Source organism: Rhizobium sp. CG4 (assembly GCF_023701965.1).
GTDB lineage: Bacteria > Pseudomonadota > Alphaproteobacteria > Rhizobiales > Rhizobiaceae > Agrobacterium.
In genome coordinates this window covers 243,724-301,394 of the sequence record NZ_JABAEG010000001.1, presented here as the reverse complement: position 1 = coordinate 301,394, position 57,671 = coordinate 243,724, and the positions used below count along the sequence as shown (strand labels likewise).

Here is a 57,671-nt window from a genome sequence, read left to right as displayed (position 1 = left end):
CAAATGTCGAGGCATGTCACACCTTGTCGGGTCAGATAATCGGCAAGGCCGGTGACGGCTGCCTGATCGTTGTCCCGAAAGGCGGAGTAGCTGTCGACGGCCGGGTTCTCACCCTTTTGTTGCACATAGTCGAAACTGTCGGTGTTCAAATCCGGGTGGAATTGCGCGTCTAACGTACCCTGTACACAGTGGTCCGGCCACATGACCTGTGGCTTGCCGGACAGTTCACCCATGTCGAAGGGTTCTTTTCCGGCATGCTGGGAAGCAAAGCTGCCGTGATTTTCCGGGTGCCAGTCCTGTGACGCGACGATCAGGTCATAACCGCCATTTTCAATGAGTGCATTGGCGATGGGGACAATCCTGTCACCTTCTGCAACCGGCAGATTACCGCCTGGGCAAAACCCGTTCTGGATGTCGATCAGCAACAACGCTTTCATGGTTGGCTCCTCCTGCGGGACGATAGCGTTTGGGTACGCTGCTTCCGGTGCGCAATCAAGATGCAACCGACTTGCCCGTCGGTATTTGGCCTCTGCGCATTTGGGATCTGCGAAAAATCAAATATTAGAAAGAATAAATTAAAGCACCCACTATATTAACTATAGCTAATTTAAATATCGCGTACATACAGCATGTTAGGAAGGCGGCATGAAATCTGTCAGAATTGTTTTGGTGTTATCGCTGGCGTCCAGCGTATCGACACTTGCCTGTGCGAGGATTGCGTCGGCGCAGGCTGTACCATTGGTCAATGTCTGCTCGGGGCTGAGCGTCGATCTGCCAGCGCTTGAGCCAATCGCCACCAATGTGGTGGATCCGCTGCTGTCCTTGCTTGCCGGCATCATAGACACGGATATTGTCGGTGTGCTGAATGGCCAGACTATTGGTGTGTCCATTCTAGATAAGGATGGGAACGTCGTCAGCACGACCGATTGCGGCCTCAGCGCCAGTAATGTCACTGTCGATACCAATGCCGGCGTGTCGATCGGCGGCGGCCAGATTACCGGTCTTGGCAGCACGGCCAATGCTGCAGCGTCAGCTGCCGAAGCCAATTCGCTTGCTATCGGTAATGGCGCCACCACAACTGCGGCGGCCGCCAATGCGCTGGCATTTGGTCTGCGCAGCACGGTGACAGCAACGGATGGCATTGCGATTGGTCGTGACGCGGTTGTCGGCGGTCAGGCGGGTATCGCGCTCGGCGCCGGTTCGAGTGCTGGTTTCAGCAACAGTGTGGCTATCGGGGCAGGTGCCACGGCGCTGCGGCAAGGGCAGGTGGTGCTGGGCACCGCATCCAACACCTATACCATGACGGGCATAGGCTCGACCGCCAGCCGTGCGGCGCAGGTCGGTTCGGTCAAACTGGTGACGGCGGATGCCAACGGCAATCTCGCCACCACGGATTTTGATATTACTGGCCTTAATAGTGACATATCCGGGCTTAAGACGACGGTCGATCGCAACCGCAAGGATGCGAATAAGGGGATTGCTGCGGCCATGGCGATGACGGGCGCACCAACACCATCAGCACCTGGAAAAACTTCCTGGGCGACCAATGTTGCGACCTATAGCGGTGAATTTGCCACCAGCTTTGCCGTGGCGCATATGCTGGATGTTGACTACCCGCTAGTAGTGAATGGATCGCTCGGTTATGCGCCCGGTGGCTCTGTCGGCGTGCAGGTTGGAATGAATGGCGAGTTCTAATCCAAAAATAATCGAAGAATGAATCTTCGGCGTAAAGGGTTTGGTTACCATAATTTGCCATTGTTTTATGTGATCGGCGCTTCCTGTTTGGCAGGCCGGTGCAGAGTGCCCGGTTTTTATCTGCGTGTCCGGGAGCAGAGTAACGTGTTAGGTAATGAGTACCATGGCGACTAAGGTGCACACCTTTGGCGAACCCGTATCGTCGGGCCGTAAAGTTCGTTCTTCCAGAAAAAACAAGATGATAAGTCCGGTTACCATTGTGTCCGGTGTTGTCATTACTGTTGCCGTCTGGATGGGATTTACTGTCTCCACGATGCAGAGTGTGCACGCTTCTCTGACGCCTTCGCACGCTAACAAACCGCAGATAGCCATTTCCGCACATGTGCCCGTTTCGCTGCCTTCGGGAAGCCATGATGTGCGTATCAACAAATTTTCCCGCCTTGGAAAACCGTCAGAAGACCAGATTCGCATGGCGAGTTTGACCTCTGAAGGCATCAAGGCTGCACATAAACGCACCGAGCTTCGACTGGCGAAGGTGAAAATGGACAAGGCGTTGCGTGAGGCAACGCTCCTGGCCAGTGCCGCACCGATGAAACCAAGCTCAAGCTCGCTCTCGGCGCTTGTCGAGGTGAAGCCGGATGCCAATGCTTCTGCCAGCCGCCGTTTCGACCTTATTTTGAATGGATCAGCGCCGGAAGCGGCACCTGAGACGGCACAGGATATGCCTGACAGCATTCCGCTGCCGTCGTTCCGTCCACAGATTGCAAAAATCTCACCTGCTGCCCAGCCGAAAACCGGCACGGAAGCGGTGGAAAAAGAAGTTGCAATGCTGCGTCCGGAAAAACCAACCCTTCCAAGCGTAGCGTCCCGCCCGTCTGCCATGGGTGCCAGAACTGCTGTCTATGAAATCGAGACCGCGACGGTGCACATGCCCAATGGCGACAAGCTAGAGGCTCATTCCGGCCTCGGTTCGATGCGCGACAATCCGAAATATGTGCATGTGAAGATGAAGGGATCTACCCCGCCATCGTCCTACAAGCTGACCATGCGCGAAGCGCTGTTCCACGGTGTGGAAGCCCTTCGTCTGACACCGGAAAGCGGCGTCAACCCGCACGGCCGCAACGGCCTGTTGGCGCATACCTACATGCTGGCCAGACGCGGCGAATCCAACGGATGTGTGGTGTTCAAGGAATATCCGAAGTTTCTGGCGGCGTTCAAACGTGGTGACGTGAACCGCATTGTTGTGGTTTCTCGACTGGAATCGAAACCGGTGTTTGTCGACAAGGACAACAAGGGCACCACGAAGACACTGGCCAGCCTGTTTTCGAGAAAAGGCTGACCGGCTGTTTTAAGAGGCTTATTTGGAGCGGCGCTGGGTGAGCGCCATTCCTGCCAGAATAAGCAATACGCCAAGCGCACTGGCCCAGATCTTGGGCGGTTGATTGCTGAACAGATCCAGCACCACACCCGATACCATCTGACCGCTGATGACCAGAAGTGCGGTATTGACCGCACCAATGCGCGGAATGAGCCAGCTTCCCGAGGCAATGAACACCACACCGATCGGTCCGCCGATAAAGGCGTACCACGGAGCGTGAGCCGCACCTTCAGGCAGCAGGCCGCCAATTGCGAGGCCAAGCAGCGTCAGCACGACAAAACCGACAATATGATTCCAGAACGAAGCAATCAGCGGCGAGTTTGACAGGCTGAGACGGCCGTTGATCTGGCGGCTTAGAGCGACGAAGACGCCGCCTGCGAAGGCCATGGAAATCCACAGGATCATGCCGCTCTCCCAACCAGAATGATAAGGGCGCTGCCGCCGAGGATCAGGGCAACGGCGCAGAGGTCGCGCGCATCTGGTCGGCGACGTGGCAGGCCAAAGAACCCCCAGAGGTCGGCTGCGAGGCTGAAGATGACCTGTCCACCCAGTCCAAGCGCGATGGTGCCCGACAGTGCGAGCGGTGAGTTGACGGCGCTTGATGTCAGCATAACGATGGCGGCACCCACGACGCCACCGAGATAGGCCCAGAGCGGCGCCTTGGGTTTGGCAATCTCACCCGGCTTGGGTTTCTTATAGAGAATGGCAAGATAGATCAGGGCGGCGATTGTGCCGGTGCCATGGGCAGTCCATGAGGAGAACATGGCGTTACCGTAATGGGCCAACATGCCGTTGAAATGCACCATCAGGGTCAAGAGACAGCCGCTGCCGAAGGCGGCCGCCAGATGCAACGGGTTGAGGCGAGGAGAGCTTGTCGTTTGTGTCATGGGAGGCCAAATGCTGAAAATCTGATTCAGCTTTAGCCCATATCTCTTTGATACGGAATCAAATTACGTGAATGGGTGGTGGGCGACGACTGCACCCGATTTTGTTGGGAACGGAATTTGCGGCTGGGCCGTTTCCTGTCCATGAAACAGACAACACGCAAACCACTCCACCGAATGATTACCTTTGTGGCTTTCATTTTTGCAATCGCAGTCGTTATCGCTGCCATCTACATCTTTGGTTTTACACCGGGTGAGGTGAGCTAGGGCTGGCGCCAGAGACGTCAATTTGCGACACCTCAGACCTTCTCAACAAATCCATCCAGCACCCGTTTCTGGCCGGCGCGATCAAAGTCGATGGTCAACTTGTTGCCTTCAATGGTGGTAATGTTGCCGTTTCCGAACTTCATGTGGAACACGCGATCGCCCACATTAAAACGCGACGGTGTGTCGGATACGGATTTGGCAACCAGTTCCCCATCGATGGTGCGGGCTTTCGGGCCGCTTTCGCCATAACCAATACGCTCCACGGCGTGGCCTGAGCGGCTGCCCCAGTTGTCGCGCGTCGCGTCAGACCGATTGGCCTGCGCACGTTTCCAGCCGGGGGTCGAATAATCATTGGCGAATGGATCGGCCTTGTCGAAACGGGACTGGCCGTAACCGCCGCGTCCACCATATCCGCCGTAATTATTGTCGGAGGCGGCCACATCGACATGGCTTGCCGGTAGCTCCTCAAGGAAGCGCGACGGCATGGTCGATTGCCAGAGGCCGTGAATACGGCGGTTGGATACGAACCAGATGTGGCAGCGGCGCTTGGCGCGGGTGAGGCCGACATAGGCAAGACGGCGTTCTTCTTCGAGACCGGAGCGTCCACCTTCATCCAGTGCGCGCTGATGCGGAAACAGCCCTTCTTCCCAGCCGGGCAGGAACACGGTGTCGAATTCCAGGCCCTTGGCGGAGTGCAGCGTCATGATCGAGACAGCATCGAGGTTTTCGTTCTGCTCGGCGTCCATGACAAGTGCGACGTGCTCAAGGAAACCGCGCATGCTCTCGAAGGCTTCCATCGAGCGCATCAGTTCCTTCAGGTTGTCGAGGCGGCCCGGTGCTTCGGCTGACTTGTCGGCCTTCCACATGTCGGTATAGCCGGACTCTTCCAGAATCTGCTCGGCCAGTTCGATATGTGACGTGGTTTCAAGCCGTTGCTGCCAGTTTCTGAAAGATTGAATCACATCGAACAGCGCCTTGCGGGCCTTTGGTTTCAATTCATCCGTTTCGATAATATCAGCAGCCGCCGCCAGCATCGGAATATCGCGGGCCCGTGCATAGTCATGCAGGTTGCGAATGGTGGTGTCACCAAGTCCACGCTTCGGTGTGTTGACGATGCGCTCAAAGGCCAGATCGTCAGCCGGTTGGCAGACGAGGCGGAAATAGGCCATGGCATCGCGAATTTCGAGGCGTTCATAAAAGCGTGGGCCGCCGATAACGCGGTAGTTCAGCCCCAGCGTCACGAAGCGATCTTCAAACTCACGCATTTGAAACGAGGCGCGCACGAGGATCGCCATATCGTTGAGATTATGGCTCTGGCGCTGCAACTGTTCGATTTCTTCGCCAACTGCGCGGGCTTCTTCTTCGGAATCCCAGGCGGCGTGCACAATGACCTTTTCGTCATCGGGGTCAACGCGGTCGGTAAACAGCGTTTTGCCAAGCCGGCCTTCATTGTGTGAAATCAGATGGCCGGCCGCGCCGAGAATATGTTCGGTGGAACGGTAGTTGCGCTCCAGCTTGATGACCTTTGCACCGGGAAAATCCTTGTCGAAACGCAGGATGTTATCGACCTCGGCACCGCGCCAGCCATAAATGGACTGGTCGTCATCACCCACGCAGCAGACGTTTTGCACTTCACCCTTGGGGCGCTGCGCCAAAAGCCGCAGCCACATATATTGGGCGGTGTTGGTGTCCTGATACTCATCGACCAAGATGTATCGGAACTTCTGGTGATATTCCTTGAGGATATCCGGGTTGCGGCGGAACATGCTGATCGGGTGCAGCAGCAGGTCACCGAAGTCGCAGGCATTGAGCGTCTTCAACCGGGCCTGATAGGCGGTGTAGAGCTCACGACCCTTGCCATTGGCAAAGGCGCGCGCGTCACCTTCGGGAATATCCTTCGGGGTCAGTCCCTTGTTCTTCCAGTTGTCGATCATGCCGGCAAACTGCTTGGCGGGCCAACGCTTGTCATCCAGACCTTCGGCCTGAATGAGCTGCTTGATCAGTCGCACAACGTCGTCGGTGTCTAGAATGGTGAAATCCGACCGCAGATCGACCAGTTCAGCGTGACGGCGCAACAGCTTCACACCGATGGAGTGGAACGTGCCGAGCCACGGCATGCCTTCAACGGCGCCGCCAACCAGAACGCCAATACGTTCCTTCATTTCGCGTGCGGCCTTGTTGGTGAAGGTCACCGCCAGGATCTGGCTTGGAAAGGCGCGTTTGGTTTCCAGAATATGAGCAATACGTGTGGTCAGCACGCGAGTTTTGCCGGTGCCTGCACCGGCCAGCACCAGAACCGGGCCTTCCAGTGTTTCCACGGCTTCACGCTGTTCTGCGTTCAGGCCAGAGAGATAATCGGGGGCGGGGCGCGCCTGATCACGCGCTGCCATGGCGCGGGCTGCAATGCCAAGACCGCTGCCCTGTTGTGGCGCTGGTGCTGGCTTGCGTGGCTCTGCCGGTTCTTCATCGAAGAACGGGATATCATCAAAATTGTTGCTCATGCGGCCCAATGTAGTGATTCGGGACTGAAAGGCCAGAAGCATGTTCTGCTTTTATTCCCGTTTCAGCCGTCAAAGCACCTCTATCGGTGCATTTTGAGGGTCAGCTTTTCTGATCGGCGTCAAAAACCGTGTCGACTGGAACTTGCAGCGCGGTTGCCAGCTGGTTGGTTTTGGCCGCAAGCGAAATCACCCTGACAAGATCGGCATGTTGTTCATCCGTCATGCCCTTCGACTTGGCGGCAGCGGTATGGGAATGGGCACAATAGGAGCAGCCATTGGTGACGGACACGGCAATATAAAGCAGCTCCTTGGTCAAGGGATCAAGCGCCGATGGTGTTGCCATGACAGCCTTTACCTCGCCCCATGTCTTTTCCAACAGGTCGGCATCAAAGGCGAGGTAAAGCCACATATTGTTGATGAAGTCGGACCTTCGCGTCGCACGGATATCGTCGAACACCGCCTTCACACGCGGATTGGTTTCCGGATCTTGTGTTTTGGAGACGGTGCTCATCGATGTCCTCCGTGTCTGGTCAGCAGTTTGCCAAATTATGCGAGTGTGAAAACGCGGGCAGGCCCACCGGTGCCGCCACGGTGTTTCGGTGCGCCGACGACAAGTGTTGCGCCCTTGACCGGAACCTTGTCCAGATTGGCGATGCCTTCCAGACCCCAGCGGTTTTCCGGAAGCCAGGCGTAATGGGTGGCAAAATCCGGCGATTTGCCGAAGTCGAGCGACAGCGTGTCGACGGCGATGCCTGCGGCCTTGCTTTCTTCCAGCAGGTATTTGGCCGCCTCTACGTGGAAGCCGGGAAAGTGCATCTTTCCTTCTCCATCGGCATTGCGAAACTTGTCCGTGCCCAGATGCTGCTGCCAGCCGGACAACATGGCGACGCAGGCATTTTCCGGCAGGTCGCCGTTTTTGGAAATCCACGCCTTGATGTCATCGGGCGTGACTTCCGCATCCGGATTGGATGCTGCCTTTTCGCGGATGTCGATAACAGCGAGCGGCACCACCAGATTGCCAACCGGAATTTCGGCAACCGACGTGCCGTTTTCGGAGAAGTGAAGGGGGGCGTCGACATGGGTGCCGGTGTGTTCGTTGACCCGCAGCTCAAACAGATTGAACTTGTGTTCGGCGTAATTGAATTTCTGGTCCTTGAAAAACTGCTGCTCGCCGAAGAAAGTCGGGAAGTCCTCATGCAGTTCATGGGTCATGTCGGTCACGCTGCTGGCGGCTTGCGCCATGGCGACCGGTGCGCTTCCGAATGTGGCGGCTGCGGCTGTTACCGTTCCCGCTGCTGCGGCCTTGAACAGGCTGCGTCTTGAAAGCATGCGGTCTTTAATGTCGTTTATTACGCAGGCATTGCACATGTTGTACGTCTCCCGTGCAGGTTTTGAAATGAATGCGGAAATCAAAAAAGGCATGTTTTACAACAGTCACAATAGTGAACATGACACTATTGTAAATTGAACTTATTTGATGGGTTCAATTCAAAAAATGATGCAAATTACAATTACGTAACAAACGGTTTTGTGCATTGCGTTGTTCAAATCCAGCAAAGATACTGGAGCAAATCACAGAGGGGTGTGTGCAGCGTTATCATGCTGGCCCCCGAAGCATATCATTCGGAGAATTGCATGAAGGCTTGGAAGCAGGTTGGTGTCAGTCTGGCTGTCGTGGGCGCAGGTGTCTGTCTGTGGGCACTCAATACGTCTGACGGGCGCAGTATCCTGGCCAAGGCCGGGATTTTGTCGGCCGAAAAGCCAGCTGCGGAAACGGCAGCCAGTGCGACGGGCAATGGTGGTTCACAAGGCCAAGGCGGTGCGCAAGGTCAGGGCGGTGGAAACGGCCAGGGTCGTCAGGGCGGCAATGCAACGCTGGTATCCATCGCACCGGTCAAGACCGGCACCATCAATGACCGCATGAATGCCATTGGTAATGGTGAGGCCATCCAGTCGGTTGTGGTCACACCACAGGCATCCGGGCTTATTTCCGAAATTCTCGTGGCATCCGGCCAGAAAGTCAAAAAGGGCGACGTGCTGGCACGGCTTGATGATGATGAGCAAATCATCGAGCGCGAAAAGGCGCAGGTTTCTCTCAAAAGTGCGGTTGAAAAATCCACCTCCTACAGCAATCTGAAATCCGTTTCCCGTCTGGATGTGCTGGATGCGCAGATTGCTGAGGAAGCCGCCAAGCTGGCGCTCAGCACTGCCGAACTCAATTTCAAACGCCGTAATATCGTAGCGCCGATTGAAGGTATCGCCGGTATTGTCGCGATCAATATTGGTGACAACGCCACGACGCAAACCAGCATTGTCGGCCTTGATGACCGTTCGAAAATTCTGGTGAATTTCTGGGCGCCAGAACGGTTCGCCACCGCGATAAAATTGGGCATGCCTGTGGAGGCAACTTCGATCTCCCGCCCGGGTGAGGTTTTCAAAGGTGAAGTTGAAGCCATTGATAACCGCGTGGATGAAGCTAGCAGAACCATTCGGGTTCGCGCCGTCTTCAACAATGCCAATGACGATCTGAGAGCAGGCATGTCCTTCTCGGTGACCATGCGCTTCTCTGGTGAAAACTATCCATCCGTCGATCCGTTGGCTGTGCAGTGGGATGCGGAAGGCTCTTATGTCTGGCGTGTGGTGGATAACAAATCCAGCAAGGTTCGCGTCCAGATCGTCCAACGCAACCCGGATTCCGTTCTGGTGAAGGCGGAACTTAGCGAAGGCGATCCGCTTGTTACAGAAGGATTGCAGCGCGTTCGTGAAGGCGGAGCAGTGCGTACAAATAATCAGCCGAGAGCACCGGAGGTAGCAAGTCAGTGAGCGGATCAATGACCACCCAGACGCCTCCAGGCGGCCAGGATTCCAAACTCGCCTTCACCGCGCTTTTCGTTCGGCGCCCCATTCTTGCAGCCGTTATCAATACACTTCTGGTCGTTGCCGGTCTGGCGGCACTGGTGGGGGTTGATGTGCGCGAATTGCCTGACGTGGACCGCCCGGTTATCACTGTGCGCACCACTTACGACGGTGCGTCGCCGCAGACCATCGATCAGGAAGTGACACAGACCATTGAAGGTGCCGTGGCTCGTGTCAGCGGTGTGAAGACTATTTCTTCCCAGTCGCAGTTCGGCAGCAGCCGTGTGACGCTTGAATTCGGCGACAAGGTTGATCTGGCCGTTGCTTCCAATGATGTTCGCGACGCCATCGGCCGCGTCACCAACCAGATGCCTGACGATGCGGACGAACCGCAGATCATCAAGGCGGATTCCGACAGTCAGCCAATCATGCGACTGGCGGTCACTTCGTCGACGCTTGGCATGGAAGATCTGACCAAGCTGGTGAATGACGAGATCATTGACCGTCTGGCCGCCGTTGAAGGTGTGGCCGACGTGGAACTGTCGGGTGATCAGGATAAGGTTTTCCGTATTGATCTCGATCAGGCGGCCCTTGCCAGCCGCGGTCTGACGGTGACCGATGTCTCGACAGCCCTTGGAACGGCTGCACTTGATGTGCCTGCCGGGTCGCTTAAAAGCGCCACGCAGGATATCGTCGTGCGTGCTACTGCAAATCTCACGACACCAGCCGAATTTGAAAACCTGATGGTCAAGGACAAGGTGCGGCTGCGCGATGTTGCCAGCGTCATGCTGGGTGCGGACGATGAAAGCACATCGTTGCGTTCCAACGGTGTTCAAGGCGTTGGTCTTGGTATCGTGCGTCAGGCACAGTCCAACACGCTGAATATTTCCACTGGTGTCAAAGCCGCCGTAGATGCAATGTCGGCCAACTTGCCCGAGGGCACACGTATTGTCATCACCAGTGATGACGCGGTATTCATTGAAGGCGCGCTGCACGAAGTGCAACTGGCGCTTGGCCTCTCCGCTCTTATCGTTGTGGTGGTGCTTTACCTGTTCCTTCGGGACTGGCGGGCAACGCTTATTCCGGCCATCACCATGCCGGTTGCCTTGATCGGAACGATTGTCGCGATCTACATGATCGGTTTTTCTATCAACATTCTCACACTGCTTGCCATCGTTCTGGCGACCGGTCTTGTGGTGGATGATGCGATCGTGGTGCTTGAAAACATCGTGCGTCGTCGCGCCGAAGGCATGGGGCCACGTGCCGCTGCCGTTCTTGGCACGCAGGAAGTTTTCTTCGCTGTTATCGCCACAACTGCAACGCTTGCTGCGGTGTTCATTCCACTGTCCTTCCTGCCCGGCCAGCTTGGTGGCCTATTCCGCGAGTTTGGTTTCGTGCTGGCCTTTGCTGTTGGCCTGTCCTCCATCGTGGCCTTGACGTTGTGTCCGATGCTTGCCTCGCGCATGTTAAAACAGGGCGAGCAGGTTCAAACGGGGCCGCTGGCGTGGTTTGGGAAGGTTTTTGCTTCCACCTATAAAAGGACGCTGTCTTCCTGCCTCAACAATCCACTGATCGTCGTTATCGTGGCTGTCGCTTTTGCGGGTGCCTCGTGGGTTGCGTTCGGCTTGGTTCAGAGCGAGTTGACGCCGCGCGAAGACCGCTCGTCGCTTTTCATGCGCGTAACCGCGCCACAGGGTGCCGGCCTTGAATATACCCGTGACCAATTGCAGCGTGTGGAAGAGGGGCTGAAACCGCTGCGCGACAGCGGCGAGATTCGTAATATTTATTCGATCACCGGCATGAATGGTTCGTCCAACACCGGCTTTATCGTGATGACCCTTGCGCCTTGGTCCGAACGTGAACGCACGCAAAACCAGATTGCGCAGGATGTGAATGCTGTTGCACAGAAGGTACCGGGTTTGCGCGCCACCGCCCAACAGCCCAACAGTCTGCGTATTCGCGGTGCAGGTAATGGTCTCAGCATGGCGATGGTTGGCAGCAACTATCAGTCCCTGACACAGGCGACACAAAAGCTGCTGCTGGCGATGGACGAAACCGGCATGTTCGACACGCCGCGTTTCGACAATGAACCAAACCAGGCGCAGCTTTCTGTTTCGATCGACCGTGAACGCGCATCCGATCTTGGCATCGACATCACCGGTCTGGCGCGTGCCATGCAGTCGCTGCTGGAAGGTCGCTCAATCGTGGATGTGTTCGTGGATGGCGACGCCATTCCCGTGCGTCTGTTGTCTTCGACCCGACCGATCAATGACCCGACGGACCTTGAAAACATCTTCCTCAAGGCCAAGGACGGCCGGATGGTGCCGATGTCGGTTATTGCGACTTTGAAGGAGACAGCCGTCGCACCGCAGCTTAACCGTGAACAGCAGTTGCCTTCGGTCGGTTTTACGGCCAGCTTGAAGGAGGGTGTGGCGCTGGGTGATGCCGTCGCCAAGGTCAATGAATTGGCGCAATCGATCATGCCGCAGGGTGCACGCCTGTTGCCAATGGGTGAGGCTGCGACGCTCCAGGAAAACTCCAGTGGCATGTTGCTGACCTTCGGTTTTGCCATTGCCATTATTTTCCTGGTGTTGGCCGCACAGTTTGAAAGTGTGCTGAGTTCCGTCATCATCATGTCGACAGTGCCACTTGGTCTTGCCTGCGCCGTGATTGCGCTGCTGGTGACCGGCTCCAGCCTCAATGTTTACAGTCAGATCGGACTTGTGTTGCTGGTTGGCGTCATGGCGAAAAACGGCATTCTGATCGTGGAGTTTGCCAACCACCTGCGTGACCAGGGGGCAACGGTACGTGAGGCGATTGAAAAGGCCTGCAGCATCCGTCTGCGTCCGGTCATGATGACCATGATTGCCACCATTCTCGGCGGTGTTCCGCTGGTGATGGCGCAGGGCGCTGGCGCGGAAGCCCGTATTGCACTGGGCTGGGTTATCGTCGGTGGTCTTGGTTTTGCGACACTGGTGACACTGTACATCACACCGGTTTCCTATGTGCTGTTGGCCCGCTTTGCCAAGCCGCAGGCCGACGAGGAAATCCGTCTGCACCGTGAATTGGAAACAGCCATTCGTCGTCGGGCGTTGGAAGAGGACAAGCAACTTCTTGCGGCGGAGTAACCTGCGGTAAACAAAGTGCTGGCGGGAATGCCAGTGCTGGACAAACATTGTATCGTGTCTCATACCAAGCCGGGCTCGCGTGATAACGTTGAGTCCGGCTTGTGCATTTTGGAGCACTTCGCGTCGTTGCTGATGCTTTAACGAGATTGTTCCAGCCTATTGAAATAAGCATCGGACCTTTTGAAAATCGGTTGCGATTTTCTAAAAAAACGATGCCGCCGTGGAGATCGCCGATGGCTTTGAAGGATGTAATTTCGGGAACCAGAAACGAGGCAGGCATTGCCAATGTCTTGAAAGTTCTTGCACAGCAGCTTGGTGACAAGCTCCAGACCGGCCAGTCCTTCCGCGAACAGCACGCCCACACCACGACATACCTAACCACGCAGCTGCCCGACGGCGTGGTGTTTGTTGAAAATGCCGATGATGTAAAGACTGTTGTCAAAGCATGCGCGGAGCATAAGGTGCCGGTCATTCCTTTCGGAACCGGTTCGTCGCTGGAAGGGCAGGTCAATGCGCCATCCGGTGGCATCTCGATTGATTTTACCCGCATGAACCGCATCATCAAGGTCAATGCTGAAGATCTCGACGTGACCGTTGAACCGGGTGTGACGCGCGAGCAGCTCAATACATATCTGCGTGACACTGGCCTGTTTTTCCCGATTGATCCCGGTGCCAATGCCTCGATTGGCGGCATGGCCTCAACCCGTGCCTCTGGTACCAATGCCGTTCGCTACGGTACCATGAAGGACAATGTGTTGTCGGTAACGGCCGTGACAGCGAATGGTGAGGAAATCCGCACCGCAAGACGGGCGCGCAAATCCTCTGCCGGTTACGATTTGACCCGGCTGTTTGTGGGGGCAGAAGGCACGCTTGGCGTTTTGACCTCCGTGACCCTGAGATTGCAGGGTATTCCCGAAAAGATTTCCGGTGGCGTCTGCTCCTTCGATAGCATCAAGGCTGCCTGTGACGCCGTGATCATGACCATCCAGATGGGCATTCCGGTGGCGCGTATCGAGCTTCTGGACGAGGTGCAGATCCGCGCCTGCAATGCCTATTCCGGCCTCTCCTACGAAGAAAAGCCGACACTGTTTTTGGAGTTTCACGGCACGGAAGAAACAACCGCATTGCAGTCTCAGCAATTTGCCGAGATTGCCGCAGAGTTCGGCAGTGCCGATTTCAAGTGGACCGGCGACGCGCAGGAACGTGCCAAGCTGTGGAAGGCTCGCCACGACGCCTATTGGGCGTGCCGGGCGCTGGCACCGCAGCTCGATGCCTTGTCCACCGATGTCTGCGTGCCGATTTCGCGTCTTGCTGATTGCGTGGTGGAAACACAAAAGGACATTGCCGAAAATGGCTTCCTTGCACCGATTGTCGGTCATGCCGGAGATGGCAATTTCCATGTGCTGGTGTTGTTTGACGGCAAGGATGCAGACAGCATAACCAAGACAGAGGCATTTGTGGCGCGACTCAATCGCCGGGCGCTGTCGATGGATGGCACCTGCACGGGTGAACACGGCATAGGGCAGGGCAAACTCAGCTTCCTGCAGGAAGAATTGGGAGATGCAGTGGATTTGATGCGCGCCATCAAGTCGTCACTTGATCCCGATAACATATTTAATCCGGGTAAGTTGTTCCGGATGAGTTAAGTTCAACAAACCAATCAAAACGGGCAATCAAAAACGTGTCTTGCCCTTGGTTCAAAAAGAACTAACTTCCTTTCTGTTTTTATGGAGATATCGGGCAGTGCTCGGACGCATTCTTGTTTTTCTGGGCGGACTGCTCGTAGTGGCGCTGTTTGCGGCGCTGCTTGTTCCGTATTTTATCGACTGGACCAGTTTCCGCAGGGACTTCGAGGATCAGGCAAGCCGTATTCTGGGCAAGAAGGTTGTGGTGTACGGTGCTGTGGAAGCGCGTCTTCTGCCTTTTCCTTCCGTTACGCTGCATGATGTGCGCGCTGGTATGGACGCGGATGGATCTCCGCTCATTCAGGTCGCGCGTTTTTCCATGGATGCTGAACTCGCGCCGTTCATGTCTGGTGAAGCGCGTATCTTTGATATGCGCATTGAAGAGCCGAAGGCAAAAATCCGTCTGTTAAAGGATGGCACGCTCGACTGGATGCGCGGCAGCCGCGCCGATATTCCGGCCAAAACCGTTGTGCTGGAAAAGGTAAGTATCGAAGGCGGCCAGATTGAATTTATCGATGAACAGTCCGGACGCAATCGCACGGTTACCGGTCTGACGGCGGATATGTCCGCCCGTTCGCTGGCTGGTCCCTGGCGTGTGGAGGGACGCGGTGCCATTGATGGACATGCTGGCACATTTTCCCTCTCGAGCGGTGAGCCAGACGCCAAACTCGCGCGTATAGGTTTGCGCCTGCGCCTGCTGCCGGATGAGCACCCCGTTGCGGTTGATCTCGATGGTGGTCTTGCTGTTACCGATGGCAAGCCTGTTTACAGCGGTAATTTTACCTTCCAGATCCGTCAGGACGAGAAGGATAAAAAACAGCCGCAGCAGGCGTCAATTTTTTCTGCGCCCCGCACGCAGGGCAAGTTTGAGCTGACCAACGAAAGTGTGCGTGTTCCCGAATACCGCATGGAATTGGGGGATGCCGGAAATCCTTACATTATCACCGGCGAAGCCACGCTTGATACCGGAACTCAGCCAGAATTTCTGCTGACGGCCGATGGCCAGCAAATAGATGTCAACAGCTTCGCCGTGCCGGTACAGACGGGCAAGACGGCGCGTGTCCCCGTCGTCTCGGTTCGCCAGCGCATTGAAGCTTTTGCGGCCCTGATTGCCCGCATTCCAGTGCCGCAGGTACCGGGCAAGGCCACCATTCGCCTGCCGGCACTTGTTGCCGATGACACGACCATTCGCGATATCAAGCTGGATGTGCGCCCGGCCGGTGCCGGGTGGCAAATTGTCAATGCGGTTGCCCTCATGCCCGGGCGCACGCAGCTTGAGGCAAGCGGTGCGCTTACGCTAACCGGTGGCCCGGCCTTTAATGGTGATCTGCTGGTTGCCTCCAACCAGCCGTCGGGCCTGGCCAATTGGCTGTCCGGCACGGTTGATCCGGCGATCAGACAGCTGAACTCTGCTGGCTTTTCCGCATCCGTATCGCTGACCACTCAGTTGCAGCGACTGGAAAATCTTGAGCTGGTGATTGGCAATGCCTCGCTGAAGGGTCGTCTTGAACGGGAATCGGCCGAAGGTCAGCCGCCAAGTCTGTCGATTGATCTGGCGGGTAACGAGATTGATCTTGATGCGCTAAAGGCCATTGGTGGCCTTGTCATGGGTGAGCAGGGCGACAGCTCCATTTCCCAGCACCGGATGGCTGCCAGGTTCAAGGCCGACCGCTTCAACGTATCCGGCGTGACCGCCAATGAGGTGGAAACCGCCTTCAGCGTCGACAATGGCGTGCTGAATGTTGAAAAACTGACCGCTGGTGATGTGGCCGGCGCACAACTTGACGCCAATGCACGGCTGGAAGGCTCATTGCTGAATTACGCAGGCAAGGGAACCGTCAGCCTGCGGGCTGCTGATCCGCAGCCATTCCTTGCGATGCTGCAAAAACATCTGCCCGGCCATCCTATCTTGCAAAAGATGCTCGATAGCGCCAGCTGGTACGTCAATTCCGATCTCAAAGCCGATCTTTCGATCGGTTCCGAGAATGAGGGCATGAGCGTCGCATTGTCCGGCACGGTCAATGGCAGCCGTATTTCGGCAGTGGGCAAGGTACCTGATGTTCTGGCGATCACCGATGATACGGCATTTTCGCTGGAATCGGTGTTGAAGAACCAGTCGACCGCCATTCTGTTCGGGCAGGTCGGTTTCGATCCGCTGCCGTTTGATGCGGATGGCGAAGGCCTGGTGTCGCTCAAGATCAATGGCACGCTTGGCAATGCCGCCAATACGGACATTCGTTTCTCGACAGAAAAAACCCACGCAACCATGGTTGGTGCTTTCAACCTTGGTACTGAAAAATTCGGGCAGGGCGCCGGTGACTTTTCGCTGGAGAGCGCGGATATCGAACCCTATCTCATCATGAATGGCGTTTCGTTGCCGCAGATTGGCAGCGGTATGGCCACGAAAATGAAATCCAGAGTTGAGGTTCTGCCAGATGCCATCAAGGTGTCCGGCATCAACGGGCAGACGGCCGGCAATCCGGTTTCCGGTAATTTGACGATGCAACTGGTATCGCCGCACAAGATCGAAGGCGATCTGTCGCTTGGTACGGTTGATCTGGCCTGGCTTGGTGACACCACCTATGGCCCTGTGTTTGACAGCACCCATGGTGGCTTGAATGCCGAGGCTGTTTCCCTGCCAGCTTTCCCGGGCGTTGAGGCATCGGTAATGCTGAAGGCGGGCAATCTGCAGACCGGTATTCTGGAATCTGTGTCGGGATTTTCGACCCGCCTGAACCAGAGCAATGGTCGCCTGTCGCTAGAAGAAATAAACGGCGACTGGATGGGCGGCAAGGTCGCCGGTTCGCTGGTTATGGCAACGGGTGAAAAAGCCGGCATATTCCGTTCGAATATCAAAGTGACCGGCGTCGATCCGCAGGCGCATATGTGGCAGTTTGCCGGTGCACCGGTCGCGACCGGGCGTTTCGATGCCAGCTTCAATGCGGAGGCAACCGGTGCCAGTGTGCATGACATGCTGGTTTCTGCCGGTGGTTCGGGTGACATCCGCGCCAATGGCCTGACGATACGTGGTATCAATGTCGCGGCGTTTGCCCCGCTGCTGGCTGAAGCCGACAAGATTGAAGGCGAGATCGATGCCTCCAAAACCAAGCCACTGGTCGATGCGCTGATCTATAATGGTGAAGTCAAGGCGGACAGCCTTGTGATGCCGTTCACGATCAACAATGGCATCCTGCGTCTGCAGAATGTCGGACTGCCGGCTGGCGAGGCCAATCTGACCGGTACGCTGAACCTCGATCTGCTTGAGCAGACAGTGGATGGCAATGTCACGGTTGCTTTCAATCCAGGACAGGAAGCACAGGCGGGCGGTGAGCCATCTGTCGGACTTGTCTATTCCGGCCCGGTTGCTACGCCTTCGGTCAGCACGGATGTGGCGGCAATGAGCGGTTACCTTTCGCTGCGGGCCTTTGAAAAAGAACGCCGCCGGGTGGAAACCTTGCAGGCCAATATTCTGGAAAAACAGCGCCTGCGCCGCGAGGCAGCCCTTTACGTGACACGCGCCGCCGAGCGACAAGCTGCGCGTGAAAAGGCGGAAGCTGAAGAAAAAGCACGTCTTGCAGAACAAGCGAGAAAAAAAGCTGAGCAGGAAAAGGCGCAGCAGTTGCAGTTCGATATGCAGAACACCATGCCGGTTTCACCGGAAGAGGGTGTAATCCGTCAGGAGCTCGCACCGCCACCTGCAACCGCAACACCTTGAGCCACACAGACAAGAGAAACGGCGCGATGGGCGCCGTTATTCTCCTCGCGGATAACGTTTTGAACTTTCGAGAATATTCAGGTCCATGTGGTTGCGCATGTAGCGTTCCGACGCCTTCTTCAACGGCTGGAAATCCCATGGATAATAGGCGCCGCTTCTGAGCGCATCATAGACCACATGCCGACGTGCCTGGCTGGTTCGGATATCGGCATCAAAACGCGCGATGTCCCAACGCTGTAATGCCAGCGCTTCCAGCTTCGCAAAAACCTCGGCATAGGCAGGATCAGTCGCAAAGTTGGTGGTTTCCTGTGGGTCTGCTTCAAGATCAAAAAGTTGCGGTGGATCGGCCGGGCAAAGCACCAGCTTGTATTGACCATCACGCACACCAACCAGCGGGGCGATTGAGGCCTCGGCAGCATATTCCATGAAGACAGGATCGCGGTCTGCATTGCCATTGGCGACATCGACGAGGCTCTGGCCATCGATCCAGGATGCAAACGGGCTGATGTCGATACAGGCAAGCGCGGCAAGGGTTGGCAGAACATCTAGCGTCGACACCGGTTGCTCAACAAGGCCTGATGTCAGGCCGGGAGCGGCTATCATCAAGGGTACACGCGCCGAGCCTTCATAAAAACTCATCTTGAACCACATGCCCCGCTCGCCAAGCATATCGCCATGGTCGGACAGGAAAACGATTATCGTATCCTTGTCCATGCGACCGGCCTCGAGCGCATCGAGAATTTCGCCGATCTTCTCATCGATATAGCTGATATTGGCAAAGTAGGCGCGGCGGGAGCGCCGCACATTCTCTGCAGAAATATCGAGCGCCAAGTGGTCGCAGGCATCGAGAATGCGCCGGGAATGCGGGCACTGCTGCTCATAAGGAATTGGCCCGGTCACCGGATCAAGAAAGGCGCAGTCTTCATAGAGATCCCAATATTTCTGCCGTGTCACATAGGGATCGTGCGGATGGGTGAAGCTGACCGTCAGACTCCACGGCCGGTCATCCAGACGTCGCGATAGATCCCTGATCTTGGCGACGGCGTGGTAGGCGACCTCATCGTCATATTCGAGCTGGTTGGTGATTTCAGCAATGCCCGCATCCTTTGACCGAGCCCATATTGTGGTACCACCAGTCGATGCGTTCTCCCGGCTTGTTATAATCCGGTGTCCAACCAAAATCGGCGGGATAGATGTCGGTGGTCAGTCGTTCCTCAAACCCGTGAAGCTGGTCTGGACCGACAAAATGCATCTTGCCGGAAAGGCTGGTGTGATAACCGCCACGACGAAGGTGATGGGCAAAGGTTGGAATGTCGGAGGCAAACTCGGCGGCATTATCATAAACACGAGTACGGCTCGGCAATTGTGCCGACATGAACGAGGCGCGGCCCGGCGCGCAAAGCGGGCTGCCGGTATAGGCCGTCGCAAAGCGTGTTGAACTCGATGCCAACCGCCGCAGATTAGGGGCGTGCAGAAAGTCGGCGGGGCCATCCGGAAAGAACAGGCCGTTAAGTTGGTCGGCCATCAGGATCAGGATGTTGGGCTTGCTCATGGTCATTCCAGTCATGCATGTCATGCTTGTGTTACAGCAGTTTAAGGCGGGAGGGCGGAGCAGGGTGCGCCGCCCCCCTTGTTTTGTCAGGCCTTGCCCTTCCACGGCACCAGCACACGTTCCAGCAAGCGGACCGATGCGCTGAAACCGAAGGCGCAGACGGAGATAATGGCGATGCCGACAAACACCACGTCGGTTGCCAGAAACTGCGCTGCCGACATGATGAGAAAACCGATGCCCTGTGTTGAGGCGATCAGTTCTGCGGCCACCAGCGTTCCCCAGCCAATGCCGAAGGCAATGCGCACGCCGGTCAGAATTTCCGGTAAAGCACTTGGCAGTACAATATGGGAGAACAACTGCCAGCGCGTGGCACCCAGTGCACGGGCCGCCTGCGCCCGCTCAATCGAAACCGAGCGAACACCCGCCTGGGCCGAGAGACAAATCGGTGCAAACATTGCCAGAAACAGCAGGGCAATTTTCGAGGTTTCGCCAATGCCGAGCCAGATGATCATCAATGGCAGATAGGAGAGAGGCGGTAGCGGCCAGTAAAATTCGATTGGCGTATCAAGGATGCCCTTTGCCCAGCGGTTCAGTCCCATCAACAGACCGATCGGAATTGCCGTTGCCAGCGCAAGTATTGCGGCAAGGCCAATGCGAAACAGGCTTGCGCCGACATGTTCGCCAAGCGATGCACCAGCATAACCATCATTCCAGATGACGAAGAACTGGCGCAGCACCTCACCGGGTTTGGGCAGGAATAGGCTTGGTGTCAGTTTCAATGCGGTTGCAGCCCACCACAGCAAAATGATGATTGCGCCGGTAAACAGGCTGATGGCCAGCGTCGGTTTTCCATCGATGCCGAAACCTGCCATGCGAACGGTTTTTTTACGGGCTGGCGTGGTTGCCTCGGAGGTGTGTGGCCGGGTGTTATCTAGCTCTATCGTTGTCATGCGCTTAACCGCCCCTTCTTGTCGTCGCCATGGAGAATTTCGCGAATTTCTTCGCGCAACAGACCAAATTCCGGTGACAGGTGTATAGATCTGACATCGCCGGTTTCGACAAAACGTTTGACGAAATCCAGTTCGTAACGGGCGACAATCCGTCCTGGACGCGGCGACATGACGATGACATGGGTGCCGAGGAATAGGGCTTCCTCAATGGAATGGGTGATGAAAAAGATGCGTTTTCCAGTACGGTGCCAGACGGAAATCAGCAGTTCCTGCATCTGTTCTCTGGTCAGGCTGTCCAATGCGCCGAAGGGTTCGTCCATCAACAGAATGTCCGGCTCTGTCGCAAGTGCGCGTGCAATGCCAACGCGCTGGCGCATGCCGCCCGAAAGCTCATAGGGGAAGCTTTTGGCGAAGTCCTTCAAACCAACGAGCGCTAGCAACTCTTGCGCTTTTTCGTGGCGTTGCTGTTTGGAGGTGCCTGCAAATTTCAAACCTAGCGCCACATTGTCGAGAACATTGGACCAGGGAAGCAGCGTATCTTTCTGGAAAACCACACCGCGATCAGCGCCGGGGCCGGTAATAGCGCGTCCATTCAGCGTGATTGCGCCTTCCGATAGTGGCAGGAAACCGGCGATAGCATTGAGCAAAGTCGACTTGCCGCAGCCTGATGCGCCAAGCGCCACCACAAAGGCGCCGTATGGAATATCGATATTCACCCGGTCAAGTGCGTGGATGTCACGGCCATCGCGCCCGTCGAAATAGACACTGGCATTTTGAATGCTCAACATTTTTGTTCCCCGATATTGTTGCTCTGGCAACAGAGTGTCCCGCCGGTCTTTGCGACCGGCGGGACAGGGTTTGCTTCGTATTATCGCGTTACTTCAAAGCGTCCGGCGTCACGAAGGCGGCGTAGCTTGGCAGCACTTCGGAAATCTTGCCCTGGCTTTTCAGGAACTCCGAGGTTTCCTTGAGAATATTGGCAGCACCGGACTTTTCACCGCCGCCAAGCCAGTCGGCAGACGCCTGCTTTTCCGGTGTCAGAAGATTGAGGTTGGTCAGTGCAGAGGCCTGCTGCTCGGCAGTGCCGCCGAGGAATTTCGCCAATGTCTTGGCATTGTCGCTGTCTGGTCCCCATGCGGCCTTGTCGGTGAGGAAGGAGCCGTAATATTTGTTTATCACGCCGGAAAACGTCTTCAGGAAGTCCGGATTGTCTTTGGCGAATTCACCTGTCGCGACCCAGGCGGAGAAGGTGGGAGCACCCTTTTCGGCGACTTCCTTGGAGGTGATCAACACCTTGCCGTTTTTCTTCAGTTCAGTCAGCGCCGGGTCCCAGACGAAGCCGCCGTCAACGTCACCACGGGTATAGGCGGCAACAATTTCAGGCTGGGGGATGGCGAGAACCTGAACATCCTTTTCGCTGAGGCCCAGCGACTTGATCAGTGCCAGAAGCTGATAGTGATCGGTCGACACGGGAGCGGCGGCCAGCTTCTTGCCCTTGAGGTCGTCAAGAGATGAGATCTTGGAGGCATTGCTGACAACCAGCGCTTCGTCAGTGCCAGAAATCGATGAAAGGTAGAATGCCTTGACATCCAGACCGCGGGATGTTGCCGATGCGAACGGGCTGGAGCCGACGTAACCGATCTGCACGTCTCCCGACGCAATGGCGGCGAAGATTTCAGCGCCGGAATTGAACTTGCGGAAATCGATCTCGTAACCCGGCTGTTTAAACTCGCCATTGGCAATGGCCACGGAGGAGGGCAGCGCGTCGGTCTGGTAGGCGACAACAACCTTCTTGTCAGCGGCCTCAGCCGTCATGCCTGCAAAGACCACACCCATCGTGGCTGCTGTAATCGTCAGAAACTTTTTGATCGTCATGTAAGCACCTTGTTCGCAGGGTTCCGGTTTCGGATTTGTTGTCCTGGATTAAGAGCATAGTGACGGGTTTCAGGGATAAACAGCAAAATACATCTTTTTAGTGGAGTATTGACGGTATGTGTTTTGCGTAATTTTTGAATAAATCGCACCGATAGTTCCGGGGCTGCGAGGATGTGAAGTAGAACTGTGTGTTTTACATCTCGCAGTCAGGTACATATCGCGGGAGGTCGCGATATGACCTTTGAGGCAAGCGCCTTGATGTCTCAGGCCATATTTCTGGCTGTGTCAGGCGACGGTGTCGTTGCTCTCGGATTTGACCGAGGCTTTGATCCACTCCAGCACATAGACCCGAAGCGAGGAGGAAAGGTTGCTTTCTGGCGGGCGATTGTCATCGATCTCGGCCAGCAATGCGGCAAAACTCATGCCGCGGTGGCGGGCAATATCCTGCAATTCGCTCCAGAAAGCGTCTTCAAGGGAAATACTGGTACGGTGACCGTGCAGAGTGGCTGAGTGTTTGCGGATCACTGTTTCGGCTTTCGAAACTGATTCAAGCTGTTGTCAGAATGAGTCTGAAACCTGCTGCAAGTGTTTGAAAAGTGGCGTTTGTTTCCGCTCACTTGTCATCCTGCGGCTTTTCGATTCGGCCCTGATCCAGCGTTTTTTCCGCTTTGTCATTCAGGGCGGTGGTCAGGTTCTTTTCCGCCTTGGTGCGCCCGAAGGTAATGCGTTTCTGGTCCGCCTGCTTCTCTTTCTCAGAGCGCGCTTTCTGTTTGCGGAACGGGCGAAGATTGACAACGTCAGCGGACATCTCGGTTTCCTGACCAATAAGTGTCAACATAAAACGAAAGTGGCGGGAACACCCGCCACGACCTTGAAACAAAAACAAAGGCTTCGTTCATTCTTTAAGCGCACCAGTCATAAAACGAATGGGGCCGCCGGGTTAATGTTTCTTGCGGAATGCGTCGAGCGAAACGACCGAGCCGGCCTTTTTCTCTTCGCCTGCTTCACCTTCGACGGCAGGTGCCTTTTCAGCCGTCACTTCCGGATAAGCGGTGATTTCTGCGCCTTCGGTTTCTTCCTCCTCGTCTGACAGCGGAACGTCGAATTCCAGCTCAAAGTTGACGGAAGGATCGTAGAAGCCACGGATGGCGTTAAACGGAATAACCAACTTCTCTGGTGTGTCGGAGAAGGAAAGGCCGATTTCGAACTGTGTTTCGGTGATCTTCAGATCCCAGAACTGGTGCTGGATGACGATGGTCATCTGCTCGGCATATTTAGCCTTGAGGTGCTGGGAGATACGCACTCCCGGCGCGCCGGTCAGGAAGGTGATGAAGAAGTGATGATCACCGGGAAGGCGGCCAGTTGCGGCAACTTCGCTCAGCACCTTGCGGATAACGCCGCGAAGAGCATCCTGTGCGAGAATATCGTAACGGATATGGTCCTGCCCCATGCGATCCTATCTTTCTTTATACATGCAATTGTCTTTGCAGACACTATATTCAATGACGCATGGGACGGCAACGCCAAACCCTGCGTACGAGTCACGTCATTATATAGGAATTTGTTGAAAGAAAGAAGGTGGAGGTTTCTGTTGCCAGGTACCTCCGAACCCCGCCTTACGGGGCTAACCGTAAGGACTTAGAGCGGAATTCCCGCACCGCCATTAGGCAGCGAGAGCGTATTCCTTAGCGTTGTTGTCATTTGCAACTACACTTGTGACCCGATAACGGCGGTATCATGCCGAGCAAAAGTACGATCTTTACGCCCTTGTCGATCCTATTTCGCCCCCATCAAAAGCCGGCCAGAAGGCCGCCGGTTTTTGGTGGAGGCGCCGGGTACCGCCCCCGGGTCCAATAGGTTTATTACACCGACCATTTATCGCCATATCTTCTTGCGAAGCACCCTCTAGATAAGCCGGAGACGTGAACAAAACAAGTGTCTGATTGGTTTTATCCGTTAAATTCAATTGGAAGCCTGAATGGACGATTGCGCCATTGTGTTTTTGCGGACAGGCCGGAAAACCCCTTTAAAGTCAGGCTATGTGGCAAGTTGTTAAATCATCGTGGCCGTTCTTGACGCAATCATTGCTCTGATAGATTGTACTTAACAAGCGCCTCCTGAGTTAAATGGAGATGACGCTTGAGGACACATGAAGGAGAGGACATGACGGACTATCTTGCAGATGTGAAAAAATACGACGCTAATGCAGACGAGGCAATCGTCAGCAAAATCGTCAAGCACCTGGGTATTGCGCTTCGCAATCGCGATTCCTCGCTGGTTTCGGCGTCCGATCCTGAAGAACTGGCGCGCGTGAAAGAAAGGTGGTGCGGCAAAAAACTTGGCGTCACGGGCGCTGCGGCCGATAATGCCGTTGATGCCGTGTGCAAAACCCTGGCGGCTGACCGCTCCAAATCGCGCGTGACCTTTTATTATCTGGTGGCCAAGGAACTAGGCAAACTGGGTGACCTCTAAAAAAGCGGGGGAGCGCCCCCGATAGACATTGGTTCCGCCGCCTTTCACTATTATATTCCGGTCAATATGGAATCTGCGGCGGACCCCTCATGAAGCAATATCTCGATCTTCTCCGACATGTGATGGACACTGGAAGCGACCGTGGCGATCGCACCGGCACCGGGACACGCTCCGTGTTCGGTTATCAGATGCGATTTGATCTCTCTGAAGGGTTTCCGGTTCTCACCACCAAGAAGCTGCATCTGCGCTCGATCATTCATGAATTGCTGTGGTTCCTGAAGGGTGATACCAATATAGCCTATCTCAAGGAAAACGGCGTTTCGATCTGGGACGAGTGGGCGGATGAAAATGGTGATCTCGGTCCGGTCTACGGTGCGCAGTGGCGCTCCTGGCCAGCTCCTGACGGTCGCCATATCGATCAGATTGCCCTGTTGATTGAAAGCTTGAAGACCAATCCCAATTCGCGCCGTCATATCGTGTCGGCATGGAACCCGGCGCTGGTGGATGACATGGCGTTGCCGCCGTGCCACTGCCTGTTCCAGTTCTATGTCTCCGATGGCAAATTGTCCTGCCAGCTATACCAACGTTCGGCTGACATCTTCCTCGGTGTGCCATTCAACATCGCATCCTATGCTCTGCTGACACTGATGGTGGCGCAGGTGGTTGGTCTGAAGCCGGGTGACTTCGTGCACACGCTGGGTGACGCGCATATCTATTCCAACCATTTCGAGCAGGCGCAGCTGCAGATGACGCGTACGCCGAAAGCCTTGCCGACACTGCGCATCAATCCTGACGTGAAAAGCCTTTTTGACTTTAAGTTCGAAGACTTTACGCTGGAAAACTACGAAGCTGATTCAAGCATCAAGGCGCCGATTGCGGTATGAGCACGCCCAACATTTCCCTGATTGCCGCAGTGACAGAAAACGGTGTTATCGGCCGCGAGCTTGACATGCCGTGGAAGCTGTCCACCGATCTCAAGCGGTTCAAGGCGCTGACCATGGGTAAACCGATGATCATGGGTCGCAAGACATTCATCTCGGTCGGCGAGCGTCCCTTGCCGGGGCGTCCGCATATCATCATCAGCCGCAATGTCGATTATCGCCCTGATGGTGTTGATGTAGTGTCGTCGCTGGAGGCCGCACTTGATCTGGCAAAGACCAAGGCGAAAGAGCTTGGTGTAGACGAGGTTTTTGTGGCCGGTGGCGGTGAAATCTACGCCCAGTCGATGCCATTTGCCGACCGCCTTTATATGACGCATATTGATGCACGGATTGATGGGGATACGTATTTCCCGGACATCGATCCTGAGCGGTTTGAAAAGGTGGACGAAACGGCCGCACCAGCCGGTGATAAAGACAACTATGCTGTGACCTTTGCTACTTACAGGCGAAGAGGCGGGGCAAAGTGAACAATTTACCCTGATTGTCGAATAAGTTACCGCCTCTGCGTTGAAACCGCAGGTTTGCGTCCCTATAACGGGGTCGATATACCCGTTCAGCGCGAGCAATCGGCAGGGTGGGGGCGGGAGAATTCATAACACAAGAGGTATTGATGCCCTGGAGCAATCAAAATGGCGGCGGCGGCCCTTGGGGCGGCGGCGGTGGTAATAACCAAGGAGGCCCGTGGGGGCAGGGACCGAACCGTCCGCGTGGCGGCGGTGGTGGTGGTGGTGGAAATGGTGGCCCACCGGATCTGGAAGACATTATCCGACGCGGACAGGATCGTTTTCGCAACATATTGCCGGGCGGTTTTAATGGCGGTGTTGTTGCCATACTTGCGCTGGTGCTGATTGCTTTCGTTGCCATGCAGTCCATTTACACGGTGCAGCCAGATGAGCGCGGCGTTGAACTGCGTTTCGGCAAGCCGAAGGATGAAGTGTCCATGCCGGGCCTTCACTTCCATTTCTGGCCGATTGAAACGGTCGAGATCGTCAAGGTTACAGAGCAGCAGCAGAATATTGGTTCGCGTGCGACATCGTCGACCGGTACAGGTGTCATGCTTTCCGGCGACCAGAACATCGTGAACGTACAGTTCTCCGTGCTGTTTACCGTAACGGATCCAAAGTCTTATCTCTTCAACGTCGACACGCCTGCTGAAACCTTGCAACAGGTTTCCGAAAGCGCGATGCGTGAAGTTGTTGGTCGCCGTCCGGCGCAGGACATTTTCCGTGATAACCGCCAACAGATCGCTGCTGATGTTCGTAACATCATTCAGGCTACGATGGACGGTTACGGAGCTGGCCTTTCGATTAATGCTGTTGCTATCGAAGATGCAGCACCGCCGCGCGAAGTGGCAGATGCGTTTGACGAAGTGCAGCGCGCCGAGCAGGACGAAGACCGTTTTGTTGAAGAAGCCAACCAGTATGCCAACCAGAAGCTTGGTGCGGCACGCGGTCAGGCAGCTCAGATCCGCGAAGAAGCAAACGCTTACAAGAGCCGTGTTGTAAACGAAGCTCAGGGTGAAGCGCAGCGTTTCGTGTCCATCTATGATGAATACACCAAGGCACCTGATGTTACCCGTCAGCGTCTGTTCATCGAAACGATGGAACAGGTCATGAAGAGTACCAGCAAGATCATTATTGACGAGAAGCAGGGGGTCGTTCCTTACCTGCCGCTCAACGAGATTACACGCGGTGCCGCAGCGGCTGCCGCGACGCAGGGAGGCAACTAATATGAGCAATCGTCTCTCTGCACTCCTCGTTTTTATCGGCTTGGTGCTGTTCTTCGGTTATTCGTCGATTTTCGTGGTCACTGAACGTCAGCAGGCCATCGTGGTACGCTTCGGTCAGATCAAGGACGTGAAGACCGAGCCAGGTCTGTACTTCAAGCTGCCATTCGCGTTCATGGACGCGGATCGTGTGCAGTACATTGAAAATCGCGCTCTGCGTTTCGATCATGACGACATCCGCGTGCAGGTTTCCGGCGGCAAGTTCTATGAGGTAGACGCATTCGTTGTTTACCGCATTACCGATGCCCGTCGTTTCCGTGAAACGGTTTCGGGTGACCAGATGTCTGCTGAAGCACGTCTTCGCACACGCCTCGATGCCTCGCTTCGCCGGGTTTACGGTCTGCGCGGTTTCGAATCGGCCTTGTCTGATGCCCGTGCATCGATGATGCAGGAAGTTCGTGACGATCTGCGTCCTGACGCGGAATCGCTGGGTATCAGCATCGTGGATGTTCGCATTCGCCGTACTGACCTGACGCAGGAAGTCTCGCAGCAGACCTTCGAGCGTATGAAGGCTGAACGTCTGGCGGAAGCCGAACTGATCCGCGCTCGCGGTAATGAACAAGGTCAGCGCCGTCGCGCTATCGCGGACCGTCAGGTCGTCGAGCTGGAATCGGAAGCGCAGCGCGATTCCGAAGTCATGCGCGGTGAGGGCGATGCTGAAAGAAACCGTATTTTCGCGGATGCTTTCACGCGTGATCCGTCCTTCTTCGAGTTCTACCGTTCAATGGCTGCTTATGCTGCCTCGATGAACGGCAAGGACACGACGCTGGTTCTGTCACCAGATTCGCAGTTCTTCCGTTATTTCAACAACCTTTCAGGCACACTGCCGCAGCCACAGACACCGGCTGCACCGGCTCCTGCCAACTGATCGATGTTGAAAGTCTGATAGGAAAAAGGCCGGTTTGATACCGGCCTTTTTTTATTGCGAGTGATTTTTCAGGATTTGGATTGATGACAAAACAGACTGACGATGCGGTTCTGCTGCCAGTGCAAAAGCAGTTGGAGGCCTACAATGCCCGCGACATCGACATGTTCATGCTGTGGTGGGCAGAGGATTGCCAATATTACGCATTTCCCTCAACGCTTCTGGCGAACAGCGCCGCAGAAATTCGCTCTCGCCACGTTGAACGTTTCAAAGAACCTGATCTTCAGGGAAAGTTGTTGAGCCGTTTATCCGTCGGCAATGTGGTGATCGACCATGAGACGGTGATCCGCAACTTCCCCGAGGGTAAAGGTGAAGTCGATGTGATTTGCATCTACGAAGTTGAAGATGGCAAGATCGCCAAAGCATGGTTCAAGCTTGGCGAACCTGTGATCTATGATGGCAATACTCGGCAAATATAGAGGAAAATGCTGTTGATCACGAAAAGGTATTTTTACACTTCATCATTCCGCCTTATGGTTGATGAATAGGATTGAGAGAAAGCTTGCATTCCCCGAATAAATCATGCGTTAAGCGGGAAGAATAAGTTTCTAGAATTCGATTTGCGGTTCACGACACGAGGATACCATGGCCCTGATACTGCGCTCGCCTTTCCGCTCCACCGTTTCCGTGGCAGCAGGAATTGCAATGTTGATGAACGGTCTGGTTTTGACGGTGCCAGCATATGCGCAAAGCCAGGGGCCAGCCTCGGTTGCTGATCTTGCCGAGCCGTTGCTGGACGCTGTTGTCAATATTTCGACCTCGCAGAAGGTGAAAGAAACCGGCAAGGGTCCTGTGCCGCAGGTGCCTGAGGGTTCGCCGTTCCAGGAATTTTTCAAGGACTTCTTTGATGGCGAGCGTGAGCAGCAAGGTGGCCAGAAGGTCAACTCGCTCGGTTCCGGTTTCGTTATCGATCCCAAGGGGTTTGTTGTTACCAACAACCACGTCATCGAAGGTGCTGACGATATCGAGGTGGTGTTTCCAAACGGCTCGAAGCTGAAGGCAACGCTTGTCGGTACCGATACCAAGACCGACCTTTCCGTTTTGAAGGTAGAGCCGAAGGCGCCGCTCAAGGCGGTGAAATTCGGTGATTCCCGCGCCATGCGCATCGGTGACTGGGTGATGGCCATTGGTAACCCGTTTGGCCTCGGTGGTTCTCTGTCCGTCGGCATCATTTCGGCGCGTGGCCGTAACATCAATGCTGGTCCTTACGACAACTTCATCCAGACGGATGCGGCGATCAACAAGGGTAACTCCGGTGGTCCGCTGTTTAACCTCAAGGGTGAGGTTATCGGCATCAACACGGCGATCATTTCGCCAAGTGGCGGTTCCATCGGTATCGGTTTTGCAGTGCCGACCGAACTTGCCCAGAACATCGTCAATCAGTTGATCGAATTTGGTGAGACGCGCCGTGGCTGGCTTGGTGTACGCGTGCAGCCTGTGACTGATGATGTGTCGGCAAGTCTTGGTCTTGATAGCACCAAGGGCGCGCTGATTTCCGGTGTCGTGAAGGGTGGTCCGGTTGAAAACGGTCCTATCCAGGCTGGCGACATCATTCTGAATTTTGACGGCAAACCGGTCAATGAAATGCGTGATCTGCCGCGTGTTGTCGCTGAAAGCCCGGTTGGCAAGGAAGTAGACGTTATCATCGTGCGGGACGGCAAGCAGCAGACTGTAAAAGTCACGCTGGGCCGTCTGGACGATGCTGCTTCGGCCACGGAAGACACAACATCGGAAGATCCAACGGATGGTGACACCGGCAACGACATGACCCAGCAGGATGATGGTTCGCCGATGGTCGACGATCAGATGACTGATGGCAATGACGCGCCACAAAACGTGCTCGGAATGCAACTGGTGAAGTTGACCGACGAGTTGCGTACCGCACGTGGCATCGCGTCAAGCGTTGAAGGTGTGTTGGTCGAAAACGTGACCGACGGTTCGGTTGCTGGCGAAAAGGGTGTGAAGTCGGGTGACATCATCGTCGAAGTTGGGCAGGACTTTATGGAAGTTCCCGGTGATGTGATGGTTCGTGTCAACGGTCTGAAATCCGAAGGTCGCAAGAACGCCCATATGATGATTGCCGATGCGCAGGGCAATCTTCGGTTCGTGGCTCTGCCGCTCGAATAGGCTGTCCCAAACCGAAACCGAGAATCAAAAACCCCATGCAGATGATGATCTGCATGGGGTTTTGTTTTGAAGTCCGCTGTGTGGCGTGACGGGGGTGTCAGGTCAGAAACTGTCGTTCGATCTCGATCAGTTTTTGTTTGCGCCACAGGCCTCCGCCATAACCTGTCAAGGATCCGTCTGCACCAATGACGCGGTGGCACGGAATGATCAGGGCGATCTGGTTGGCGCCATTGGCGCGGGCAACGGCGCGCGTGGCGGTTGGTCTGCCAATCTGTTCGGCAATCTGGCTGTAACTGCGCACCGCGCCTGCCGGTATCTCACGCAAGGCATCCCAGACGGTGCGGGTGAATTCGCTGCCGTGGCAGGCGAGCGGTATCTTGAAGTCTGCGGACTTGCCGGTGAAGTAAGCATCCAGCTCCTTCTCAAGCACGTCATGCGGTGGAAGACGACCAACACCGACACTGCCCTTTGACAGGTCCACTAGTTTTTTCAGTTCAGCCGGAAGGGCTTTACGGTCGGCGAACTCCAACAGGTGCAAGGACTTGTTGTCGGTGACGGCGATCATTGTGCCTAGCGGCGTGGTCAGCCAGTCCGCTTGCAGCAACGCATTGTCTGCCAACCGCCCGGGGACTTGCCCGAGCAGGCGCGAGAAGGCGACGCGAAACGCGGTGGGGGATTCAAAACCGGCATCCTGCTGGGCATCGATAACGCGGCCACCATCACCCAGCGTTTCGAAACCCTGCCTGAGCCGTTCCAGTCGTGCCATTTCCAGAAAGGTCATGCCGAAATGCCGCTTGAAGCTGCGGCGTACTGTGGAGGGGTCGAGATTCAATCTCTCGACATCCTGTTCGCTCCAGCGATAACCGGGCTTGTCCTTCAAGGCATTTAGCAGGGTGGCGATGGCGGGATCGGCCTCGGCGGCTGGACCGAGCGGGTGACATTTGAGACAGGCTCGAAAGCCGGCCGACATACATTCAGGCACGCTTGCAAAGAAGCGGCAATTCTCCGGCTTCGGCTTGCGGGCCGGGCAGGTGAGACGGCAGAATATTCCGGTCGAGGTTACCCCGACATAGGCGCGGCCGTCATAGGACTGGTCGCGTTCCAGAAGAGCCTTGTAGAGTGTTTGGGTGTCAGGAAGAGCAAATAACATGGCTCTTATTAAATCACATCCGGCACGGCTGTAGCCTGAAATCGGGCGTGCATTTTTAAAAAGCTCAAACTGACCGATCAAACCATTGTTGGCGCGTCATCGCATAGGTCACATGCCGTTTCAGGTGCGGATGGGTGTCGGGCACGCGCGGATGGTCAAAGTCGCGCTCGGGGCTGCGAAACAGGCCAAGCCGTTTCATGACGGCAGTCGAGCGGTTGTTGGCCTCAACCGCAAAGGATACCACTTCCGGCATGGCTTTGTCTTCAAATGCATTGGCCAGTAGGGCGTTGGCAGCTTCTGTTGCGTAACCATTGCCCCAGAATCGGGTGGCGAAACGCCAGCCGATTTCCATGGTGCCAAAGGGGAATATGCCCTTCATGTCGACGGGGGCAATGCCACAGAACCCCATCGGCTCCTGGCTTTCGCGCAGCTCCACCGCGTAAAAACCAAAACCGGTTGCGCGGATCATGTCGTTGACACGCTCAAGGGCAGCATCGGCTGCCTCATAGCTGTGGCGAAACGGAAAAAACTCCATGACCTTTTCATCCGCGTTGATCTCACGGAAAAGATTGCGATCGCTCTCTTTCCATTCGCGCAGGATCAGACGTGGCGTTTCAAGCATCATCAAGCGGTAACGAAATCCGATTTGCGATAGCCCTGAATATAAAGAAGGGCGGTCAGGTCGCCGTGGTCGATACGAATTTTTGCTTCAGCGGCAACGGCAGGCTTGGCGTGAATGGCAACGCCAGAACCGGCAAGGCCCAGCATACCGAGATCGTTTGCGCCGTCACCAACGGCAATGGCATCATCGGTTGAGATGCCAAGTTTGCCAGCGATGTCGAGCAGCGAATCGACCTTTGCCTGTTTGCCAAGAATTGGTTCTGCGACCGTGCCATCCAGAGCGCCGTTTTCTTCGCCCAGCAGATTGGCGCGGTTTTCGTCAAAGCCCAACATGTCGGCCACGCGGCTGGTAAACACGGTGAAGCCGCCGGACACCAGCGCCGTGTAATGGCCCTTTGCCTTCATGGTGGCGATCAGTTCCTTGCCGCCCGGTGTCAGGGTGATGCGCTTTTCAATGACGTCATCCACAACGGAAACCGGCAGACCTTTGAGCAGGGCAACACGTTCACGCAGCGCCGGTTCAAAGGCGATCTCGCCATTCATGGCACGGGCGGTAATGGCGGAAACCTTGTCTTTCAGGCCAACTTCGGCTGCCAGCTCGTCAATGCATTCCTGGCCGATCATGGTCGAATCCATATCGGCGATCAGCAGTTTCTTGCGGCGGGTGTCCTGGTCCTGAATGACGATGTCGACGGGCGCGCCATCAAGGGCTGCTTCAACCGTCTGGCGGGCTGTCGTTGCATCGGTGCCATCAGCAAGTACGATATCGCATGCTATGCCATCTGCCAGCCAATAAAGACCGGAAGCATTGAGTGCCTTTGCAACCTTTTCTCCAAGGGCCGAAGTAACGACAGGATTTGACGGATTGGCAATAAGCGTGGCAACGAGAGCCATGATGAAAAACCTTGATGACGATATCGATGCGATCCTGATAACCGGACCGACGGCCAGCGGCAAGTCCGCGCTTGCACTTCGTCTGGCGCGGGAACGCAATGGTGTGGTGATAAATGCCGACAGCATGCAGGTTTACGATACGCTGCAGGTGTTGTCGGCTCGCCCGTCCGAGGCGGAGATGGAAGGCGTTCCGCACTTTCTCTATGGCCATGTGCCGGCAAGCCGGCTTTATTCCACCGGCGAGTGGCTGCGGGATGTGACCGCACGTCTCGAACAGTTGAAAAACCAAGGACGTTTTCCGGTTTTTGTCGGTGGCACTGGGCTTTATTTCAAGGCGCTGACCGGCGGGCTTTCCAACATGCCGGCCGTTCCCGACGATATTCGCGATCTTTATCGCACGCGCCTTATCAATGAAGGTTCGGCCGCATTGCATGCCGAGCTGGCGCAGCAGGACCCTGAAGTTGCCGCAGTGCTGAATGTGCAGGACGGGCAGCGTATCGTGCGGGCGCTGGAGATATTCAAGGCGACCGGCCAATCGATCGCCCATTTTCAGGGAACAAGCGGCCCCGTCATCGTCGATCCGGCGCGGGCGCAAAAATTCGTGGTGCTGCCCGACCGGGCGGTGCTGCATGACCGTATCAACAGGCGGTTTGAACTGATGATGGAGAAGGGGGCTGTGGAAGAGGTCCAGGCTATTCTGGCACTTAACCTTGCACCGGATGCAACGGCGATGAAGGCCATCGGTGTATCGCAGATTGCCGACCTGCTGGCCGGACGTTTGACACGCGAAGAGGCGATTGAGCGGGCGTCTGCTGCAACCCGCCAATATGCCAAACGGCAGATGACATGGTTCCGCAACCAGATGGGCGATGATTGGGAGCGGATCGTGCCCTGATCAATCCTTGCGATACAGGCTTCCGAGTGGCTTTTTCAACAAGCTTTCTCTCAGCGAACCAGCCTTTGGCAGGCCGGACGAGGCGCCCGGCTGCTGATTTGCTCCGGCGCTTTTGAAGGCGCTGGTACCAGGCAGCATTTCCGGCCGGTAGGGCTCATAGGACTGGTCAGATTCCGTTGAGCGGATTTCCTTGTTCCAGCTTTCCAGTTCCGCTTCGCTGGCTATTTCGTCGTAACTGTCCTGCGCCAGTTCCGTGAAATGATCCTGTTCCGATGCACCATAGGTCGCTTCAAAACTCTGCTGGAAATTGGAAATGTCAGGACCTGCCTTGGAGCGCATACGGCTGACGATAGTGCTGAGGTCCATGGTGCCCGGGGTTGGGTCTTCAATCCTGCTGGAGGCGATTGCGGCCTTTGGCAGGTTACCCGCTGCAAGGCGGGTAAACTTCATGCGCATCGGTACGGCAATCGCTTCACCAAAGGCGATGGCCTCGCCGTTGCCGATGGAAGACAGGAAACTCATGGTCGACAGCGACGAATTGGGCATGGCCGAGCGGATGATATCCTGGTCTCGCTCATTGGAAAGGCGCATGGCAAACAGTGTTGAGCACTGTGACAGAATGGTTTGGTCGAGTTCACCCGGACGCTGCGTGATCACACCAAGCGACACACCATATTTACGGCCCTCCTTGGCAATGCGGGCAATGGCCTGGCGGGTTGGCACGAAGCCAAGCTCCTGATCGGCAGGTACGTAACGGTGTGCTTCTTCACACACCACCAGCATGTGAATGGCGCCGTTGCTCCACAGCGCAAGTTCGAATGCCATGCGGCACAGCACTGACACTACCGAATTGACGACTTCTGATGGAATGCCGGCAAGCTGGAAGGTGGAGATTGGTTTGCCATTGCCGGGAATACGGAAGATGTGGGCAATGGTCTCCATGATCGTGTCGCTGATCGTGCTGTTGGAGAACATGAAGTGGTAGCGCGGATCATTGATTGCGGAAATGATCCGCATTTTCAATGAACGCAGGAACGGTTTGTCGCTGCGGCCTTCTAGGCGACCGATACGTTCGTCGATCAAGGCCAAGAGGTCGGCAATACGGTAAGGGACTGGCGTATCAGCGGTGATGGAGCTTTTGTCGGACGGGCGGCGCATAGGCGCGCTTTCGGAACCGCGAAACGCCCGTTTGGCGTCAGGAATAATGTCACGCAGTACATCGAGTTCTTCCGGTATCGGCTTACGGCCGCGGAACAGCACCTCGGCAAATTCCTCAAGCCGCATTAGCCAGAAGGGCAGGTCGAGCGTGTCGGTGTCGATCACAACAGAATGTTTGGGGAAGGCGGCAGCAAATTCATTATGCGGATCGAGAATCAGCACACGTAGTTTCGGGTCGGCCTCGATTGCCTTTTGCAGCAGCAGGGAGACCGCACTTGATTTGCCGACACCGGTCGAGCCGACAACCGCAAAGTGCTTCGACAACATCGAGGGAATATGAATGGCGGCATCAATGGCCTCGTCCTGCGAGAGACGACCAACGATGCAGGTGCTGTCCTGTCCACTGTCATAGATGCGGATCAGGTCTGCGGAACGGATGCGGTGAACGATGGCGCCCAGATGCGGATATTGCGAAATGCCTGTGGTAAACGTTTCGCTGCCGTCGGGCTGTCGCTGGATTCCCCCGAGAATTTCAGCTTCGACATTGAATTTGTTGTTTTCGTCTTCCCGCCACTGATGGTGTTGGGTGTTCATGGCGTAGGTCAGGGCAATCACGCGGTTCTGGCCGACCGCAATGGTAATCAGTCGCCCAACGGACCACAGTTCCGTCAGGTCGGTTTTCCCGTCGGCAGCGACGCTCGACAGGGTGGCGCGGGAGCCGGTGCAGGACACGACACGGCCCAGCATACGGTTGGCTGCGCTATGTTCATCGCGTCTGTCTTGCTCTCCGGCCGTTGCCGACTTGCGAAGGTCGTCGTTGAACATGTTTTTCCCTGAACTTGTCTTGCTATTTTTTGTTGCGAAAAAGCTACCGGTTCGACTTTAATAACTCGTAAGGATTTTGCGAAACTTTCTTACGGAAAATGCCGTTTTCTGGAACGAAATGAAATAGAAGCTGATTTTTTTAGCAACATACGTTGACGGATAATGCTTTTCTGGCTAACACTCCGACCCATGAAAAATCTTAACGTACTTATCGTGGTGGGACGGCGCATGGGCAGGATGGTGTAACCATCCGGCGAAAGCTCCCATGCGCTAAAACAGGCTCCTCAAGGGGCCTTTTTTTATGTCTCGAAACGGGCCAACTGGTCCAACGATATTCCAAAGCCAGAAGCGGGATGGAAAAGGCAATGACGGATAAGGAAACCACAGACAACAGCAACCGTATGACAGGAGCGGAAATCGTTCTCCAGGCGTTGAAGGACAACGGCGTGGAACACATTTTCGGTTATCCTGGCGGTGCTGTGCTTCCAATCTATGACGAGATTTTCCAGCAGGACGACATTCAGCACATTCTCGTCCGTCATGAGCAGGGTGCAGGCCACGCGGCAGAGGGTTACGCCCGCTCCACTGGCAAGGTTGGCGTCATGCTTGTCACCTCCGGTCCAGGTGCCACCAACGCAGTCACACCGTTGCAGGACGCGTTGATGGACAGCATTCCGCTGGTTTGCATTTCCGGCCAGGTCCCTACATCTCTCATCGGTTCTGACGCGTTTCAGGAGTGTGACACCGTCGGTATTACGCGCCCTTGCACCAAGCACAACTGGCTGGTCAAGGATGTAAACGAGCTGGCTGGCATCATCCACGAAGCGTTCCGCATCGCACAGTCTGGCCGTCCGGGCCCTGTTGTTGTCGACGTTCCCAAGGATATCCAGTTTGCCACCGGCACCTACACGCCGCCGTCGGCAGCCGTTTCCAAACACAGTTACAAGCCGAAGCTTCAGGGCGACGTGCATGCAGCCCAGGCGGCAGTCGAGCTGATGGCGCAGGCCAAGCGTCCGGTTTTCTACACCGGCGGCGGCGTTATCAACTCCGGTCCGGAAGCCACCCGTTTGCTGCGCGAACTGGTTGAACTGACTGGTTTTCCAATCACGTCGACGCTGATGGGTCTGGGTGCCTATCCGGCGTCTGGCGACAAGTGGTTGGGCATGCTGGGCATGCACGGTTCCTACGAAGCTAACATGGCCATGCATGATTGCGACGTCATGATCTGCGTCGGCGCACGTTTCGATGACCGTATTACCGGCCGTCTCAACGCGTTTTCGCCAAATTCCAAGAAGATCCACATCGATATCGATCCGTCGTCGATCAACAAGAACGTGCGCGTTGATTTGCCGATCATTGGCGATGTTGCCCATGTTCTGGAAGACATGGTTCGCCTGTGGCGCGCCATGGCGAAAAAGCCGGAAAAGGCACAGACAAGTGAGTGGAACGAGCAGGTTGATCGCTGGCGTGCCCGCAATTCCTTTGCCTACAAGAACTCCAAAGACGTCATCATGCCGCAATATGCGCTTCAGCGCCTGTATGAGGCATCCAAGGGTCGTGACACCTTCATCACCACGGAAGTCGGCCAGCACCAGATGTGGGCGGCCCAGTTCTTCGGTTTTGAAAAGCCAAACCACTGGATGACGTCGGGTGGTCTCGGCACCATGGGTTACGGCCTGCCTGCCGCTATCGGTGTTCAGGTTGCGCATCCGGAAGCTCTGGTTATCGATATTGCCGGTGATGCCTCCATTCAGATGTGCATTCAGGAAATGTCCTGCGCCATCCAGTATAACCTGCCGGTCAAGATCTTCATTCTGAACAACCAGTATATGGGCATGGTCCGCCAGTGGCAGCAGCTGTTGCACGGCAACCGCCTGTCCAACTCCTACACCGAAGCAATGCCTGACTTTGTCAAGCTGGCGGAAGCCTACGGTGCCGTTGGCATGTATTGCGACGATCCGAAGGAGCTGGACGACAAGATCGCCGAGATGATTGCGGTCAACAAGCCGGTTATCTTTGATTGCCGCGTTGCCAACCTTGCCAACTGCTTCCCGATGATCCCGTCGGGCAAGGCCCACAATGAAATGCTTCTGCCGGACGAAGCGACCGACGAAGCCGTTGCCAACGCTATCGATGCCAAGGGCCGTCAGCTCGTTTAAGGATCGGGAGGAACATAGATATGAACGCACACCTACAACCCACCGGCTCCGCATACTTCATTTCGAAGGAAACCGCTGCCATTGAAAACCACACGCTTTCGGTTCTCGTCAGCAACGAGCCGGGTGTTCTGGCCCGCGTGATCGGCCTGTTCTCCGGTCGTGGCTACAACATCGAAAGCCTGACGGTTTCCGAAACCGAACATGAGGCGCATCTGTCGCGCATCACCATCGTCACGCGCGGCACACCTCTGGTTCTCGAGCAGATCAAGGCGCAGCTAGAGCGGATCGTTCCGGTCTACCGCGTTGTTGACCTGACCGTGCGTGCTCGTGAACTGGGACAGGAGCGTCCGATTGAACGTGAAGTGGCGCTTCTCAAGGTTGTCGGCGGCGGTGAAGACCGTGCCGAAGCCCTGCGTCTGGCCGATGCTTTCCACGCCAAGGTGGTTGATGCAACGGTTGAGCACTTCATTTTCGAGATCACCGGCAAGTCCTCGAAGATCGACCAGTTCGTCGCCATCATCAAGCCACTCGGCCTGATCGAAGTGTGCCGTACCGGTATCGCTGCCATGAACCGTGGTTCGCAGGGCATGTAATCCTGCCGGAACAAAATGACCTCAGGGCCGTTCGCAACACATCGTTGCGGGCGGCTTTTTTGTTTGAAAGAATGCCTTGGACACGTGGTGCGTGATACTCAGATCAAGGGGCGTAGTTTTCATTCATGATAAAACCGGAAGCCCTGCTTTATCCCACGCCGGATGGTCTCTATTGCCCGCAAGGGGATTTCCATATCGACCCAGTGCGTCCGGTGAGTCGGGCGCTGATAACCCACGGCCATTCGGACCATGCCCGCGCAGGTCATCAGCATGTTCTCGCGACCCGCCAGACGCTCGATATCATGCGCATTCGCTACGGCGAGGATTTCTGCGGAAGCGAGCAGGCGATTGCGCACGGTGAAACCGTCGATATCAACGGCGTCGCCATCCGTTATTATCCGGCAGGCCATGTGCTGGGGTCGGCGCAGATCGCGGTGGAAAAATCTGGAACACGCATCGTGGCATCCGGTGACTACAAGCGCAGCCCGGATCCAACCTGCGAAGATTTCGTGCCTGTTACCTGTGATGTGTTCATTACCGAGGCAACCTTTGGTCTGCCGGTTTTTCACCATCCGAACCCTAGAGATGAAATGGCGAAACTGCTGCAGTCGCTGAAGCAGTTTCCAGAGCGTACCCACATTATAGGCGCCTATGCGCTGGGCAAGGCGCAGCGGGTCATCATGCTGCTGCGCAATGCCGGATATGATGCGCCTATCTATATCCACGGTGCGCTTGCCAGGCTGTGCGACTATTACCTGTCGCAGGGCATCCCGCTTGGGGATTTGCGACCAGCAACCGTGGAAAAGCAGGACGCAGGCATATTCAAGGGCGCTGTTGTCATCGGACCGCCCTCGGCCTTTGCCGATCGCTGGGCGCGGCGTTTTTCTGATCCGGTGCCGGCTTTTGCATCCGGCTGGATGATGGTGCGCCAGCGGGCGCGGCAACGCGGTGTGGAGCTACCATTGGTGATTTCTGACCATTGCGACTGGCCTGAACTGACGCAAACGATCCGTGATACCGGCGCCGGTAATATCTGGGTGACGCATGGTCGTGAGGAGGCGCTGGTGCGCTGGTGCGAGCTGCACGGCGTTGCCGCGAAACCACTGCATCTTGTTGGTTATGAAGACGAGGGGGATTGAGAGACATATGCATGCTTTCGCCCAGCTCCTCGACCGTCTGGTTCTCACACCATCCCGCAATGCCAAGCTGACATTGCTGACCGACTATTTCCGCGCCACACCTGATCCTGACCGTGGTATTGCACTGGCTGCCTTGGCAGGCACGCTTGACCTCAAGGGTGTCAAACCGGCCATGATCCGCGAACTTGTACTTGAGCGCATGGACGAGGTGCTGTTTCGCTACTCCTATGACTATGTTGGTGACCTTGCCGAGACCGTTGCGCTGGTCTGGGATCAGGGTGAGATAAAACCGGAAAAGTCCGGTCAAGACCTTTCGTTGGGCGAAGTCGTGCAGCAGATGCAGACGCTTGGCAAAATGGAAATCCGCAACGCGGTGCGTGGTTTGCTGGACAGGCTGGACACATCAGGACGCTTTGCCTTTCTCAAGCTTGTCACAGGCGGTTTGCGTATCGGGGTGTCTGCCCGTCTGGCAAAACAGGCGCTGGCGGAACTCGGCTCGAAAGACATCACCGAGATCGAGACGCTGTGGCACGGTTTGAAGCCGCCCTATGAACCGCTGTTTGCGTGGCTTGAGGGTAAAAGTGACCGGCCTGTTATGGCAACGCCGGCAATTTTCCATTCCGTCATGTTGTCTACCCCGGTCGGCGACAATGATCTCGATGCGCTTGATCCGGCGGATTACGCCGCCGAATGGAAGTGGGATGGCATTCGTGTGCAGTTGTCGCGTTCGTCAGGCACATGCCGCCTTTATTCGCGCTCCGGCGATGATATCTCAACTGCATTTCCTGACATTGTCGACGCGGCAGATTTTACCGGTGTGATCGATGGGGAGTTGCTGGTGGGAGGTACATTCACCTCTAACCGGCCAACTGCCAGCTTTTCCGATCTGCAACAGCGGCTAAACCGCAAGACGGTTTCCGGTCGCATGTTGCAGGATTATCCGGCCTTCATTCGTGCTTATGATCTTCTGTTTGAGGATGATGTCGATATTCGCGGCCAGAGCTTTGTCGAGCGACGTCAGAAGCTGGAAAGGTTGATTGCCGGGGCAAAGCCGGACCGTTTCGACCTGTCACCGCTTGTCCCATTTTCCTCATGGGCTGAACTGGAGCGGCTGCGCGCCGATCCACCAGATGCGGTGATCGAAGGCATCATGCTCAAGCGACTGGATAGCACCTATCAGGCCGGGCGGGCAAAAGGACCGTGGTTCAAATGGAAACGTGACCCTTATAATGTCGATGCGGTGCTGATGTATGCGCAGCGCGGCCACGGCAAACGCTCCAGCTATTATTCCGATTTTACCTTCGGTGTCTGGATGGCGGGCGAGGGTGGCGATCAGCTGGTTCCTGTCGGCAAGGCTTATTTCGGTTTTACCGATGCAGAGCTGGATGTGTTGGACAAGTTTGTACGCGACAATACGGTGGAGCGGTTTGGTCCGGTGCGCTCCATTCGCGCCGAACCGGATTTCGGATTTGTTGTCGAAGTGGCGTTTGAGGGCATCAATCGCTCCGGACGTCACAAGTCAGGGGTGGCTATGCGCTTTCCGCGTATCTCGCGTTTGCGAACCGACAAGCTGCCACGGGAGGCTGACAGGCTGGAAACGCTTGTCGCCATGATTGACGGCGGAGCCAACTTGCCAATCTGATTCATGTTTGTGGTATGTTGATTCAGGAAACAGGTTCAACATACTGAAAAGCCTCCCGCAATGTCTGTTGCGGGAGGCTTTGTTGTTTGTGTCAGATGACTGGATCAGCCGAATTTACGACCGAAGGACGAGGCCAGTTTCTGTCCCAATGCGCGGGCCGGAGACTGTACTGGTGTGGAATATTCATTGGCTGTGGCAATGCCATATGAGTTGCCATTGTCCAGTTTGAACTGCGACAGCAGCGATGTCAGCGCAGCAGCCTGTGTGGCAAGGCTGTTGCTGGCCGCAGTCGATTGCTCGACCATTGCTGCGTTCTGCTGGGTGCCCTGATCCATCTGGTTGACGGAGGTATTGATCTCCGAAAGGCCGGTCGACTGTTCCTTGGCAGAGGTGACAATCGAATGGACGTGGCGGTTGATTTCCTGGACTTCCGCGACGATGGATTCCAGTGTACGGCCGGTTTCACCAACCAGTTCGACACCCTGGCGAACCTGCTCGCTGGACGTGGTGATCAGAGCCTTGATCTCTTTTGCGGCTTTGGCAGAGCGCTGCGCCAGTTCGCGCACTTCCTGTGCAACGACGGCAAAGCCCTTGCCGGCTTCACCGGCACGTGCTGCTTCCACGCCGGCATTCAGCGCCAGGAGGTTGGTCTGGAACGCAATGTCATCGATCACACCGATGATGTTGCTGATCTCGTTGGAGGAGCTTTCGATGCCCTGCATGGCGACGACCGCCTTGCGGACAACCTGACCGGACTGTTCAGCGCCCAGACGGGTCTGCGATACCAGTTCACCGGCTTCGCTGGCGCGAACGGCGGAATCCTTGACGGCGGTGGTCACCTGCTCAAGGGCTGCTGCAGTTTCTTCAACTGATGCGGCCTGCTGTTCGGTACGCTTGGAGAGGTCTTCCGCGGCGGATCGGATTTCATTGGCACCGGCATCGATCATGCGAGCGTTGTCGCCAATCGAGCTGAGAACGCCATGCAGCTTGGCGATGGAGGTGTTGAAGCTGGTACGCAGCTGATCCAGCTGACCGGCAAACTTTTCCTCGATGCGGTAGACCATGTCACCCGCTGCCAGACGGTCGAGCGCCGTGCCGAGATTATCGACGGCAAACAGAACTTCGGCAGCTTCGCGGGCCTTCTGCTCTTCGCGGGAAAGGCGCTCTTTTTCGCTGAGGCTGCGGTTGGCTTCGGTTTCGTGCTCCAGACGTTCACGCTCAATGGCGTTCTGGCGGAACACCGTAACAGCGGCAGACATATCGCCAATTTCATCCTTGCGGCCACTATGCGGAATGGCGCTGGCGTTATCGCCTGCAGCCAGCTTGTTCATGGCATCGGTGATCTCGGTGATCGGACGGGAAATTCGAATATGGCTCAGCACTGCTGCGGCGATCGCGATCAGCGTTGAAACGATGATCGACAAAATGGTGACAGTGTTGGCAAAGCTCGCCGTCTTTTGTGCGCCAGCTGCTGCTTCCCGACCGAGGCTGCTATTCAGGTCGAGGATATCATTCATCTTGGCAACGGCTTCCTGTCCCTTCGGGGTCAGGGTCTGCTGAATGTAGCCCTTGGCTTCGTAGAGCTGGCCATTGTTGATATATTCGATGAATGCCGCGCCAGCGGCTTCATATTCTGTCACGGACTTTTCAGCGATAGCGAACTTTTCCACCAAGGCTGGCGAGGTGATCGTCGCGCCAAATTCATCTGCAGCCTTTTTGCGGTCTGCCTGTGCCTTGTGAATGGCCGCAATAGCTGCATCGACTTCTTCAATCGTGCCGGCACTCATGCCCTGCACATAGGCGCGTCTTACGTCGCCGAACAGCATGTTGATTTGCGACAACACTTCGGAGCGGGCCAGACGGTAATTGACGCCTTCCGTTGCATCCTTCAGGTTTGAAATTGAATTGAGGGCAATTGCTCCTTGCGCGACGCCAAGCACAACGAGAAGGCCAAATAGGCTGGGGAGGAGTGTCTTGATTTTCATGTTTGTCAGCTTTGTTTCACCATGGCGCACGTTGTCGGTGAATTACCTACAATCCTGTGCTTGTTTTTGTTTTAGCGCGATGGTTGTGTAAAGAATGGTTAAAGCCGGCGGCACATTTTTGAATGGGTACTTTAGTGTCGTTTATTGTAACAATTTCTAATGTTTTTTCATTTGGTTAAACACGCTATTCCTGTGGTTGAAGGCCGCAAAAAATACCCTGCATTTTGATAAGTCTGATTGAAAATACACAACCAAAAATAGATTTTTATGTTTCTGAATTTTGGCGAAAAGCCACGAGAAACGTGCGCGACCTTTGCGCGCATTTTTCGCAAACGGTGAAATGCGAACGGAATTTAAGCGGGCAAATAGCGGCGTGAGGTTTGTGCGCGGCTAAAGCATTTCCAGCGGCATTTTTTTCGCCGGTGGCGGGAAGGCGGCATCCAGTGCATCCCAGTCCTCGTCGCTGATATCAAGACCGGCAGCGCCCCGGTTTTCCTCGACGCGCCGCGGATGGCTGCTTTTGGGAATAGCAATCACGCCGTCGCGCTCCAGCAGAAAGGCAAGGGCAATCTGTGCAGGAGTTGCCTGATAGGCCTTTGCGATACGGATCAGTTCGGCATTGCGCAAAATACGGCCTTGTTCAATCGGTGAATAGGCCATCAGCGGTACGCGGTTTCGCTGACACCACGGCAATAGATCGTATTCCGGCCCGCGGCGGGACAGATTGTAGAGCACCTGATTGACGGCGCAGTTACCACCACCTTGAACGGCAAACAGCTCTTCCATATCAGAGGCGTCAAAGTTGGAGACGCCCCATTCGCCAATCTTGCCCTGTTGTTTCAGGGTCTCGAAAGCGGCGACGGTTTCGCGCAGTGCATGTGGCCCACGCCAGTGAAGGAGATAGAGGTCGATGTAATCGGTTCCCAGCCGTTCAAGACTTCGGTCGCAGGCGTCGATTGTGCCCTTACTGTCGGCATTCCATGGGTACACCTTGCTGACCAGAAACACCTGATCGCGTCGCCCTGCAATCGCCTTGCCGACCACCTCTTCGGATTTGCCATCGGCATACATTTCTGCCGTGTCGATCAATGTCATGCCGACATCTATTGCCTTTTGAATGCTGGCGATCTCATCCGGTTCGCTGCGCGGTTCTTCGCCCATCATCCATGTGCCAAGACCCAAGGCAGGAACATTCACGCCGGAGGGCAGGCTGACTGTTGGAATGTCTTCTTGCATGGGAACTCCTTCATCACTGGCGGGCAGGCCCGCAGACAATAGAAAAAAAACGGTCCTGTGTGGCAACGTCTTTGGCGCAATCTATCAAAAAAAGTGACTGTTCTTATGACGGTTTACGACTGGTTCTAATGGCACGCGGTGGGTAATCTGGCGCACCTCTGGAGGTCGCATGACTATCGAAACATTTCTGGCACTTGTCCTTTTTGCCTTTACCACGTCCATCACACCCGGACCCAACAACATGATGTTGTTCTCTTCTGGGGTGAACTTCGGCTTCCGTCGAACGGTTCCACATATGCTGGGCATCGGTGCCGGATTTCTGTCGCTGCTGATTGGCGTTGGTTTTGGGCTGGGTGCCTTGTTGCATTCTGTGCCGATGCTCTACACGGCGTTGAAATTCGCAGGTGGTCTTTATCTTGTGTGGATTGCCTGGAAGATAGGGATGTCGCGCAGCCTCTCCGAGGGCAAGACCGGGGCCGCACCGATGACCTTTCTGGGAGCTGCCGCGTTTCAATGGGTTAACCCGAAAGCTTGGGTGATGGCAGTGACAGCCATGGCGACCTATACGGATGAGAGCCAGTATTTCACCACCGTCCTGCTGGTCGGGGTGGCCTTTGCTGCCGTTAACCTGCCAAGTGTTTCCACCTGGGCAGGTTTTGGCTCCGCGTTGCGGGAATGGCTTTCGGTGCCGGTGCGGTTAAAGTGGTTCAACATCACCATGGCGGTGCTTCTGGTTCTCAGCCTCTGGCCAATGCTGAAATAGCGTTGGTCAGGTCGGAAACTGGCGGTAACATTCCTCGGCAATACGACGCAGATCGGTGTGCGAGATTTCGCCCGACACGGCGTAGCCAATATCATTGTCGATCCAGTAGAAAGTCGACACACCGTCGGCATCTGCCAAGCGGAAACTGGTTGTGCGGTTTTGCGGATTACGGCCCACCAGCACGGTCACACGTTCACCGCTGCCGTTCTGGTACATCAGCATGGCGCCGGGTTTGCCACTGACCGGCACCAGCCTGCCGCCAACCAGCTCATAACCCACTGAGGTCAGATCCGGCACGGTGAAAGGATACCCCAAACGTTTGCCAAGCCAGGTCGACAGATGTGCCTGCTGGTCTGCTCCGACTTCGACGGGGTGGCGGACCTCGCTGGCATAGATGAGATACGCAGATTCTGCCTGTGTCGATATATCGGCCACGACCTGTGTTGGCCGCTGTGGGTCTGCTTTTTGCGGTAACAAGGGTACAAATTGCCCGGCAACGGCGCCAGCGCCAAAAATCAGGCAGGCGGCAGCAGCACGCATCAGGACGGGCATAAGGCGACGGCCACTGTCTTGCAGGGTGTGCAGCAGTTTATGGTCGTCATATTTTGCTGTGTGGTAGGGGGCGAATGCCTGTCGCAGGGCCTTTGCGTGGTCGTGCCAGTCCTTAACCTTGGCGCGGTCCTGCGGGTTCGACTCAAGCCACTGCTCCACGCGGGCGTGGTCTTCGGCACCCAGCAGTCCGTCTGCATAGGCGTGAAGATCGCTTTCCGTTATGGCATTGTCTCTCGTCATTTCGGTCTCCGCAGTGGTATGATATTGTCCTCGCTCAGATGAATTCGCACAGTTTCTCGCGCTCTCGAAAGGCGCGACATCACCGTGCCGAGCGGTATATTCATGAGGTTTGCGACCTCCTGATAGCTGTAACCTTCTACCGTCACCAACATCAAAACAGCACGCAGGTCAGGGTTTAACTGGGCAAGGGCATCATGCAGGCGCTTGTTTTCCAGCGTATCGCTTGCCGGTTCGCTCACTATCTCGTTTTCGCAGGCGTCGATATTCTCAGACGGATGGCGTTTCTCCGCCCGGTAACGGTTGCGGGAAATATTGGTCATGATGGCATAGGCCCAGGCTTTCATCTGCGATCCGCGCCACTGCTGCTTTTTGGACAAAGCGTGTTCCACGCAATCCTGCAGCAGGTCTTCGCCGTCACTGTCAGAGCGGGAAAGACTGCGGGAATAACGACGTAACAAGGGCATCAGGGCCAGCATCTGGCCCTCGAACGTACTGTCGGCGGGAGCTTTGGGCTCCCGCCTTTCGTTGTTCATGCCATCATGGCTTTGCGACATGCCAAACTCCACCAACGCCATCTCCCGTGGCGTCACCTTCCTTCATGTCCTTGACCCAATAATACAACGGTTTGCCATCCTTGGCCCACTGTTTTGTTCCGTCCTTGCGATCAATCACGGTGTAACCGTTGCCAGCCTTGTCGTCGGCTTTTGCCATCAGTGGTGGCCAGTTGGTCGCGCATTTGTCGTAGCAATTGGACACGTCTTTTTTGTCGTTCTGGAATGTGTAAAGCGTCATGCCCTTGTCGCCGGCAAGAACTTCACCCTTGTCGGTTTTAACGGTCTTCAGCATGGGGGCAGCATAGGCCGTGCCGGCAACTGCCAGCATGACAACAGGAATGAGTGCGAGCGTTTTCATGGAGATCCTCCTCGTTTGGTGCGGCGAAACAGCCGGTCACATGGAGTAAGACACCAGAGGAGGTGGATTTATTCCGTGGTTTGGAAAAAATCTTTCGATGCAGTTTCTACGCTTAGTTCCAAAGCTGAATGTCGGGTTTCATCAACATCAGCCAGAATATGCCGATGACGGCAAAGAAGGCTGGAAAACCGCAGGCAAACCAGATGCGGTAAAGCCGGAACCATTGCGGCGGCAATGGCGTGTTACCCTTTGCGGCAAGGCGGGCAATGTCACGCAGCCTGATCTGTATCCACACCACCGGCAACCAGAACAGGCCGGTAAAGACATACAGCATAAGCGACAGGAAGACCCAGCCTTCTGTCAGCGGCCAGCCGATGCTTTTAGCCAACAGGTATCCGGTGATCGGTTGGAAAATGGCGGCCGTTGCCGTGAACAGCGTATCGGCAATCACTACCGTGCTGCTGACATGGGCAATCAATACAGGGTTTTCGGTCTGGCGTGCCACGACCATAAAAAATGCAATGCCGGCACCGGTGCCCAGAAGTACGGTTGCGCCAATGACATGGGCAAGGCGGATAAATTCTTCCAGCATGGTGGCCTATCGTTCGTCTAATGTCGCGAGCGCGACCAGTGTGAGCAGGATGGAGGGCAGGACTTTGACAAGCGGCCCCAGCGGGTCAAGCCACAGTCCCGGTTCCAGCACCGTGCCGCCAACCAGGTAGGTGGCGGTGACCATCAACATACCGAGCATGGCCCTGCGTGCAAAAGGCCGCACCAGAACGGCGAGGCCCAGCGCCATGTCCAGCACACAGGTGGCGACGGTAATAGCAACTGCTGCCGTGGATGGCATGAAGGGCAGGAAGTGACCGGATGCCCGCGGCAGGTCGAAAAGCGGTATCAGGCCAGACAGCAGCCAGAACAGCGACAGGCACAGAATGATTGCCGGTTTCAGCAGATACAATCGTGCAAACCACAGGTCCTGCACACCTGAAGGGCTTGCCTGCAATGTCTGCTGTGCGGTTTTCAGCAGCACACCGTAATGCCTGGCATCTGTTCTGGCGGAGGTAATGACGCCCTCCGACATGACTTGCATCGCGGTGGAACGCAGGGGCGAGCGCCAACCGAGACGTCCGGCCAAATCTGCCAACCAGCTGACCGGTCGGGCGATGGCGGGTGGCAGCGAAATGATCCGCGCAGTCGGTAGGCCCAGCCACTGGCGGTGCAGAAGAACAAGCGAGCCGAGCGTATGCTTTTCATCGGCAGCGAGGTCGACGTCGCTTTTGGGAGGGATCGATCCGGTGAGTGCCAAAAGAACCATTTGCGCAACAGCGCCGATGGCAACGGTTTGAACAGGGCTGTCTGCGTGGGTGAGCGGCAATATGCGCGGCATGCTGGCAAGTGCGCGCAGCAGTGATGTTCCGCCATGAGAATTGCGACCAATGACCAGCGCCGGGCGCAGAATGACGTAAGGCAGGCCACTTTCGACAAGGGCTTCATCAGCGCGCCGTTTGGTGGCGAGGAAGGGCAGGGATGATGCTGCACCTGCGGTTCTGGCAGAGATCTGGATGATCAGCCGGCCACCTGCAGCCTGTGCCGCCTGATAGAGCGCCAGCATGGATTTTTCCTGCGTGGCGGCGAGATTGTCGGCCAGACCGTCCTGCAAGGCGCCAGCACAATTGACGATGGCGTCGTGACTTTCCACAAGTGCCTGCCATGCCGATGGTTCGCCCATGCGTGCCAGATCGGTGCTGACCCATTGCATGTCTGGTAGCTTGTATTTTGTCCGCTGAGGGTCGCGTCCAAGACCGGTAACCTGATGGCCTTGCAGGGCAAGTTTCCTTGCAATCTCCGAGCCGATGAAACCTGTTGCGCCGAGAATCAGTATCTTCATGGGAGCATTTTAGGCGCTATTGCCTTCGCTGGCACGCATGGAAGGAAAACTTCCACGGAGAGTTTGCGGTTGCGCAGCTGCCCCGAATCCTGCGAAGAGAGCGCATGCAATTTTCACCGCAACAGGACGAGGCTCTTAAAGCCGTTTCGCGTTGGCTCAAGGAAGGCCGTTCGCAGGTTTTCAGGCTTTTCGGTTATGCCGGAACGGGCAAGACGACGCTTGCCAAACATTTCGCTGAGAATGTGGATGGCGACGTGTTGTTTGCGGCCTTTACCGGCAAGGCGGCACAGGTGCTGCGTTCCCGCGGCGCGTCCAATGCCCGCACCATACATTCACTGATTTATCGACCACGTGGTGAAGAAGCCATCGAAAACGAGGAAACCGGCAAGACGTCCATCGCGCCGATGTTTTCTATCAACCGGCAAAGCCCGCTTGCCAAAGCTGCGCTGATCATCATCGACGAATGCTCAATGGTGGACGAGCAACTGGGCAAGGACCTGATGAGCTTCGGCACGCCGATCCTTGTTCTGGGTGATCCCGGCCAGTTGCCGCCGGTAACCGGTGGCGGTTATTTCACCGAGCAGGAACCGGATTATCTGCTGAGCGAAATTCATCGTCAGGCCAAGGATAACCCGATCATCCAGCTGGCCATGGATGTGCGCGAGGGTCGCGAGATCATGCGCGGCGATTATGGTTCGGCGCAGGTCATATCCAAATCGGAAGTGACGCAGTCATTGGTGCTGGACGCCGATCAGGTTCTGGTTGGTACCAACCGCACCCGTCGTCGTTACAACCAGCGTCTTCGCGAGTTGAAGGGCTTTTCGGCCGATTACCCGCAATCGGGTGACAAGCTGGTATGCCTGCGCAACGACCCTGCAAAGGGCCTGCTCAACGGCTCGCTTTGGCAGGTGATGAGTTCATCGCGCGAGACGGTAAAACCCGGCATCAACCTGATGATCCGTCCTGAAGACGACGATATGGATCGTGGTGCGGCAAAGATCAAACTGCTGAAAGCGGCGTTTGAGGAAAGCGAAACCGAAATTCCCTGGACGACGCGCAAGCGTTACGACGAGTTTGATTTTGGTTATGCGCTGACTGTGCACAAGGCGCAGGGTTCGCAGTGGAACAATGTTGTGTTGTTCGACGAGAGTTTCGCATTTCGCGACAGCCGCGAGCGCTGGCTTTATACAGCCATTACCCGCGCTGCAGAAACACTGACGATCGTTCGATAGGGCGACTATTCCCGTTCTTTCAAGCGGGGATGATTCCAAGTAATACGGCCTTGGCAACCGCTTGAAAGCGGTTGTTGGCGCTAAATTTCTGGATAATGCCCAATTCGATTTTCTGCAGTTCTTCCGTGCGCAGGCCAACGGCACGCGCCAGACGAACGGAGGCATAACCTTCCGCCATCAGTTCCAGGCATTTGCGTTCGATGTCGGTCAGTATGATCGTATCTTCGGGTAATGGGCCGGTTTGAACCGTGTCTTCATCGTCATCCGGTGCCAGCAGATTGCTGATCTGTTGCATTTGCCGGCGCATGGTTGAAAGATCAGCCGTCAGTTCGCGTTTGCGGTTATTGAGCAAATCTTCGAACAGCGCTGTCGCTTCCCCTTGAGAATCCGCATCAGCCAGCTTTTCCATGAATTCCTGAATGACCGCAACGGGAATGCCCACTTCGCGGCAGGTGTTGACCAGCGCCATGACATTTACGTCGCGATGCGAATAGATGCGCATCAGGCCAGAACGGCGGGAGGACAGCAGTCCTTTTTCCTCGTAGAAATGCAACGTTCTATGGGTGACGCCAAAAAGATTAGCCATCTCTGCTATTCCAACCGGCTCTGGCGGCAAGCGTAGGGATAGTTTGAGGTCTGGCAAGAAAATATGTTCGTCATAGAGCGACGACTTAGATTTCGCACGTACTTGACCGTCGGGCGTATTTTCCTTCTGCATAAGGTCTCCCCCCTCCATGCGTGAATATCTTTACAGCATTCCTTCTTGATCAGTCGCTACATTCCATGAATGAACAGCGCGAGATTGGCCCTCTCGCGTGTCTGGTCTTTCATCGTTGATGTCTGGAGTGAAATGTTTGCCTGGCGCAATCAAAAGGTGTGCCACTCACAAGGCGAGCGTCGTTTGCGTGATTGGTCCTATGGTCGGCAACATCTCTCACAGGCGGCATTCCTTTCAGCGGATTGCGCGAATTTAGCATAATGAACCCATTTCTGATTCTGTTCCATGCCGAATACATTTTTTTCTGGTTGTTGCCCTTCTGTTACTGCATCCTTGATAAAAGAGAGTACTCACTCCTGATTTGCTTTTCCAAGGGCTGCCGTCATGCCAACCACTTTATCCGTTAATCTCAATGCCATAGCTATGCTGCGCAACAGGCGCGATCTGCCCTGGCCGGATGTCGAGCATTTTGGTCGACTGGCGCTTCAGGCCGGTGCCAGCGGTCTGACAGTACATCCGCGGCCAGACCAACGCCACATTCGGTTTTCTGATTTGCCTGTGTTACGCGCCCTGATTGATGACGAGTTCCCGCAGGCGGAGTTCAACATTGAGGGATATCCAACGGAAGAATTTCTGTTGCTTTGCGAACAGACCCAGCCAGAGCAGGTGACATTGGTGCCGGATGATCCGTCGCAGGCCACGTCGGACCATGGTTGGGATTTTCACAAACATTCAGGGCTCCTGAAAGAAACCGTCGCGCGTCTGAAAGCCAACGGCATGCGCGTGTCGCTGTTTGCCGATGGTGACGGAGACCGCTCTGCCGTGGAACTGGCTGCTGAGACCGGTGCCGCACGTATCGAACTTTACACTGGCCCGTTTGGCGGGTGTTACGACGATCCGGCAAAAGAGGCAGTACTGCTTGAGGCTTTGGGCCAGACGGCCGATCACGCCAAGGCGCTAGGGCTTGCGGTCAATGCCGGTCATGACCTGACGGTTGCCAACCTCCCGGCACTGGTCAAGCGTATTCCTTATTTGGCCGAGGTCTCCATCGGTCACGGACTGACTGCGGATGCTCTGGAATATGGCATGGTCGAGACGGTGCGGCGTTTTTGCCGCGCCTGCGGTCAGGATATTTCATAACTATCGTCAAGTTTTGGCTTTATAAATTGGGCCAGCGCATTCCCATGCGCGGGCTTTATTTATTATGACCAAGGGGCAGTTTTATGCAGGAACATCATGTCGTTGTTGTCGGAGGCGGGTTTGGCGGGCTTCAGCTTGTACATGGGCTGAAAGGCGCACCTGTTCGCATAACGCTGATTGACGGACGCAATCACCACCTGTTCCAGCCACTGCTCTACCAAGTCGCATCCACCGTTCTCGCCACATCCGAAATCGCCTGGCCTATTCGCCTGCTGTACAAGGACCGCAAAGAGGTCACCACCCTGTTGACTGAGGTGACCGGCGTCGACCGTGCCGCAAAAACCGTGCAGTTGAAGACCGGTGAAAACATTGGTTACGACACGCTGGTTCTGGCAACCGGTGCACGCCATGCCTATTTTGGCAATGACCAGTGGGAAAGCGTGGCACCGGGTCTGAAGACCCTGGAGGATGCCACGACGTTACGCCGTCGTTTGCTGCTGGCCTTTGAAAAGGCCGAGCTCAGCAATGACCCGGCGGAGCGCGAAGCGCTTTTGACCTTCGTCATTATCGGCGCTGGCCCGACCGGTGTGGAAATGGCCGGCATGATTGCCGAGTTGGCGCATAAAATTCTGCCACCGGAATTCCGCCGTGTTGATACCACCAAGGCCAAGGTCATTCTGGTGGAGGCCGGTCCACGCGTATTGCCGGTGTTTACCGAAGACCTTTCCGCCTATGCCAAGGATGCGTTGGAAAAGCTTGGCGTACAGGTTTCGCTTGGCACACCGGTTACAGCCTGCACGGATGAAGGTGTGACAATTGGAGATCGTTTTGTGGCGTGCCGCACCGTGGTCTGGGCGGCAGGTGTGCAGGCATCTCCCGCCGCGCAATGGCTTGGCATCGCCGCCGACCGGGCAGGGCGCGCCATCGTCGGGCCGGACCTGACCATTGAGGGCGATCCTGATGTGTTCGTGATTGGTGATACGGCTGCCGTAACACAGCAAAGCGGCAAGCCGGTGCCGGGTATCGCGCCAGCGGCAAAACAGCAGGGTAGTTATGTTGCGAGACTCATTGTTGCCCGTCTGACTGGCATGCCATTCACAGCACCGTTTCGTTACAGGCATCAGGGCAATCTGGCGACGATCGGTAAACGTGCCGCCGTTATCGACTTCGGCAAGTTCAGCCTCAAGGGCGGGCTTGCCTGGTGGATCTGGGGTCTTGCCCACATCTACTTCCTGATCGGCACGCGTTCGCGCCTTGCGGTGGCGTGGAGCTGGTTGTGGATCTATCTCAGTGGTCAGCACAGTGCCCGCCTGATTACCCAGAAAGAAACTCTCAAAGACGAGGCGTGACACCACGCGTCTGATACAAACGAGAAAGGGGCAGGATGCATATCGCATCCTGCCCCTTGTGATTCAGGCCATTGGTCGGCAATCAGGCTGGCAGTGTCGCCATGTCGATGACGAAGCGGTAACGAACGTCGCTCTTCAGCACCCGCTCATAGGCTTCGTTGACGTCCTTGATGTCGATCTTTTCAATTTCCGAGACAATGTTGTGCTTACCGCAGAAATCGAGCATTTCCTGGGTTTCCTTGATCGAACCGATCATCGAACCGGACAGGCTTCTTGCGCCGACGATAAGCGAGAAGGCGTGAACCGGAATGGCATGCTCAGGCGCGCCAACCACAACCATGCTGCCCTTTGGCTTCAACAGGCCGAGATAAGCGTTCCAGTCGATGGCCACACCTGCGGTGCAGATGATCAGGTCAAATGTGCCGGCCAGCTTTTCGAAGGTTGATGCGTCGCTGGTGGCATAATATTCCTTTGCACCCAGCTTCAGGCCATCTTCACGCTTGGAAAGCGTCTGCGACAGCACGGTCACGTCTGCGCCCAATGCAGCACCGAGCTTTACGCCCATGTGGCCAAGACCGCCCATGCCGACAATGGCAACCTTCTTGCCCGGACCAGCTTCCCAACGACGAAGCGGCGAGTAAAGCGTGATACCGGCGCACAGCAGTGGTGCGGAAGCGTCGAGCGGCAGGTTGTCCGGGATCGACAGGACATAACCTTCCTTGACAACGATATGGTCAGAGTAACCGCCCTGCGTTCTGGTTTGTCCATCGGCATCGTTGTCGTTATAGGTCTGGACCAGACCTGGCATGTAGTGTTCGTTGTCGAGATCGCGGGTGGCACAGCCGACGCAGCTGTCCACGAAGCAGCCAACGCCGACGTGATCGCCGACCTTGAAGCGTGTGACCTTAGAACCGACAGCCTTGACGACGCCGGCAATCTCGTGGCCTGGAACGATTGGGAAAACGGCGTTTTTCCATTCGTTGCGAACTGTGTGAATGTCGGAGTGGCAGATGCCCGCATATTTGATGTCGATGACAACGTCATCGTCATTCGGCTCGCGACGTTCAAAGGTAAAAGGAGTGAGTGGCTTCGACGCATCCGTCGCAGCATAACCTCTTGCAATAGCCATCTGAAGTTTCCTTTCAGGTTTGGGAAATCGATGGCGGATACTGCAATGAAAATGCGCTCTGCCGTTAGAGCGATCCTCCAGCCTTTTTGCACGATCCTGCAAATTGAAGGAGTGTGGCCTTTGCGAAAGGGCCGCCATAATCTAGATGTAGCCTACCGGATCCGTTCTTTCTCGATGAGACTTGACCAATGACGCTGCCTTTCAGCCCCTATCATGAAATCGCTTCGATCGCTGCGCGTTACGCGCCTGTTGACGGGGAGGTGCAGACGGCCGTTGACGGTCTGGGTATCAGCAAACGTTCGTCACCCAGTGCACCGTGCCACGGTAGCTACCGTCCTTGTCTTGCGATGGTGATTCAAGGCGCTAAAAGCCTGCAACTGGGCACAGACACAATCAATTACGCCGCGGGTGACTATCTGCTGAGTTCGCTGGACCTGCCTGTCGCATGGCGTGTGGTTGAGGCCAGCGAACAGGTTCCGCATTTCTGCATCACGCTTGCTATCAGCGGCGAAAAAGTGCTGGATCTTATGGCCCGCGCCCATATCCGGCGGCGTGCGGAGACTGCAACCGGCCAGCGTGGCATTGTCGTCAATGCGGCAACACCGGAACTTCTCGATGCAACCACAAGGTTGCTCCGTTTGCTTGATCGTCCATCCGACATTCCTGCCATGGCGCCGCTGATAGAGGAGGAAATCCTCTACCGCGTGTTGACTGGGCCAGCTGGTGAGCAGTTGATGGGCATCGTTGCCGCCGACACACATGGCAACCGCATTGCCCGTGCCATTGCCTGGCTACGCGAGAACTTTGCCCGCCAGTTACGGATTGAAGACCTTGCCGATCATGTCGGCATGAGTGTGTCGTCCTTTCATCACCACTTCAAGGCAATCACCGCAATGACACCGGTGCAGTACCAGAAACAGCTTCGCCTGCAGGAAGCACGGCGGTTGATGTTGCTGGAGCGGCTGGACGCCGGCACTGCCGGTCACCGTGTCGGTTACCAAAGCCCCTCGCAGTTCAGCCGAGAATACAGCCGTGTTTACGGCTTGTCGCCAGCCCGCGATGTCGAGGCGTCACGCGAAAGTATGGTTGCGGAATAACGAGACTGGATGCCGCAAGGTTAATACGTGGCGATTCCGGCATGTTTAGAATCTGTTGGCGCGGTTTCTTCGAGTAAATCACGACAGCAAAACCGAAATGCAAAAAGGAAGCAGGTATTGGCCTGCCTCCTTTTTTGTGCGTACAGAAACCTTGATGCAATCAGCCGATCAGGGCTGCTTTGTTGGCTTTGAAATAATCGGCCGGCGACTGCGGCTTTTCACCGGTCAGCGTTTCGTAGTCATTGGTGACGCCATCGAAGTTGCCAGCGCGAATGTTGGCATCAGCCGATACCAGCATGTCAGCGACGAAGCCGGGAAGACCTGCGCCTTCGATGCCCTGCTTCAACTGCTCGTCATTGATCTGCACGACGGCCAGCGGTTTGCCGGTAGCGGCGGTGATCAGGGCGGCAACCTCATCGGCATTCAGCGACTGCGGACCAGTGATGGTGTAGGTCTTGTTTTCTGCCTTGCCCTTGGCGAGGGCAGCGGCTGCTGCACGGGCGCAATCGTCACGCGAGATGTTGGGAACCTTGCCTGTGCCGCTGGAGGTGAACCACTGTCCGGTCTGTAGGTTGTGCGGCATGGCATGCAGGTAGTTGTCGTTATACCAGGCATTGCGGATGATGGTGTAGGGCAGGCCGCTCGCCTTCACGGCCTGTTCTGTGCCGAGATGGTCAGGTGCAAAGGTAACCAGCGATTTGTCCGGGTTTGGCATGGACGTGTAAAGCACATGTTTTACGCCTGCCTTGGCGGCCGCATTGACGGCTGATGTATGCTGCTTGAGGCGCTGGCCGGGCACGGCAAGAGCGTCGGTGGAGATGATCAGCAGCTTGTCGATGCCAGAAAAGGCTGTTGTCAGAGACGCTTCATCATCAAAATCGGCCTTGCGGGTTTCAACGCCCTTGGCCGCGAGCTCGGCGAGCTTGGACGTGTCGCGGCTGGCGGGCACGATATCGGATGCAGGCACCTTGTAAGTCTCCAGAAGATGCTGAATGACAGCCTTACCAAGCTGGCCTGCTGCTCCGGTGACGAGAATTTTGCTCATGGCGTGTTTCCTTGTTTGGTTTCGTGTGGCGCTGGTTTTGCGTGTCATGAGTAGCGGCTTGTTTTGCTGCTCTCAAAAAGAGACCAAGGCTAAAATAGGAATTGACCGTGTGCTGTAAAGAAGGCACTTTCGCGGTAGATCGTTACCAAAAGGGAACCACCATGGATGCGCCGACCTCTGGCTTCAAACCCAAAAACAGTGGCACTATAGATTATTCGGCGCTGGATTTCGACAATTGCCCGGTGCGTGATCTTCTCAGCCAGATTGGTGGCAAGTGGGCAACGCTGCTTTTGGAGGCCTTGGCCGAAAAACCCTATCGTTTCGGGCAGTTGCGACGCATGGTGCCTGATATTTCGCAGCGGATGCTGACGCAGACTTTGCGTGATCTGCAGCGCGACGGTTATGTCGAACGCGAGGTTTTTCCGACTAAACCGCCAAGCGTTGAATATCGCATGACGCCGCTCGGGCATTCGCTTTATGAACCTGTGTCGAAAGTCATCCTTTGGGCGCTGGAAAACCAGCAAGCCGTGCGGACTGCGCGTGCTGAATTCGACAAGGCTGCCTGACTG

At 55.8% G+C, this 57,671-nt stretch carries 50 protein-coding genes, 1 other RNA gene and 1 pseudogene (1 of these 52 running past the window's edge); 24 read left to right on the top strand and 28 right to left on the bottom strand.

The window, feature by feature from the left end:
- On the bottom strand, positions 1-437 hold the 5' portion of the coding sequence (pncA, locus tag HGO37_RS01545) for a bifunctional nicotinamidase/pyrazinamidase (protein WP_250981855.1). It extends 190 nt beyond the left edge of the window; the window shows 437 of its 627 coding nt (coding positions 1-437); the start codon lies at positions 435-437; its stop codon lies off the left edge, out of view.
- 208 nt (positions 438-645) lie between these two features.
- Here pncA and HGO37_RS01540 point away from each other — a divergent pair, with 208 nt between their 5' ends.
- A complete protein-coding gene (locus tag HGO37_RS01540) occupies positions 646-1,695 on the top strand; it encodes a hypothetical protein (RefSeq protein WP_250981854.1) in 1,050 nt (349 codons plus the stop codon).
- Between the two features lie 163 nt (positions 1,696-1,858).
- Positions 1,859-3,034 (top strand): DUF2778 domain-containing protein, encoded by a 1,176-nt coding sequence (locus tag HGO37_RS01535; RefSeq protein WP_250981853.1) that lies wholly within the window; start codon positions 1,859-1,861, stop codon positions 3,032-3,034.
- 18 nt (positions 3,035-3,052) lie between these two features.
- Here HGO37_RS01535 and HGO37_RS01530 read toward each other — a convergent pair whose 3' ends face one another.
- The 5 genes from HGO37_RS01530 to HGO37_RS01510 form a co-directional block, all read right to left on the bottom strand.
- The gene (locus HGO37_RS01530) at positions 3,053-3,478 is read right to left on the bottom strand and encodes a DMT family transporter (RefSeq protein ID WP_250981852.1); all 426 of its coding nucleotides are present in this window, start codon (positions 3,476-3,478) and stop codon (positions 3,053-3,055) included.
- Positions 3,475-3,960: a DMT family transporter gene (locus HGO37_RS01525; protein ID WP_250981851.1), complete on the bottom strand. Its 486-nt coding sequence runs from the start codon at positions 3,958-3,960 to the stop codon at positions 3,475-3,477. Before HGO37_RS01525 ends, HGO37_RS01530 begins: the two co-directional genes overlap by 4 nt.
- 296 nt (positions 3,961-4,256) lie before the next feature.
- The gene (locus tag HGO37_RS01520) at positions 4,257-6,725 is read right to left on the bottom strand and encodes an ATP-dependent helicase (protein ID WP_250981850.1); all 2,469 of its coding nucleotides are present in this window, start codon (positions 6,723-6,725) and stop codon (positions 4,257-4,259) included.
- Positions 6,726-6,825: 100 nt separating this feature from the next.
- On the bottom strand, positions 6,826-7,236 hold the full coding sequence (locus tag HGO37_RS01515) for a carboxymuconolactone decarboxylase family protein (protein ID WP_250981849.1): 411 nt from the start codon (positions 7,234-7,236) through the stop codon (positions 6,826-6,828).
- 35 nt (positions 7,237-7,271) lie between these two features.
- The gene (locus HGO37_RS01510) at positions 7,272-8,093 is read right to left on the bottom strand and encodes a cyclase family protein (protein ID WP_250981848.1); all 822 of its coding nucleotides are present in this window, start codon (positions 8,091-8,093) and stop codon (positions 7,272-7,274) included.
- A 267-nt stretch (positions 8,094-8,360) separates the two neighbouring features.
- Between HGO37_RS01510 and HGO37_RS01505 the strand changes: the two genes are divergently transcribed.
- The 4 genes from HGO37_RS01505 to HGO37_RS01490 all read left to right on the top strand — a co-directional run bounded on the left by HGO37_RS01505 (position 8,361) and on the right by HGO37_RS01490 (position 18,109).
- Entirely contained in the window at positions 8,361-9,548 is a 1,188-nt protein-coding gene (locus HGO37_RS01505) for an efflux RND transporter periplasmic adaptor subunit (RefSeq protein WP_250981847.1), read from the top strand.
- Positions 9,549-9,556: 8 nt separating this feature from the next.
- Positions 9,557-12,709 carry an efflux RND transporter permease subunit gene (locus HGO37_RS01500; protein ID WP_250981846.1) on the top strand — a complete coding sequence of 1,051 codons (3,153 nt, stop codon included), beginning with the start codon at positions 9,557-9,559 and terminating at the stop codon, positions 12,707-12,709.
- 233 nt (positions 12,710-12,942) lie between these two features.
- Positions 12,943-14,355 carry an FAD-binding oxidoreductase gene (locus HGO37_RS01495; protein WP_250981845.1) on the top strand — a complete coding sequence of 471 codons (1,413 nt, stop codon included), beginning with the start codon at positions 12,943-12,945 and terminating at the stop codon, positions 14,353-14,355.
- Positions 14,356-14,452: 97 nt separating this feature from the next.
- Positions 14,453-18,109, top strand: a complete 3,657-nt coding sequence (locus tag HGO37_RS01490; RefSeq protein ID WP_250981844.1) for an AsmA family protein — start codon at positions 14,453-14,455, stop codon at positions 18,107-18,109.
- Positions 18,110-18,145: 36 nt separating this feature from the next.
- Here the strand turns inward: HGO37_RS01490 and betC are convergent.
- The 8 genes and pseudogenes from betC to ssrA form a co-directional block, all read right to left on the bottom strand.
- Positions 18,146-19,661 (bottom strand): annotated as a pseudogene (gene betC / locus HGO37_RS01485) (choline-sulfatase).
- 86 nt (positions 19,662-19,747) lie between these two features.
- Positions 19,748-20,533: an ABC transporter permease subunit gene (locus HGO37_RS01480; protein WP_250982382.1), complete on the bottom strand. Its 786-nt coding sequence runs from the start codon at positions 20,531-20,533 to the stop codon at positions 19,748-19,750.
- 74 nt (positions 20,534-20,607) lie between these two features.
- Complete coding sequence (locus HGO37_RS01475) at positions 20,608-21,399, bottom strand: taurine ABC transporter ATP-binding protein (RefSeq protein WP_250981843.1); 792 nt, start codon at positions 21,397-21,399, stop codon at positions 20,608-20,610.
- Between the two features lie 88 nt (positions 21,400-21,487).
- Positions 21,488-22,447: a taurine ABC transporter substrate-binding protein gene (tauA, locus tag HGO37_RS01470; RefSeq protein WP_250982381.1), complete on the bottom strand. Its 960-nt coding sequence runs from the start codon at positions 22,445-22,447 to the stop codon at positions 21,488-21,490.
- A 324-nt stretch (positions 22,448-22,771) separates the two neighbouring features.
- Positions 22,772-23,011, bottom strand: a complete 240-nt coding sequence (locus tag HGO37_RS01465; protein ID WP_250981842.1) for a ribbon-helix-helix domain-containing protein — start codon at positions 23,009-23,011, stop codon at positions 22,772-22,774.
- Positions 23,012-23,099: 88 nt separating this feature from the next.
- Complete coding sequence (locus HGO37_RS01460) at positions 23,100-23,294, bottom strand: DUF4169 family protein (RefSeq protein WP_250981841.1); 195 nt, start codon at positions 23,292-23,294, stop codon at positions 23,100-23,102.
- A 132-nt stretch (positions 23,295-23,426) separates the two neighbouring features.
- The gene (locus HGO37_RS01455; protein ID WP_192488555.1) at positions 23,427-23,936 is read right to left on the bottom strand and encodes an SspB family protein; all 510 of its coding nucleotides are present in this window, start codon (positions 23,934-23,936) and stop codon (positions 23,427-23,429) included.
- A gap of 127 nt (positions 23,937-24,063) precedes the next feature.
- Positions 24,064-24,425: a transfer-messenger RNA gene (gene ssrA, locus HGO37_RS01450) on the bottom strand.
- Between the two features lie 224 nt (positions 24,426-24,649).
- Between ssrA and HGO37_RS01445 the strand changes: the two genes are divergently transcribed.
- The 7 genes from HGO37_RS01445 to HGO37_RS01415 all read left to right on the top strand — a co-directional run bounded on the left by HGO37_RS01445 (position 24,650) and on the right by HGO37_RS01415 (position 30,737).
- On the top strand, positions 24,650-24,958 hold the full coding sequence (locus tag HGO37_RS01445; RefSeq protein WP_250981840.1) for a DUF2853 family protein: 309 nt from the start codon (positions 24,650-24,652) through the stop codon (positions 24,956-24,958).
- An 89-nt stretch (positions 24,959-25,047) separates the two neighbouring features.
- Entirely contained in the window at positions 25,048-25,842 is a 795-nt protein-coding gene (locus tag HGO37_RS01440) for a thymidylate synthase (protein WP_250981839.1), read from the top strand.
- The gene (locus HGO37_RS01435) at positions 25,839-26,366 is read left to right on the top strand and encodes a dihydrofolate reductase (protein WP_250981838.1); all 528 of its coding nucleotides are present in this window, start codon (positions 25,839-25,841) and stop codon (positions 26,364-26,366) included. The genes HGO37_RS01440 and HGO37_RS01435 overlap by 4 nt, the downstream gene beginning before the upstream one ends.
- A gap of 143 nt (positions 26,367-26,509) precedes the next feature.
- Complete coding sequence (hflK, locus tag HGO37_RS01430; protein WP_192488559.1) at positions 26,510-27,628, top strand: FtsH protease activity modulator HflK; 1,119 nt, start codon at positions 26,510-26,512, stop codon at positions 27,626-27,628.
- 1 nt (position 27,629) lies between these two features.
- Positions 27,630-28,553 carry a protease modulator HflC gene (hflC, locus tag HGO37_RS01425; RefSeq protein ID WP_250981837.1) on the top strand — a complete coding sequence of 308 codons (924 nt, stop codon included), beginning with the start codon at positions 27,630-27,632 and terminating at the stop codon, positions 28,551-28,553.
- 83 nt (positions 28,554-28,636) lie between these two features.
- On the top strand, positions 28,637-29,029 hold the full coding sequence (locus HGO37_RS01420; RefSeq protein WP_250981836.1) for a nuclear transport factor 2 family protein: 393 nt from the start codon (positions 28,637-28,639) through the stop codon (positions 29,027-29,029).
- 166 nt (positions 29,030-29,195) lie between these two features.
- A complete protein-coding gene (locus tag HGO37_RS01415) occupies positions 29,196-30,737 on the top strand; it encodes a Do family serine endopeptidase (RefSeq protein ID WP_250981835.1) in 1,542 nt (513 codons plus the stop codon).
- 97 nt (positions 30,738-30,834) lie between these two features.
- On the opposite strand, the gene HGO37_RS01410 is transcribed toward HGO37_RS01415, so the two are convergent.
- From HGO37_RS01410 to serB, 3 genes are all read right to left on the bottom strand, one after another.
- Complete coding sequence (locus HGO37_RS01410; protein ID WP_250981834.1) at positions 30,835-31,887, bottom strand: bifunctional transcriptional activator/DNA repair enzyme AdaA; 1,053 nt, start codon at positions 31,885-31,887, stop codon at positions 30,835-30,837.
- A 64-nt stretch (positions 31,888-31,951) separates the two neighbouring features.
- Positions 31,952-32,515: a GNAT family N-acetyltransferase gene (locus HGO37_RS01405; RefSeq protein ID WP_250981833.1), complete on the bottom strand. Its 564-nt coding sequence runs from the start codon at positions 32,513-32,515 to the stop codon at positions 31,952-31,954.
- Positions 32,512-33,402, bottom strand: a complete 891-nt coding sequence (serB, locus tag HGO37_RS01400; protein ID WP_250981832.1) for a phosphoserine phosphatase SerB — start codon at positions 33,400-33,402, stop codon at positions 32,512-32,514. The genes HGO37_RS01405 and serB overlap by 4 nt, the downstream gene beginning before the upstream one ends.
- Here serB and miaA point away from each other — a divergent pair.
- On the top strand, positions 33,401-34,297 hold the full coding sequence (gene miaA / locus HGO37_RS01395; protein WP_250981831.1) for a tRNA (adenosine(37)-N6)-dimethylallyltransferase MiaA: 897 nt from the start codon (positions 33,401-33,403) through the stop codon (positions 34,295-34,297). The two genes, serB and miaA, sit on opposite strands and share 2 nt — an antisense overlap.
- Here the strand turns inward: miaA and HGO37_RS01390 are convergent, their stop codons facing one another.
- Complete coding sequence (locus HGO37_RS01390) at positions 34,298-36,280, bottom strand: ATP-binding protein (RefSeq protein WP_250981830.1); 1,983 nt, start codon at positions 36,278-36,280, stop codon at positions 34,298-34,300.
- Positions 36,281-36,645: 365 nt separating this feature from the next.
- Between HGO37_RS01390 and HGO37_RS01385 the strand changes: the two genes are divergently transcribed.
- The 4 genes from HGO37_RS01385 to HGO37_RS01370 all read left to right on the top strand — a co-directional run bounded on the left by HGO37_RS01385 (position 36,646) and on the right by HGO37_RS01370 (position 41,813).
- Positions 36,646-38,439, top strand: a complete 1,794-nt coding sequence (locus tag HGO37_RS01385; RefSeq protein ID WP_250981829.1) for an acetolactate synthase 3 large subunit — start codon at positions 36,646-36,648, stop codon at positions 38,437-38,439.
- A gap of 20 nt (positions 38,440-38,459) precedes the next feature.
- Complete coding sequence (gene ilvN, locus HGO37_RS01380; RefSeq protein ID WP_192488569.1) at positions 38,460-39,032, top strand: acetolactate synthase small subunit; 573 nt, start codon at positions 38,460-38,462, stop codon at positions 39,030-39,032.
- Between the two features lie 128 nt (positions 39,033-39,160).
- A complete protein-coding gene (locus HGO37_RS01375) occupies positions 39,161-40,171 on the top strand; it encodes a ligase-associated DNA damage response exonuclease (protein ID WP_250982380.1) in 1,011 nt (336 codons plus the stop codon).
- 7 nt (positions 40,172-40,178) lie between these two features.
- Entirely contained in the window at positions 40,179-41,813 is a 1,635-nt protein-coding gene (locus HGO37_RS01370; protein ID WP_250981828.1) for a cisplatin damage response ATP-dependent DNA ligase, read from the top strand.
- Positions 41,814-41,917: 104 nt separating this feature from the next.
- Here the strand turns inward: HGO37_RS01370 and HGO37_RS01365 are convergent, their stop codons facing one another.
- Both HGO37_RS01365 and HGO37_RS01360 read right to left on the bottom strand, forming a co-directional pair.
- Positions 41,918-43,798: a HAMP domain-containing methyl-accepting chemotaxis protein gene (locus tag HGO37_RS01365; protein WP_250981827.1), complete on the bottom strand. Its 1,881-nt coding sequence runs from the start codon at positions 43,796-43,798 to the stop codon at positions 41,918-41,920.
- Between the two features lie 390 nt (positions 43,799-44,188).
- Positions 44,189-45,034, bottom strand: a complete 846-nt coding sequence (locus HGO37_RS01360; RefSeq protein ID WP_250981826.1) for an aldo/keto reductase — start codon at positions 45,032-45,034, stop codon at positions 44,189-44,191.
- 169 nt (positions 45,035-45,203) lie between these two features.
- Between HGO37_RS01360 and HGO37_RS01355 the strand changes: the two genes are divergently transcribed.
- Positions 45,204-45,797 carry a LysE family translocator gene (locus HGO37_RS01355; protein ID WP_250981825.1) on the top strand — a complete coding sequence of 198 codons (594 nt, stop codon included), beginning with the start codon at positions 45,204-45,206 and terminating at the stop codon, positions 45,795-45,797.
- Between the two features lie 6 nt (positions 45,798-45,803).
- Here the strand turns inward: HGO37_RS01355 and HGO37_RS01350 are convergent, their stop codons facing one another.
- The 5 genes from HGO37_RS01350 to HGO37_RS01330 form a co-directional block, all read right to left on the bottom strand.
- Positions 45,804-46,589: an anti-sigma factor family protein gene (locus tag HGO37_RS01350; RefSeq protein ID WP_250981824.1), complete on the bottom strand. Its 786-nt coding sequence runs from the start codon at positions 46,587-46,589 to the stop codon at positions 45,804-45,806.
- On the bottom strand, positions 46,586-47,143 hold the full coding sequence (locus HGO37_RS01345; RefSeq protein ID WP_250981823.1) for an RNA polymerase sigma factor: 558 nt from the start codon (positions 47,141-47,143) through the stop codon (positions 46,586-46,588). The genes HGO37_RS01350 and HGO37_RS01345 overlap by 4 nt, the downstream gene beginning before the upstream one ends.
- Positions 47,127-47,501: a COG4315 family predicted lipoprotein gene (locus HGO37_RS01340; RefSeq protein WP_250981822.1), complete on the bottom strand. Its 375-nt coding sequence runs from the start codon at positions 47,499-47,501 to the stop codon at positions 47,127-47,129. Before HGO37_RS01340 ends, HGO37_RS01345 begins: the two co-directional genes overlap by 17 nt.
- A 112-nt stretch (positions 47,502-47,613) precedes the next feature.
- Positions 47,614-48,093: a DUF2269 family protein gene (locus HGO37_RS01335; RefSeq protein ID WP_250981821.1), complete on the bottom strand. Its 480-nt coding sequence runs from the start codon at positions 48,091-48,093 to the stop codon at positions 47,614-47,616.
- A gap of 6 nt (positions 48,094-48,099) precedes the next feature.
- Complete coding sequence (locus HGO37_RS01330) at positions 48,100-49,392, bottom strand: SDR family oxidoreductase (RefSeq protein WP_250981820.1); 1,293 nt, start codon at positions 49,390-49,392, stop codon at positions 48,100-48,102.
- A gap of 104 nt (positions 49,393-49,496) precedes the next feature.
- On the opposite strand from HGO37_RS01330, the gene HGO37_RS01325 reads away from it, so the two are divergent.
- Positions 49,497-50,624 carry an ATP-dependent DNA helicase gene (locus tag HGO37_RS01325; RefSeq protein WP_192488579.1) on the top strand — a complete coding sequence of 376 codons (1,128 nt, stop codon included), beginning with the start codon at positions 49,497-49,499 and terminating at the stop codon, positions 50,622-50,624.
- Positions 50,625-50,643: 19 nt separating this feature from the next.
- Here the strand turns inward: HGO37_RS01325 and HGO37_RS01320 are convergent, their stop codons facing one another.
- Complete coding sequence (locus HGO37_RS01320) at positions 50,644-51,342, bottom strand: MerR family transcriptional regulator (protein WP_250981819.1); 699 nt, start codon at positions 51,340-51,342, stop codon at positions 50,644-50,646.
- A 384-nt stretch (positions 51,343-51,726) separates the two neighbouring features.
- Between HGO37_RS01320 and HGO37_RS01315 the strand changes: the two genes are divergently transcribed.
- Together HGO37_RS01315 and HGO37_RS01310 are read left to right on the top strand one after the other, a co-directional pair.
- On the top strand, positions 51,727-52,482 hold the full coding sequence (locus tag HGO37_RS01315; RefSeq protein WP_250981818.1) for a pyridoxine 5'-phosphate synthase: 756 nt from the start codon (positions 51,727-51,729) through the stop codon (positions 52,480-52,482).
- Between the two features lie 83 nt (positions 52,483-52,565).
- The gene (locus HGO37_RS01310; RefSeq protein WP_250981817.1) at positions 52,566-53,831 is read left to right on the top strand and encodes an NAD(P)/FAD-dependent oxidoreductase; all 1,266 of its coding nucleotides are present in this window, start codon (positions 52,566-52,568) and stop codon (positions 53,829-53,831) included.
- An 82-nt stretch (positions 53,832-53,913) separates the two neighbouring features.
- Here HGO37_RS01310 and HGO37_RS01305 read toward each other — a convergent pair whose 3' ends face one another.
- Positions 53,914-54,960, bottom strand: a complete 1,047-nt coding sequence (locus tag HGO37_RS01305) for an NAD(P)-dependent alcohol dehydrogenase (protein WP_250981816.1) — start codon at positions 54,958-54,960, stop codon at positions 53,914-53,916.
- A gap of 188 nt (positions 54,961-55,148) precedes the next feature.
- Between HGO37_RS01305 and HGO37_RS01300 the strand changes: the two genes are divergently transcribed.
- Complete coding sequence (locus tag HGO37_RS01300; protein ID WP_250981815.1) at positions 55,149-56,057, top strand: AraC family transcriptional regulator; 909 nt, start codon at positions 55,149-55,151, stop codon at positions 56,055-56,057.
- Positions 56,058-56,217: 160 nt separating this feature from the next.
- On the opposite strand, the gene HGO37_RS01295 is transcribed toward HGO37_RS01300, so the two are convergent.
- On the bottom strand, positions 56,218-57,102 hold the full coding sequence (locus HGO37_RS01295; RefSeq protein WP_250981814.1) for an SDR family oxidoreductase: 885 nt from the start codon (positions 57,100-57,102) through the stop codon (positions 56,218-56,220).
- Positions 57,103-57,263: 161 nt separating this feature from the next.
- Here HGO37_RS01295 and HGO37_RS01290 point away from each other — a divergent pair, with 161 nt between their 5' ends.
- Positions 57,264-57,668: a winged helix-turn-helix transcriptional regulator gene (locus tag HGO37_RS01290; RefSeq protein WP_250981813.1), complete on the top strand. Its 405-nt coding sequence runs from the start codon at positions 57,264-57,266 to the stop codon at positions 57,666-57,668.
- The last annotated feature ends 3 nt before the right edge of the window (positions 57,669-57,671 follow it).

Coding starts and splice junctions, on each gene's coding strand:
- HGO37_RS01540 (WP_250981854.1), top strand. CDS start 646: ATGAAATCTGTCAGAATTGTTTTGGTGTTATCGCTGGCGTCCAGCGTA.
- HGO37_RS01535 (WP_250981853.1), top strand. CDS start 1,859: ATGGCGACTAAGGTGCACACCTTTGGCGAACCCGTATCGTCGGGCCGT.
- HGO37_RS01530 (WP_250981852.1), bottom strand. CDS start 3,478: ATGATCCTGTGGATTTCCATGGCCTTCGCAGGCGGCGTCTTCGTCGCT.
- HGO37_RS01525 (WP_250981851.1), bottom strand. CDS start 3,960: ATGACACAAACGACAAGCTCTCCTCGCCTCAACCCGTTGCATCTGGCG.
- HGO37_RS01520 (WP_250981850.1), bottom strand. CDS start 6,725: ATGAGCAACAATTTTGATGATATCCCGTTCTTCGATGAAGAACCGGCA.
- HGO37_RS01515 (WP_250981849.1), bottom strand. CDS start 7,236: ATGAGCACCGTCTCCAAAACACAAGATCCGGAAACCAATCCGCGTGTG.
- HGO37_RS01510 (WP_250981848.1), bottom strand. CDS start 8,093: ATGTGCAATGCCTGCGTAATAAACGACATTAAAGACCGCATGCTTTCA.
- HGO37_RS01505 (WP_250981847.1), top strand. CDS start 8,361: ATGAAGGCTTGGAAGCAGGTTGGTGTCAGTCTGGCTGTCGTGGGCGCA.
- HGO37_RS01500 (WP_250981846.1), top strand. CDS start 9,557: ATGACCACCCAGACGCCTCCAGGCGGCCAGGATTCCAAACTCGCCTTC.
- HGO37_RS01495 (WP_250981845.1), top strand. CDS start 12,943: ATGGCTTTGAAGGATGTAATTTCGGGAACCAGAAACGAGGCAGGCATT.
- HGO37_RS01480 (WP_250982382.1), bottom strand. CDS start 20,533: ATGGCAGGTTTCGGCATCGATGGAAAACCGACGCTGGCCATCAGCCTG.
- HGO37_RS01475 (WP_250981843.1), bottom strand. CDS start 21,399: ATGTTGAGCATTCAAAATGCCAGTGTCTATTTCGACGGGCGCGATGGC.
- tauA (WP_250982381.1), bottom strand. CDS start 22,447: ATGGGTGTGGTCTTTGCAGGCATGACGGCTGAGGCCGCTGACAAGAAG.
- HGO37_RS01460 (WP_250981841.1), bottom strand. CDS start 23,294: ATGTCCGCTGACGTTGTCAATCTTCGCCCGTTCCGCAAACAGAAAGCG.
- HGO37_RS01455 (WP_192488555.1), bottom strand. CDS start 23,936: ATGGGGCAGGACCATATCCGTTACGATATTCTCGCACAGGATGCTCTT.
- HGO37_RS01445 (WP_250981840.1), top strand. CDS start 24,650: ATGACGGACTATCTTGCAGATGTGAAAAAATACGACGCTAATGCAGAC.
- HGO37_RS01440 (WP_250981839.1), top strand. CDS start 25,048: ATGAAGCAATATCTCGATCTTCTCCGACATGTGATGGACACTGGAAGC.
- HGO37_RS01435 (WP_250981838.1), top strand. CDS start 25,839: ATGAGCACGCCCAACATTTCCCTGATTGCCGCAGTGACAGAAAACGGT.
- hflK (WP_192488559.1), top strand. CDS start 26,510: ATGCCCTGGAGCAATCAAAATGGCGGCGGCGGCCCTTGGGGCGGCGGC.
- hflC (WP_250981837.1), top strand. CDS start 27,630: ATGAGCAATCGTCTCTCTGCACTCCTCGTTTTTATCGGCTTGGTGCTG.
- HGO37_RS01420 (WP_250981836.1), top strand. CDS start 28,637: ATGACAAAACAGACTGACGATGCGGTTCTGCTGCCAGTGCAAAAGCAG.
- HGO37_RS01415 (WP_250981835.1), top strand. CDS start 29,196: ATGGCCCTGATACTGCGCTCGCCTTTCCGCTCCACCGTTTCCGTGGCA.
- HGO37_RS01410 (WP_250981834.1), bottom strand. CDS start 31,887: ATGTTATTTGCTCTTCCTGACACCCAAACACTCTACAAGGCTCTTCTG.
- miaA (WP_250981831.1), top strand. CDS start 33,401: ATGATGAAAAACCTTGATGACGATATCGATGCGATCCTGATAACCGGA.
- serB (WP_250981832.1), bottom strand. CDS start 33,402: ATGGCTCTCGTTGCCACGCTTATTGCCAATCCGTCAAATCCTGTCGTT.
- HGO37_RS01390 (WP_250981830.1), bottom strand. CDS start 36,280: ATGTTCAACGACGACCTTCGCAAGTCGGCAACGGCCGGAGAGCAAGAC.
- HGO37_RS01385 (WP_250981829.1), top strand. CDS start 36,646: ATGACGGATAAGGAAACCACAGACAACAGCAACCGTATGACAGGAGCG.
- ilvN (WP_192488569.1), top strand. CDS start 38,460: ATGAACGCACACCTACAACCCACCGGCTCCGCATACTTCATTTCGAAG.
- HGO37_RS01370 (WP_250981828.1), top strand. CDS start 40,179: ATGCATGCTTTCGCCCAGCTCCTCGACCGTCTGGTTCTCACACCATCC.
- HGO37_RS01365 (WP_250981827.1), bottom strand. CDS start 43,798: ATGAAAATCAAGACACTCCTCCCCAGCCTATTTGGCCTTCTCGTTGTG.
- HGO37_RS01360 (WP_250981826.1), bottom strand. CDS start 45,034: ATGCAAGAAGACATTCCAACAGTCAGCCTGCCCTCCGGCGTGAATGTT.
- HGO37_RS01355 (WP_250981825.1), top strand. CDS start 45,204: ATGACTATCGAAACATTTCTGGCACTTGTCCTTTTTGCCTTTACCACG.
- HGO37_RS01350 (WP_250981824.1), bottom strand. CDS start 46,589: ATGACGAGAGACAATGCCATAACGGAAAGCGATCTTCACGCCTATGCA.
- HGO37_RS01345 (WP_250981823.1), bottom strand. CDS start 47,143: ATGTCGCAAAGCCATGATGGCATGAACAACGAAAGGCGGGAGCCCAAA.
- HGO37_RS01340 (WP_250981822.1), bottom strand. CDS start 47,501: ATGAAAACGCTCGCACTCATTCCTGTTGTCATGCTGGCAGTTGCCGGC.
- HGO37_RS01335 (WP_250981821.1), bottom strand. CDS start 48,093: ATGCTGGAAGAATTTATCCGCCTTGCCCATGTCATTGGCGCAACCGTA.
- HGO37_RS01330 (WP_250981820.1), bottom strand. CDS start 49,392: ATGAAGATACTGATTCTCGGCGCAACAGGTTTCATCGGCTCGGAGATT.
- HGO37_RS01325 (WP_192488579.1), top strand. CDS start 49,497: ATGCAATTTTCACCGCAACAGGACGAGGCTCTTAAAGCCGTTTCGCGT.
- HGO37_RS01320 (WP_250981819.1), bottom strand. CDS start 51,342: ATGCAGAAGGAAAATACGCCCGACGGTCAAGTACGTGCGAAATCTAAG.
- HGO37_RS01315 (WP_250981818.1), top strand. CDS start 51,727: ATGCCAACCACTTTATCCGTTAATCTCAATGCCATAGCTATGCTGCGC.
- HGO37_RS01310 (WP_250981817.1), top strand. CDS start 52,566: ATGCAGGAACATCATGTCGTTGTTGTCGGAGGCGGGTTTGGCGGGCTT.
- HGO37_RS01305 (WP_250981816.1), bottom strand. CDS start 54,960: ATGGCTATTGCAAGAGGTTATGCTGCGACGGATGCGTCGAAGCCACTC.
- HGO37_RS01300 (WP_250981815.1), top strand. CDS start 55,149: ATGACGCTGCCTTTCAGCCCCTATCATGAAATCGCTTCGATCGCTGCG.
- HGO37_RS01295 (WP_250981814.1), bottom strand. CDS start 57,102: ATGAGCAAAATTCTCGTCACCGGAGCAGCAGGCCAGCTTGGTAAGGCT.
- HGO37_RS01290 (WP_250981813.1), top strand. CDS start 57,264: ATGGATGCGCCGACCTCTGGCTTCAAACCCAAAAACAGTGGCACTATA.